The sequence below is a fragment of the Arenibacter flavimaris genome (assembly GCF_030291335.1).
Taxonomy (GTDB): Bacteria; Bacteroidota; Bacteroidia; order Flavobacteriales; family Flavobacteriaceae; genus Arenibacter.
The window spans coordinates 80,785-138,455 of the sequence record NZ_JASWIM010000010.1 but is presented as its reverse complement, the minus strand read 5'-3'; the positions used below and the strand labels follow the sequence as shown (position 1 = coordinate 138,455).

Annotated in this window: 51 protein-coding genes (2 of these 51 only partly in view); 13 read left to right on the top strand and 38 right to left on the bottom strand. The window is 39.8% G+C overall.

What is annotated here, in order from left to right; translation table 11 throughout:
* Positions 1 to 280 carry the start of a Crp/Fnr family transcriptional regulator gene (locus QSE00_RS10410; RefSeq protein WP_286105898.1) on the bottom strand. It extends 299 nt beyond the left edge of the window, so the window shows 280 of its 579 coding nt (coding positions 1-280); its start codon is at positions 278 to 280; its stop codon lies beyond the left edge, outside the window.
* A 439-nt stretch (positions 281 to 719) separates the two neighbouring features.
* On the opposite strand from QSE00_RS10410, the gene QSE00_RS10405 reads away from it, so the two are divergent.
* The 3 genes from QSE00_RS10405 to QSE00_RS10395 all read left to right on the top strand — a co-directional run bounded on the left by QSE00_RS10405 (position 720) and on the right by QSE00_RS10395 (position 3,112).
* Complete coding sequence (locus QSE00_RS10405; protein WP_110356866.1) at positions 720 to 1,259, top strand: DUF7010 family protein; 540 nt, start codon at positions 720 to 722, stop codon at positions 1,257 to 1,259.
* A gap of 166 nt (positions 1,260 to 1,425) precedes the next feature.
* On the top strand, positions 1,426 to 2,043 hold the full coding sequence (locus tag QSE00_RS10400) for a class I SAM-dependent methyltransferase (protein ID WP_459076838.1): 618 nt from the start codon (positions 1,426 to 1,428) through the stop codon (positions 2,041 to 2,043).
* 244 nt (positions 2,044 to 2,287) lie between these two features.
* Positions 2,288 to 3,112 (top strand): universal stress protein, encoded by an 825-nt coding sequence (locus QSE00_RS10395; protein WP_286105896.1) that lies wholly within the window; start codon positions 2,288 to 2,290, stop codon positions 3,110 to 3,112.
* A 118-nt stretch (positions 3,113 to 3,230) separates the two neighbouring features.
* On the opposite strand, the gene QSE00_RS10390 is transcribed toward QSE00_RS10395, so the two are convergent.
* From QSE00_RS10390 to QSE00_RS10340, 11 genes are all read right to left on the bottom strand, one after another.
* Positions 3,231 to 3,953: a carbon-nitrogen hydrolase family protein gene (locus tag QSE00_RS10390; protein ID WP_286105895.1), complete on the bottom strand. Its 723-nt coding sequence runs from the start codon at positions 3,951 to 3,953 to the stop codon at positions 3,231 to 3,233.
* An 87-nt stretch (positions 3,954 to 4,040) separates the two neighbouring features.
* Entirely contained in the window at positions 4,041 to 4,811 is a 771-nt protein-coding gene (locus QSE00_RS10385; protein ID WP_286105894.1) for an SDR family NAD(P)-dependent oxidoreductase, read from the bottom strand.
* Positions 4,812 to 5,360: 549 nt separating this feature from the next.
* The gene (locus tag QSE00_RS10380) at positions 5,361 to 5,936 is read right to left on the bottom strand and encodes a GrpB family protein (protein ID WP_286105893.1); all 576 of its coding nucleotides are present in this window, start codon (positions 5,934 to 5,936) and stop codon (positions 5,361 to 5,363) included.
* Between the two features lie 1,466 nt (positions 5,937 to 7,402).
* Entirely contained in the window at positions 7,403 to 7,891 is a 489-nt protein-coding gene (locus QSE00_RS10375) for a GNAT family N-acetyltransferase (protein ID WP_258364870.1), read from the bottom strand.
* Between the two features lie 869 nt (positions 7,892 to 8,760).
* A complete protein-coding gene (rlmF, locus tag QSE00_RS10370; RefSeq protein ID WP_110356872.1) occupies positions 8,761 to 9,603 on the bottom strand; it encodes a 23S rRNA (adenine(1618)-N(6))-methyltransferase RlmF in 843 nt (280 codons plus the stop codon).
* A 160-nt stretch (positions 9,604 to 9,763) separates the two neighbouring features.
* Positions 9,764 to 11,167, bottom strand: coding sequence for a sialate O-acetylesterase (locus QSE00_RS10365; protein ID WP_286105892.1), 1,404 nt, complete (start codon positions 11,165 to 11,167; stop codon positions 9,764 to 9,766).
* Positions 11,168 to 11,742: 575 nt separating this feature from the next.
* A complete protein-coding gene (locus tag QSE00_RS10360) occupies positions 11,743 to 13,392 on the bottom strand; it encodes a SulP family inorganic anion transporter (protein ID WP_286105891.1) in 1,650 nt (549 codons plus the stop codon).
* Positions 13,393 to 13,711: 319 nt separating this feature from the next.
* On the bottom strand, positions 13,712 to 14,182 hold the full coding sequence (locus tag QSE00_RS10355) for a DUF4174 domain-containing protein (protein WP_286105890.1): 471 nt from the start codon (positions 14,180 to 14,182) through the stop codon (positions 13,712 to 13,714).
* Between the two features lie 168 nt (positions 14,183 to 14,350).
* The gene (locus QSE00_RS10350) at positions 14,351 to 15,208 is read right to left on the bottom strand and encodes a mechanosensitive ion channel family protein (RefSeq protein ID WP_286105889.1); all 858 of its coding nucleotides are present in this window, start codon (positions 15,206 to 15,208) and stop codon (positions 14,351 to 14,353) included.
* Positions 15,209 to 15,624: 416 nt separating this feature from the next.
* Positions 15,625 to 16,413 carry a polysaccharide deacetylase family protein gene (locus QSE00_RS10345; RefSeq protein ID WP_286105888.1) on the bottom strand — a complete coding sequence of 263 codons (789 nt, stop codon included), beginning with the start codon at positions 16,411 to 16,413 and terminating at the stop codon, positions 15,625 to 15,627.
* Between the two features lie 54 nt (positions 16,414 to 16,467).
* Positions 16,468 to 16,818 (bottom strand): ribose-5-phosphate isomerase, encoded by a 351-nt coding sequence (locus QSE00_RS10340; RefSeq protein WP_110356878.1) that lies wholly within the window; start codon positions 16,816 to 16,818, stop codon positions 16,468 to 16,470.
* A 158-nt stretch (positions 16,819 to 16,976) separates the two neighbouring features.
* Here QSE00_RS10340 and QSE00_RS10335 point away from each other — a divergent pair, with 158 nt between their 5' ends.
* A complete protein-coding gene (locus QSE00_RS10335; RefSeq protein ID WP_286105887.1) occupies positions 16,977 to 18,491 on the top strand; it encodes a Gfo/Idh/MocA family protein in 1,515 nt (504 codons plus the stop codon).
* A gap of 345 nt (positions 18,492 to 18,836) precedes the next feature.
* Positions 18,837 to 19,796: a lipid A-modifier LpxR family protein gene (locus QSE00_RS10330; RefSeq protein WP_110356880.1), complete on the top strand. Its 960-nt coding sequence runs from the start codon at positions 18,837 to 18,839 to the stop codon at positions 19,794 to 19,796.
* A 166-nt stretch (positions 19,797 to 19,962) separates the two neighbouring features.
* On the opposite strand, the gene QSE00_RS10325 is transcribed toward QSE00_RS10330, so the two are convergent.
* The 12 genes from QSE00_RS10325 to QSE00_RS10270 form a co-directional block, all read right to left on the bottom strand.
* A complete protein-coding gene (locus QSE00_RS10325) occupies positions 19,963 to 20,559 on the bottom strand; it encodes a hypothetical protein (RefSeq protein ID WP_286105886.1) in 597 nt (198 codons plus the stop codon).
* A gap of 160 nt (positions 20,560 to 20,719) precedes the next feature.
* A complete protein-coding gene (locus QSE00_RS10320; RefSeq protein ID WP_286105885.1) occupies positions 20,720 to 21,085 on the bottom strand; it encodes a hypothetical protein in 366 nt (121 codons plus the stop codon).
* Between the two features lie 1,011 nt (positions 21,086 to 22,096).
* Entirely contained in the window at positions 22,097 to 22,549 is a 453-nt protein-coding gene (locus QSE00_RS10315) for a hypothetical protein (protein WP_110356884.1), read from the bottom strand.
* Between the two features lie 93 nt (positions 22,550 to 22,642).
* Positions 22,643 to 25,066, bottom strand: a complete 2,424-nt coding sequence (locus QSE00_RS10310) for an ATP-binding protein (protein ID WP_286105884.1) — start codon at positions 25,064 to 25,066, stop codon at positions 22,643 to 22,645.
* 383 nt (positions 25,067 to 25,449) lie between these two features.
* Positions 25,450 to 26,553, bottom strand: coding sequence for a hypothetical protein (locus QSE00_RS10305; RefSeq protein ID WP_286105883.1), 1,104 nt, complete (start codon positions 26,551 to 26,553; stop codon positions 25,450 to 25,452).
* Positions 26,554 to 26,681: 128 nt separating this feature from the next.
* Positions 26,682 to 27,383 carry a class I SAM-dependent methyltransferase gene (locus tag QSE00_RS10300; protein ID WP_286105882.1) on the bottom strand — a complete coding sequence of 234 codons (702 nt, stop codon included), beginning with the start codon at positions 27,381 to 27,383 and terminating at the stop codon, positions 26,682 to 26,684.
* Between the two features lie 31 nt (positions 27,384 to 27,414).
* Complete coding sequence (gene yiaK, locus QSE00_RS10295; RefSeq protein ID WP_286105881.1) at positions 27,415 to 28,434, bottom strand: 3-dehydro-L-gulonate 2-dehydrogenase; 1,020 nt, start codon at positions 28,432 to 28,434, stop codon at positions 27,415 to 27,417.
* 205 nt (positions 28,435 to 28,639) lie between these two features.
* Complete coding sequence (locus QSE00_RS10290; protein ID WP_286105880.1) at positions 28,640 to 29,068, bottom strand: hypothetical protein; 429 nt, start codon at positions 29,066 to 29,068, stop codon at positions 28,640 to 28,642.
* 389 nt (positions 29,069 to 29,457) lie between these two features.
* Entirely contained in the window at positions 29,458 to 30,057 is a 600-nt protein-coding gene (locus tag QSE00_RS10285) for a hypothetical protein (protein ID WP_146216329.1), read from the bottom strand.
* A gap of 193 nt (positions 30,058 to 30,250) precedes the next feature.
* On the bottom strand, positions 30,251 to 31,222 hold the full coding sequence (locus tag QSE00_RS10280; RefSeq protein WP_286105879.1) for an acyl-CoA thioester hydrolase/BAAT C-terminal domain-containing protein: 972 nt from the start codon (positions 31,220 to 31,222) through the stop codon (positions 30,251 to 30,253).
* A 137-nt stretch (positions 31,223 to 31,359) separates the two neighbouring features.
* On the bottom strand, positions 31,360 to 33,411 hold the full coding sequence (locus QSE00_RS10275; protein ID WP_286105878.1) for an alginate lyase family protein: 2,052 nt from the start codon (positions 33,409 to 33,411) through the stop codon (positions 31,360 to 31,362).
* 4 nt (positions 33,412 to 33,415) lie between these two features.
* Positions 33,416 to 34,342: a hypothetical protein gene (locus tag QSE00_RS10270; protein ID WP_286105877.1), complete on the bottom strand. Its 927-nt coding sequence runs from the start codon at positions 34,340 to 34,342 to the stop codon at positions 33,416 to 33,418.
* A gap of 214 nt (positions 34,343 to 34,556) precedes the next feature.
* Between QSE00_RS10270 and QSE00_RS10265 the strand changes: the two genes are divergently transcribed.
* From QSE00_RS10265 to QSE00_RS10255, 3 genes are read left to right on the top strand one after another with little or no spacing between them, the layout of a single operon-like run.
* Positions 34,557 to 36,737 (top strand): alpha/beta hydrolase family protein, encoded by a 2,181-nt coding sequence (locus tag QSE00_RS10265; RefSeq protein WP_286105876.1) that lies wholly within the window; start codon positions 34,557 to 34,559, stop codon positions 36,735 to 36,737.
* A 30-nt stretch (positions 36,738 to 36,767) separates the two neighbouring features.
* Positions 36,768 to 38,378: a hypothetical protein gene (locus tag QSE00_RS10260; RefSeq protein ID WP_286105875.1), complete on the top strand. Its 1,611-nt coding sequence runs from the start codon at positions 36,768 to 36,770 to the stop codon at positions 38,376 to 38,378.
* A gap of 40 nt (positions 38,379 to 38,418) precedes the next feature.
* Positions 38,419 to 38,712, top strand: coding sequence for a Dabb family protein (locus QSE00_RS10255; RefSeq protein WP_286105874.1), 294 nt, complete (start codon positions 38,419 to 38,421; stop codon positions 38,710 to 38,712).
* Positions 38,713 to 38,783: 71 nt separating this feature from the next.
* On the opposite strand, the gene QSE00_RS10250 is transcribed toward QSE00_RS10255, so the two are convergent.
* The gene (locus QSE00_RS10250) at positions 38,784 to 39,788 is read right to left on the bottom strand and encodes a 2-hydroxyacid dehydrogenase (protein WP_286105873.1); all 1,005 of its coding nucleotides are present in this window, start codon (positions 39,786 to 39,788) and stop codon (positions 38,784 to 38,786) included.
* A 91-nt stretch (positions 39,789 to 39,879) separates the two neighbouring features.
* Positions 39,880 to 40,341: an Lrp/AsnC family transcriptional regulator gene (locus QSE00_RS10245; RefSeq protein ID WP_110356897.1), complete on the bottom strand. Its 462-nt coding sequence runs from the start codon at positions 40,339 to 40,341 to the stop codon at positions 39,880 to 39,882.
* Between the two features lie 182 nt (positions 40,342 to 40,523).
* Between QSE00_RS10245 and QSE00_RS10240 the strand changes: the two genes are divergently transcribed.
* Together QSE00_RS10240 and kbl are read left to right on the top strand one after the other, a co-directional pair.
* The gene (locus tag QSE00_RS10240) at positions 40,524 to 41,474 is read left to right on the top strand and encodes an NAD-dependent epimerase/dehydratase family protein (RefSeq protein ID WP_286105872.1); all 951 of its coding nucleotides are present in this window, start codon (positions 40,524 to 40,526) and stop codon (positions 41,472 to 41,474) included.
* 68 nt (positions 41,475 to 41,542) lie between these two features.
* On the top strand, positions 41,543 to 42,730 hold the full coding sequence (gene kbl, locus QSE00_RS10235; protein ID WP_286105871.1) for a glycine C-acetyltransferase: 1,188 nt from the start codon (positions 41,543 to 41,545) through the stop codon (positions 42,728 to 42,730).
* Positions 42,731 to 42,827: 97 nt separating this feature from the next.
* Here the strand turns inward: kbl and QSE00_RS10230 are convergent, their stop codons facing one another.
* The 3 genes from QSE00_RS10230 to QSE00_RS10220 all read right to left on the bottom strand — a co-directional run bounded on the left by QSE00_RS10230 (position 42,828) and on the right by QSE00_RS10220 (position 44,233).
* Entirely contained in the window at positions 42,828 to 43,373 is a 546-nt protein-coding gene (locus tag QSE00_RS10230) for a pyridoxamine 5'-phosphate oxidase family protein (RefSeq protein ID WP_110356900.1), read from the bottom strand.
* 139 nt (positions 43,374 to 43,512) lie between these two features.
* Positions 43,513 to 43,758 carry a YgjV family protein gene (locus QSE00_RS10225; RefSeq protein ID WP_110356901.1) on the bottom strand — a complete coding sequence of 82 codons (246 nt, stop codon included), beginning with the start codon at positions 43,756 to 43,758 and terminating at the stop codon, positions 43,513 to 43,515.
* Positions 43,739 to 44,233 (bottom strand): MarR family winged helix-turn-helix transcriptional regulator, encoded by a 495-nt coding sequence (locus QSE00_RS10220; protein ID WP_286105870.1) that lies wholly within the window; start codon positions 44,231 to 44,233, stop codon positions 43,739 to 43,741. The genes QSE00_RS10225 and QSE00_RS10220 overlap by 20 nt, the downstream gene beginning before the upstream one ends.
* Before the next feature lie 186 nt (positions 44,234 to 44,419).
* Here QSE00_RS10220 and QSE00_RS10215 point away from each other — a divergent pair, with 186 nt between their 5' ends.
* On the top strand, positions 44,420 to 45,562 hold the full coding sequence (locus QSE00_RS10215) for an NHL repeat-containing protein (protein ID WP_286105869.1): 1,143 nt from the start codon (positions 44,420 to 44,422) through the stop codon (positions 45,560 to 45,562).
* Between the two features lie 38 nt (positions 45,563 to 45,600).
* On the opposite strand, the gene QSE00_RS10210 is transcribed toward QSE00_RS10215, so the two are convergent.
* The gene (locus QSE00_RS10210; RefSeq protein WP_110356904.1) at positions 45,601 to 46,605 is read right to left on the bottom strand and encodes a 3-keto-disaccharide hydrolase; all 1,005 of its coding nucleotides are present in this window, start codon (positions 46,603 to 46,605) and stop codon (positions 45,601 to 45,603) included.
* 207 nt (positions 46,606 to 46,812) lie between these two features.
* Positions 46,813 to 47,532 carry a class I SAM-dependent methyltransferase gene (locus QSE00_RS10205; RefSeq protein WP_286105868.1) on the bottom strand — a complete coding sequence of 240 codons (720 nt, stop codon included), beginning with the start codon at positions 47,530 to 47,532 and terminating at the stop codon, positions 46,813 to 46,815.
* 316 nt (positions 47,533 to 47,848) lie between these two features.
* Between QSE00_RS10205 and QSE00_RS10200 the strand changes: the two genes are divergently transcribed.
* Together QSE00_RS10200 and QSE00_RS10195 are read left to right on the top strand one after the other, a co-directional pair.
* Entirely contained in the window at positions 47,849 to 49,033 is a 1,185-nt protein-coding gene (locus QSE00_RS10200) for a hypothetical protein (RefSeq protein WP_286105867.1), read from the top strand.
* Positions 49,034 to 49,303: 270 nt separating this feature from the next.
* On the top strand, positions 49,304 to 49,888 hold the full coding sequence (locus QSE00_RS10195) for a DUF4494 domain-containing protein (RefSeq protein ID WP_286105866.1): 585 nt from the start codon (positions 49,304 to 49,306) through the stop codon (positions 49,886 to 49,888).
* A gap of 811 nt (positions 49,889 to 50,699) precedes the next feature.
* On the opposite strand, the gene QSE00_RS10190 is transcribed toward QSE00_RS10195, so the two are convergent.
* From QSE00_RS10190 to QSE00_RS10160, 7 genes are all read right to left on the bottom strand, one after another.
* A complete protein-coding gene (locus QSE00_RS10190; protein WP_110357238.1) occupies positions 50,700 to 51,443 on the bottom strand; it encodes a peroxiredoxin in 744 nt (247 codons plus the stop codon).
* 163 nt (positions 51,444 to 51,606) lie between these two features.
* Positions 51,607 to 52,368 (bottom strand): SDR family oxidoreductase, encoded by a 762-nt coding sequence (locus tag QSE00_RS10185; protein ID WP_286105865.1) that lies wholly within the window; start codon positions 52,366 to 52,368, stop codon positions 51,607 to 51,609.
* A 177-nt stretch (positions 52,369 to 52,545) separates the two neighbouring features.
* Complete coding sequence (locus QSE00_RS10180; RefSeq protein ID WP_286105864.1) at positions 52,546 to 52,932, bottom strand: hypothetical protein; 387 nt, start codon at positions 52,930 to 52,932, stop codon at positions 52,546 to 52,548.
* A gap of 84 nt (positions 52,933 to 53,016) precedes the next feature.
* Positions 53,017 to 54,306: a Gfo/Idh/MocA family protein gene (locus QSE00_RS10175; protein WP_286105863.1), complete on the bottom strand. Its 1,290-nt coding sequence runs from the start codon at positions 54,304 to 54,306 to the stop codon at positions 53,017 to 53,019.
* Between the two features lie 69 nt (positions 54,307 to 54,375).
* Positions 54,376 to 55,659 carry an acetylxylan esterase gene (locus tag QSE00_RS10170; protein ID WP_286105862.1) on the bottom strand — a complete coding sequence of 428 codons (1,284 nt, stop codon included), beginning with the start codon at positions 55,657 to 55,659 and terminating at the stop codon, positions 54,376 to 54,378.
* 271 nt (positions 55,660 to 55,930) lie between these two features.
* Entirely contained in the window at positions 55,931 to 56,407 is a 477-nt protein-coding gene (locus tag QSE00_RS10165) for a DUF3291 domain-containing protein (RefSeq protein WP_286105861.1), read from the bottom strand.
* A 335-nt stretch (positions 56,408 to 56,742) separates the two neighbouring features.
* On the bottom strand, positions 56,743 to 57,671 hold the end of the coding sequence (locus tag QSE00_RS10160) for an MGH1-like glycoside hydrolase domain-containing protein (RefSeq protein WP_286105860.1). 1,708 nt of this gene lie beyond the right edge of the window; only the last 929 of its 2,637 coding nucleotides appear in the window; its start codon lies off the right edge, out of view; its stop codon occupies positions 56,743 to 56,745.

Genomic DNA, 57,671 nt, shown 5'->3' with positions numbered 1-57,671 from the left:
AGAAAGTGGCAGGTTTTTGGGTGAGATAGGCATACAAGTCATTGATCCACCATCCACTTATCCCAAATTGTAGAATATGTTCAGCACCCAATTCATCTAGGTTATAAAGTTTTACACATCCGTGGGAAATAAACCGCATATGATTGCAGGGTTCCCCACTTTGTAGCAAATATTGTTTTCTGTTGAGAGTTATAGGTTCAAACGATTTCTGGATCAACTTGGATTCATCTTCGGTAATGGGGACCAATTCCCTAATATTTCCAATAAGCAGGTCATACATTATTCGTAGGTTGGATTATTCCGAAATAGTTTTCCGTTTAAAATTCGAAAAAAAATCCGTTCCAGACAAGATATGGCCTGTTTTCTTGACCCCTATCAATATATTTAATTGCCACTTGAGTAAAAATAATACAGCTTGTATGGAATTTAGGGATATTGACTTTTGCTCTTTATTAAATCGTATTTGGATTTATGGGTATGCAATTCGCACAAATTCCAAAAATTATTGGAACTTTGTTCTAATCGGTTGGCATGGAATATCTTTATGGTGGTTTGTTAAAATAATTATGAGGCCTATTTTGTGGAAGGAAGAATAAGGGGGGACTGCCCATGGGGATCTCCCATTCGTCCTTTGGTTTTAGGCAAGTGGACATAAAAAAGAGAAAAGTGATACCAGTGGAAAGTAGATTTTCGGGGAATATATTAAGTAATTTAGGGTAATGGAGACATTGGAACAGCAACGTCGGGAATTTTCAAAAGGGCCCTTTTTGGCAACCCCAATTTCTGGTTTGATAGCTTGGTTGCTGGTGGCCATATCCGGTATTTTTTTTTCTGATAGGGTAACGGTTTGGGTGCTTTTTATAGCAACAGGTAGCATTGTGTATTTGGCATTGTTTATTTCAAAATTTACGGGTGAGAATTTTATGGACAGGAATAAGCCTAAGAATGTTTTTGACGGTTTATTCTTTTTTTCCGTTGCACAGGCCGTTTTGGTCTACGCTATAGCCATTCCTTTTTTCTTGACCGACTATACTTCCTTGCCCTTGTCCGTTGGCATATTGACAGGAACCATGTGGTTACCTTTTTCCTGGATCATTCAGCATTGGATAGGCATTGTACACGCCATAGTAAGAACAGTGAGTATTGTGATTCTGTGGTATGTTTTTCCCGACCTGCGATTTGTGGTCATCCCGTTGGTAATAGTGGTTATATACGTTGCAACCCTTGTTGTTTTAAATAATAGAAAGAAAATGATCTAAATTGTTATAGCTCATGGCAGTTCAATTTATTGGGCTTGAGTTTTATGGTTTGGGTTATTGCAGTAGGTTTGCTTATGGCCCGTTAATAGTACAATAATGAATGTTTGTGAAGAAGGAGGAAATTGAAAGTAAATTAAGGAAGAAGCCTTGGCCCACTAAAGCGGCTATGGAACAGGTTTATGAAAAGAACCTATGGGGTGGTAAGGAATCCGATTTCTATTCTGGAGAAGGATCCCATGATCCGGAAATTGTAAAACCTTATATAACTGTTTTAAAATCATTCTTGAGCTCGTTTAAAGAACCCTTGACCGTTTGTGATCTAGGTTGTGGGGATTTTAATATAGGCAAGGACTTGGTAGGGCATACCAAAAGGTACATAGCTATCGATATCGTATCTGGACTTATAGCTAGGAATAACGAAAAATTTAAGGTAGAAAACCTGGAATTCCGTTGTTTGGATATCGCCCGTGATGATTTGCCATCTGGGGATTGTGCCATACTGAGACAAGTGCTTCAACATTTATCCAATGCTGAAGTACAAAGTGTAGTGGGTAAATTGTATAATTTTAAATATGTTGTTTTAACGGAACATTTACCTGAAGGTGATTTTGTACCCAATAAGGATATTATTTCCGGACAGGGAATTAGATTAAAAAAACATAGCGGTCTAAACCTAGCGGCCCCACCATTTAATTTAAGGGTGAAGGAAGAAAAACAATTGGTATCCCACAGGATTCCTAGAGGTAAAGGGGTCATTGTTACTACACTTTATAGAACTTTTTAGGATTTATGCATAGGCGTGTTTGAGGTTGTATTTTATCGCCGCAAAGGAAAAAATCTATAGATTTTAAAAGGCTTGGGAAGATGATGGTAAATGTTCATTTATTGGATTGTAACATTTCATATTACGTTGCTATGGGTTGAAGAATATCAAGGTCTGGGGTAGATTATTGGTAGGGATGACCAATATCATATTATTTGAGCCCATAGTTGGATAATTTTAAGGTTCAAATTTTAAATAACGTTCTATGAGAATTTTAATTCCAACCGATTTTTCCGAATTATCCAATGTCGCAATTAAGTATGCCATTGATTTAGGTAAAGATATAGAGGTAAAGTTACACTTACTTCACGTTATAGACACATCTGCACCATCAAGGGCCAGAGTGGGTTCCCATAAACTTCAGGAGGCTATAAAATCCAGTTCAGAAAGGGACATGAAAGAACTTTTGGCATCTATCAAAAAAGATAATGACCGTAATATTGAAATAAGCTATGAGATTACCTCTGGCTCGCCTATAGGGAAATATGTTGAAATAACGGCACAGAAAAATGATGCTGATATTGTATGTATTGGGACCAAGGGTGCCAGTGGACTTAAAAAGATTCTTTTTGGAAGTAATGCTGCCGATATCATAGAAAATAGTAGCATCCCTGTCTTAACCATTCCTGAGTTTGCCCGCTATAAGGGTATTCAAAACATTGTATATTCCAGTGATTTTTATAATCTAGACAAAGAACTGGATATAATTATCCCATTTGCAAAATTATTGGATTCCTGGATTCAAATTCTTCATATTGACAAGGATAATGAAGGCTATGAGGGAGATCTAAAACAAAAGGAAATGAATTTAAGACAAGATTTTTCTTATCAAAAAATAAAATTGACCGAATTAAAAATCAACTCCGTGATATTGGGCATCAATAAATTTGTTGCCGACGTTGACGCGGACATGGTGATTATGTTCACCCACCATACCAACTTTTTAGAAAAGGTATTTCAAAAGAGTGTTACCCAAAATACAGCATTTCAAACTAGCATACCACTTTTTACTTTTCAAAAGGATTCATAATCTTGTAGATACTTAAAAGTGTGTAGGTGAAAGAGATGGCTAAGTCAAAATTTATGGCATTTTGAGTCGTATCCTTTTTGATACTTATTTGCCCCATAGGTTTTTTTCATTTGGTACGTCATATCCGAAGGATCGATTTTGAAATTGTATCATAGATCAGTAATCCTTCACTTTGGCTGTTGAGTTGTCCAATACGATATCCGTTAGCGTCCCAAATTGACGTTTGTCCTGCACTTTGGAAATTATCACAATATCCAATAGAGTTGGCCATTAAAATAGGTGTTGAATATTTACGGGCCACCTTTGGAAAATAGGCATTCGCCTTTTCGATTCCCAGCTGTGATTTGGCCACACTTGCCAAATAAACGGTCGCTCCCATTGCATACGCATTTGCAGTATGTTGTGGCTGCAATGATTCGAAACAAACGGCAAGGGCAATTTTTGCGTCTTTCAGGGTCAAAATAGTTTGTTTATTACCTTCAATGAAATACTTCTTTTCGTCTAAATGCAATATTTGCTTGGAATAGGTTTGCCGTGGTAGGTGAGGTTGAAAAATAACCATGCTAATTAATATTCCAGCTTCTGAATGTGTGGGCAAACCAATTCCAATCGCAATTTTGTTTGTATTGCTCATTTCTTGAAATACATCCAATCTCAAGTCGTTTTGATCGGTTGCCAAAGCCTTTGCCAGTTTGGGTTCATAACCCAACAACGATAATTCAGGAAAAACAATTAAGTCGGTTTTTTCTGTCACAGCACGTGTAATCCATCTCAAATGGTTTTCGATATTGACTTTGATATTCCCTATTTCAGATTTTGTCTGTGCAACACAAATTTTCATTGTATTCGTTTTTTCAAAATGAATTGGCCAATAGGTAAGCGTTTGTAACGATTGATTGCATTTGGTTGCATACAATTTAAATTCGGACTACATATTATAAACGCCGCCATTGATGTCCAAGGTAGCACCGCTAATAAAGCCATCATATTCGGAGGCCAGGAATAGAACCGCCCGTGCAACGTCATCTGCGTTACCTGCTCGTTGAATTGGAATCCCAGCGGTTGTTGCGGCCGCTGATTCTTTGGTAGTATGTGTGTTATGAAAGGAAGTGCCAAGGATAAGACCTGGGGCAACGGCATTGACCCTAGTGCCTTGGGGACCCAATTCGGCAGAGAGAGCCCTCGTAAAGGTAAGGATAGCGCCTTTGCTGGTAGAATAAGCCAGAGATCCAGGGTGTCCCCCTTTGCGCCCTGCGAGTGAAGCCAGGTTAACGATACTGCTATTTTTATTTTTTGCTAGAAAGGGAGATGCGGCTTTAGTAACGAACATCATGGAAGTAAGGTTTATGTCCATTACCTTGTGCCAGAACCCAGCCTCCATTTCGCTCAGCATTTTACGAGAAACAAGTGAACCTGCGTTGTTGATTAATATGTCCAGCCCGCCAAACGTTTCCACTGCTTTTTGGACCAATGTATTGGCATCGGCCTCTTGGGTTAGGTCACCACCTATGGCAACAGCTTTTAGTCCTTTGCCCATGGCGTATTCCGTTAATTGCTTCGCAGTTTCTGCACTGGAAAAATAGTGGATGGCAACATTGGCTCCACTATCGATAAAGTGCTTGGTAATTGACTCGCCAATTCCTTGTGCACCAGCCGTGATAAGAATATTTTTCCCTGTTAATTTATGGTTGTTTTTCATGATATAACTTATTAAAAAGCATTGATAGTGGTCGTATAATTAATGTTTGCCCTTATGGACAGCATACTCTTACAAATATAAGGAAACAAGGTAGGTATTTTTATACTGTAGACATTGTCGATACAAGAATAGTGTTATGGGAAAGCCATAGGAACCAAGTCATTGGAAGTGGGAGGGGGCTTTTACAATTAATCCTGCAGTCTGTACGTGCCGGGATGGACAGGAAGCAATGAGGTGGTCGGTTCCTTATACAGGTGTTATCTATTATTTAAGTTGTAATAAACCATGATTTTGCAATTTATAAAAACACCATTTAAACCTTGCGTATCAATCAAAGTCCATTAAGGTAATTGTCACTATTTAAATTATGAACATTCAAATTAATAGCCTTAAACCATTTGTGGTAATTCTGTTAATATCGTCGTTGCTTTCTATTTTTAGTTGTAACAATAATTCGGATGATGGCATAGCCGTAGAAATTTTTAACACGCCAACCTGTTTTCTTGATCCACGAGCCAATATGGCACCAATGTACCCAGTGTGATGGGTTTACTTTTCTCTTAACAATTTTAGCGTTTCTTTGATGAATTCCCCTTTTCCCAAGACATAGGCCCCTCTGTCATTTCGATACTTTGAAGCTAAATCCAGTTTTAATTTTTCGTATTCCTTTGCTCTTTTTTTGTCCGCAATCAGATAATCCCGAAATTCAATTTGTTGCCACATAACATTGTCCTTTGGGCACATATGTATATGAAAAATTTGCTCTTTTTCTCCATTAAGATTGTAACCTTTGCCAAAAGATGAATATTCTTCTATATTTTTCCTTGAAGGAACTTTAAAATGTGAGTATCCCAAATGGGCAAATTTTTCAATTAGATTTTCGTCGAATAATAGTTTTTTAGGTATTTCAATTAGCATGTCTATATAAGGTTTGGACTTTATTCCGGGAATTGAAGAACTCCCAAAGTGTTCCGCCCTTAAAACTATGTCCTTACCAACTTTTTCAATAATTAGTTCTTTTTCCTTTTCGTAAATAGCGATCCATTCCGGATTGTGATCTACCAGCTCAATTGGAAAAAGTCTATTCCAATCATCCTTGGTCAAATCGTAAAGTGACTTTTGCATTATTGTTTGTGTTTTACAAGTTGCGTATAAAGGTGGTTATAAAGTTAATGCGGGACAACCAATGGCTAAAGAATTAAAAATGTGTTACAATAGGAAATAATGTATATACTATATTTTTATTAGTGAAACTCAATTTTAAGAAGTCGGTAGGACGCGCTTAAAATTGCAAGTTGAACTAATCCCGCCCTTTTCGGCGGGATCCAGGTCCACTACCTCGCCCCTGGGGCCGATTCCTATTAGTGAAACTCAATTTTAAGAAGTCGGAAGGACGCGCTTAAAATTGCAAGTTGAACTAATCCCGCCCTTTTTGGCGGGATCCAGGTCCACTACCTCGCCCCTGGGGCCGATTCCTATTAGTGAAACTCAATTTTGAGAAGTCGGTAGGACGCGCTTAAAATTGCAAGTTGAACTAATCCCGCCCTTTTCGGCGGGATCCAGGTCCACAACTTCGACCCTGGGGACGATTCCTATTAGTGAAACTCAATTTTGAGAAGTCGGTAGGACGCGCTTAAAATTGCAAGTTGAACTAATCCCGCCCTTTTCGGCGGGATCCAGGTCCACAGCTTCGACCCTGGGGTCGATTCCTATTAGTGAAACTCAATTTTGAGAAGTCGGTAGGACGCGCTTAAAATTGCAAGTTGAACTAATCCCGCCTTTTCGGCGGGATCCAGGTCCACAACTTCGACCCTGGGGTCGATTCCTATTAGTGAAACTCAATTTTGAGAAGTCGGTAGGACGCACTTAAAATTGCAAGTTGAACTAATCCCGCCTTTTTCGGCGGGATCCAGGTTCACTACCTTTTATTGGCACCGCAAAAGGGTATAATACCCCGAGGCTTGCCTCGAAAACTAAAGTTCACTTCCTACAAATGCCTCGTGGGCTTGCCCCGAGGTAGTTTACTTTATGGACGCTTTTTTGAATAGCCGAGCTATGGAAAAAAATTCAACGGAACATGGGTTAATGTCTTGTCCAAGGATAAGCCATAGATAAGCCGTATATAGGCCGTATATAGGCCGTATATGAAAATAGGAAAAAACAGGCTAAATCCACTCCTTTTTGGCGCGCTAAAATAGCTCCGTTTCAAGACATTTTTCACCTTTCATGGTCGGCAAAATACGCTCCGGGATCCCTTGCGGAAAACAAAGCCAAAATACAGTGTCTTTATTAGTGAAACTCAATTTTGGGAAGTCGGCAGGACGCACTTAAAATTGCAAGTTTGACTAATCCTGCCTTTGTCGGCCTTTTTCGGCGGCATCTAGGTTTAATACCTTTTATTTCTCATGGAATTTGGTTTCAGTTTTGCACATTGGTCCAATACAACGGACAGCTAGGTTTTTTTACCAATTTTCAAATAAACTAGGACTCAGGCAATTGCGAGAGCCTCCTATGATCCATTATCTCATGGACAGTTGAGTGTTGGGGAAATCAGCTTTTCCGAATGTTTTTGAGATAATAGCAATTTGTGCTTATACATCTTTGGTCTTGTTTTTTTCTTTATTTTGGTAAACATTCGGATTGTATTTTTCCATATAGATCTCTGGTCTGGGCAGTTTTGTAAAACCGTATTTTTCATAGAGCCATTCCGCTGTGCTTGTCAATAAAATCCAGCGTCTTAAATCTTGTAAATGTTTGTGTTCCATGATCGTTTCCATAAGCCATTTGCCCAATCCAAGTCCGCGATATTCTTTTAATATAAAAATATCACCTAGATATGCAATGGTAGAAAAGTCGGAAATAACCCTGGCATATCCAATGAATTTCGAGTCACAATATATTCCGAAATTTAAGGAATTGTCTATTGATTTTTTAACCTTATCCAATGAGATTCCATTACTCCAACCAGATTCGTTGGTCAAAAAATCATGAATCAATAAAATATCCAATTTCTTAGTGTCCGTGGAAATTAGATATTCATTTCTATATTTCTCTACAATCTCCAATTTAGTTTTGTTCATTAAATTAATGTACTAGGTCCCGTATTCCAATAATAGCCGATCATGAGTGTCATTTATATGCGGCCACCATCAACTTGGTGTTGTGAGCAACACTTTTATTTATCATTACTTCAGTTATATCTGTTTTATTGGCACCGCCCAAGGGTATAATACCCCGAGGCTTGCCCCGAGGTAGTTTACTTTGTGGCCAAGTGTTTCTTTCTGTTTTTTAATTCCAGTTTTGGTCAAGTTTCGACTTTTTCTATAATAAAGCCTATACATATCGGCCAATCTCATTCATATCAATTTGATACAAATGTGAACAATTCAATTATTTCCTTCTTCCCTCTAAGTTCTTTTTTTCCAAGAGATCTGTGCCTATATCAGCTCCGGGAAGCATCATACCCATAAGTTTGCCAGATATGAGGCAATTAACATTATAGGTGTTGCAAAGCCCCTGAATACGTGCTGTTGTATTTAGTACATCGCCAGTAAAAATAAATATCCTTTTTTATAACGCCAATTTCTGTCTATATGAAACCCCGCTTTGAAAACGGGACCAATACCATATTTTAAAGAATACTTATCGGTTTCATCCAGTAAGGCTTGCAAAAGTAAGAATTTTCAGGGTTGGTTGGGGCCGTATTTGATTATGGCCATAGTATCTGTTGTACAAGTTAGCCATTTGAGAAGAGTGGATTGCATTTTTACGGCACTAGAGGAGAACTTAATGCCAGGAAAAAAGGCCAATTAGGAAAAATTCTTCAGCCGTTTCCAAATCGGTGAATGGGTGGGGTAGACCAGTGTTTCTCGATTTTATATTGCAAAAAATACCTGGTCCAAAATAAATACTTGAGATAGTAGATCGAAATTATTTTGCAGCAACAAGTTTATCCCTTAAAGGTCCAGGCCACAAACCTGCTCTGTTTATTTCCCTGTTCCATATCCACAACCTTTACCGCTATTGGTAAGGTTTTATTAATGGCCCTTTTTATATTTTTCAAGTTTTCCTTTTGTGAGACTAGGGAGGTAAACCAATGTACCTGATCCTTGAATTGCACACTCTCCACAACCATTTTTTTAACAAAAGCTTCCTCACCCCCCTTATACCATAATTCGTTGGCCTGTCCACCAAAATTTTCCCCTTCCTCCAATTGTAGGTTGCGAACTTTTCGCTGGTTTTGTTGTTGGGCATCTGTTCGGTTCTTAAAAAATGGAGGATTGCAGACCACTACGTCAAAATTATCCCCAGGCAGAATTATGTGTTCCAAAATACTGTATTTGAACCGTTGCCGTCTTAGTACTATTTCTTGCAATACCGTATTTTTATCAATAATTTTCTGGGCATTTTTTAAGGCATCCAGATCCACCTCACTGGCAGTACACTGCCAATTAAAATGAAGCCTGGCCAAAATGGGATAGATTAGGTTGGCTCCAGTGCCTATGTCCAACAATCTAAGTGTGGTTTTAGGAATCAGATCAGCTATATGTAAGAGGTAATCTAAACGGCCAGGAATGGGGGGACAGAGGTTGTACTCAGGTATATCCCAGTGCTCAAGGCCATAATGGGCTTTTAGCAAGGCCTTGTTCAGCGCCTTTATGGCTAGTTTATCCCCAAATTTAATAGTTTGGTTTCCATAAGCATTTACAAAGACAAACTTCCTGAGTGCTGGAGAATGAAGAATAAGGTCTTCAAAATCGTAATCTTTGGCAAAGGGGTTTTTTGGGTGCACCAGATGTGTTTTTAAAAAGTAAAGATAGCAAAAGCTAAAGCAAAATTAGGTTTGCCGTAAACAGCGCCTAATTTCAATTCCAGGAATACCACAACAATCCAGTAACGGAGGATTGCCCCATGGCAAGTGCTTCCATTAATACAATAATTTATCTGGGTCGTTATTCCTCCCAGGTATCCGTTCTAAAGGAAGACGCGGGTAGTCCTTCGGTATTGAACAAACTTCCTGCCTCACAATTCTTAAAAGCATATCTCACGGCAACTGGTTCGGCCACTTCTTCAGCCCAGACGGTAAGGGTTTTGTCCCCATTAATTTTGGCCTTGGCGGGTTGAAAAATTTTGTCAGCACCGGCCACTTCAAAGCCCGATAATGGTTTTCCATAACCGGTGAGTCCGTTCTCATTATAATCAAAGGACAACTTTACTTTACCATCCTTTATTTCTTCAATTTCTTTGTAAACCGGACCACTAAAGGCAATTCCCTCTATACCGTAATCCTTGTTGAGGGCCCAAAGGGCCAATCGATCGCCAACCAATTTTTTCTCCCTAGGGTGTATATAATCACAGTCTCCAATATCCATAGTAACTGCCATTCCAGTATTTTCAGCTGATGTCATAGTGCGCAATTGAGCTTCCCTAACAAAGCCGGCGTTGCCGTCGGAATAGCCATATGGTGCAATTTGTACATAGTAAAAGGGAAACTTGCCTTGTTGCCACTTTTCCCTCCAGGCGTTGATCATGGTGGGGAACAGCTGGGCATATTCCTTGGCCCTGTTTCTGTTGGATTCCCCTTGGTACCAAATAGCTCCTTTAATATTGTATCCAATCAAGGGATTGATTATGGCATTGAACAAAAGGGTAGGGGTATACTGTGGTGCTCCGTCCGGAAGCTTTTTGGGCAACTCTATGGTCTTGAATTCGGAAAGCGCCTCCTTGTCTATCCAGGTTTCTACATTGGACCCGCCCCAAGAGGTATGGATAAGTCCAATGGGTACATTTAGAAGGCCGTACAGTTTTTTTCCAAAAAAGTAAGCGGTAGCACTAAAGTCCCTTACGGTTGTTGGTCTGGCCTCGGCCCATTGTCCTTCAACATTGTCAAGTGGATCTATGCTGGCGGCCCTTTTTACGGTAAACAGGCGTATCTGACTGTTGGTGGAGTTTAAGATGGCCTCGCCACTACCATTTATGGGTTGGTTGTTAAATCCTTTTACGGGCATTGCCATGTTGGATTGTCCTGAACACAACCAAACTTCCCCAATCATAACATTGTTAAGGGTTACATCATTACTGCCTTTTATGTTAAGGGTATAGGGTCCGCCATATGATGGTGTTGGAATATTAAGTTTCCAGTGTCCAGCCGTATTGGTAACGGTGGTGGATTCTTTTCCCCAACTTCCCATTACTTTAATTTTAGTGTTTGGTTTGTCGGTTCCCCAAATGGAGACCTTGTTGTTTTGCTGTAAGACCATATGGTCTCCAAATATGGCAGGTAACTGTAATTGTGCAAAGGAGAGTGTTGAACTACATAAAATAAAAGCTAGTAGAAAAATTTTAATTGGTTTCATGGCTGTGTATGAGGTTGTTATTTAAAAAAAATATATAAGCATGGAGATCCCGAGCATAGCTGTAATTTTTCTCCCATTTCTATATGATTGTTAAAAGTAATAAAAATAAAATCATGGGACCCGTTGGATCGCTTTACAACACAGTTTGCTTTCTTAAAGGGGGTAGGTCTTGCACGGGAGTTTATTGGCACCGCCAAAGGATATAATACCCCGAGGCTTGCCTCAAAAATTAAAGTTCGTTTCCTGCGAATGCCTCGCGGGCTTACCCCGAGGTAGTTTACTTTTTTGACAATGCCAATTAACGAATTTTAATACAATGACAGCTCCACTTTGTTTTAATGGGAAGTATCGTTCGTAAGTATACAAATATGACGTTGGCTCCGGTATCGGTACGTTGTGGGAAGGGCATTATAGCGTAGGTTAAAGTCTTCTTGCCTTTCATCTTACCATATTAAGTGCTTGGTTAAAGTCTTCCTTGGTCCAGGTTCCGATATCTGCTTCCGTGCCATAAAATCCAATCTGGATGCTAATTTTGGGATTGGTGGGTTATGTCAGGCTGACAAGTTTGTCCGGCCTTACTTAAATGATTTGGCTTTCTCCAAAGCCTCATTGATGTGTTTTAGGATATACTCTTCGTTCAACACCGAGAACATTTCATTCTTCTCAAAATCCATTTTGGTTTCTTCATTAATTCCCGAAAGGATTACTTTAATTCCCTTGGCCTTAAACGATTTTATAATCTCTTTTAAACTTTGGTATCCAGTAGCATCGATCAATGGTACATAGCGCATTCTTATAATAATGACCTTAGGTTGTAAATGGGTATTGGATATGGTTTCCTGAAATTGTCTGGCTGCACCAAAGAACAAGGGGCCATTAATTTCATATAGCAGCACATTCTTGGGGAGTTCCAGTATTTCATCGTCAAACAGATGTTCACCGTTAATATTTTCCGAAGTGATTTTTTCTACAAGGACCGCTTCGCTCATTCTTTTCATAAACATAAAACTGGAGAGTACTATTCCAATTTCAATTGCAATAACAAGATCGAAAATGACCGTTAGGAAAAAAGTGCACAGCAGAATGATGATATCCATTCTGTTACCCTTTAAAATGGATTTAAATTGTCGCCATTCGCTCATGTGGTAGGCCACAACCATTAAAATTCCAGCAAGACAGGAAAGGGGTATCAACTTGGCATAAGGAGCAAACAGAAGCATTATGGATAACAGAACGAAAGCGTGCACTATACCCGCAATAGGTGTTCTACCGCCATTCTTTACATTGGTGGCTGTCCTTGCTATGGCACCTGTGGCAGGAATACCACCAAATAGGGCAGAGAATATATTGGCAGCACCCTGTGCAAGCAATTCCATATTGGAACGATGTTTACCGCCTATCATGGAGTCGGAAACCACGGCGGAAAGCAAGGATTCTATACTGCCCAACAGGGCAATGGCAAAAGCTGGTTGTATCAACGATTTCACCGTGGCATAATCCACGTTGGGAAGGCTGGGCAAGCTCAAATTATTAGGGATTTCCCCAAAATTGCTTTCAATGGTATCTACGGGAATCCCAAAAACCTGTACTACAATAGTAGACAGGAGGATAGCAACTATGGAACCAGGTATTTTCTTTATCAACTTCTGAAAATATAGGGTAATGATGACCGACCCGGCAGCGATTGCAATGGCATATCCATTTATCTTGTCGATATTTTCATAGTATACCACCCACTTATCCATAAAGTCGGCCGGAACCTTTGCTATGTGAAGTCCAAAAAAATCGTTGACCTGGGAGGAAAATATAATCAGGGCTATACCACTGGTAAACCCAACAATCAGGGAATAGGGAATAAATTTTAATAAGTTCCCAAGTCTGGCCAGACCGAGGCCAATGATGATAAATCCGGCCATGAAAGTGGCTATGGTTAGACCATTAATACCAAACTCCTGAACAATCCCGTAGACGATTACAATAAAAGCTCCGGTTGGCCCTCCAATTTGAACCCGACTACCGCCAAAGGCCGAAATTATAACCCCGGCAATAATGGCCGTAATGATCCCCTTTTCCGGAGAAACTCCGGAGGCTATGGCAAAAGCAATTGCCAAGGGAAGGGCCACTATGCCCACGATGAGTCCAGAAAGTAGATCCTTTGTAATAGTTTCCTTGGAAATTCCCTCCTTTATAAGGGAGAACAACTTGGGAATAAACTCTTTATTCATGTTAATGTGTTATGGTCTACAACGATCAATTTGAAAGAAGAAATATCTATTGACCGTAAAAATTAGTATTAAACCATGTTAAAGATAGAATGATTTTTTATTTTAAGAAATTGGAAAGGAGTTTTTAAATTTTATTCCTTGCCAATATATTGGATTGGCAAAAAAATCACTCTTATAAAATGGATTTGACAAAAACTAGACCTTGGTATTTGCATATATGTATTTTGTGTTTTTTGGACATGACCGAATGTTATGCCTCTTATGGTATTAACGGGTCTTTGCCAGTTACCCTTAAAAAATAACCGCATCATTTCTAAGGTTATCTATTCTTTTTTCGGTTCAGTTCTGCCCGTCTCATGGGCATGGCGTCTATGGTTCCAAATAGTTCGGTTGCCGTAAGGACGTTTGCCTGCTCGAGTTTTGGGCTCCCGTCCAACCCTATCAAAATTATCTTGAAGTCCCTTCCTTTATTTGCAAACTTATCAAAAAGTATAGTGGAGGCAATCCAATTGTTGGACTTGGTATTTTTTAGGTTATTCATAATTCTATACCGCTTCGGCAAAACCTGATAAATTATGATTTTTCTATCTAGTAGATCTTTGGGCAAACCGTTGAACTGGGCAATTTGCTGTTGATAGGTTTTGATGTCCTCTTGATCTGATAGGATTAGAACTACTCGATTATTCCATTGGTGCCTTTTTAAATCTTGACCATAGGTATAATGCATTGTTAAAATGGCCGCTAAAACGTAGCAAATCCGAATTGGGTTACTAAATACTTCTACAGCCATTTTTTTCTAAATTAGATCAACATTCCTTTGATTGCCCTACCTAATAAAATTACTGTATTTATGATGTTGTTCAGCTAGTTGCTTCTAGGGGTAAAATAAATATTCAATTGGTAGGATAGTATTGCCCTAAAGCTCCCGAAGAATCCCTGGCGTGATTTTTGAACCTAGCTATTCATTTTTTGGAAATATTTCTGTGTGGCCCGATTTAAAATGCAGATCCATTTGGGGAAAGGGAATAACAATTTTATTCTCACTGAATTTCCGGTTGATGATCTTTCTGATATCACTTTTTACCTTCTCGATTCGAAATACATTTTCACTAAAGAAAAGCACCTCAAAATCCAAGGAGGAGTTTCCAAAATTCACAAACCGCCCTTCTATGGTTTTTCCATCTTTAAAGTCGGGATGTTCCAAGACACTTTCCTCCAAAATTTTTATCACCAAATCAACATCACTGCCGTACGCCACGCCCACCCCTATTTTAAAGCGGGTCTTTTTTTTCTGATGGCTCCAGTTAATTACCTTATTGGTAGTTATCAGGGAATTTGGGATGATGATGGAAATGTCGTTTCTGTTCAACCCCCTGGAAGTTCTCAAACCAATTTCCAGTATCTCTACTACATCCCCATCTATTTCCAAAATGTCATTGATTCTGATCGACTTCTCGGAAAGGAGTATGATGCCAGAAATTATGTCGTTGAAGGTTTGTTGCAAGCCCAATCCCACTCCCACCAATAGGGCTGCCGATCCAGCAATTAAAATGGTGACCTTAATGCCTACGGATTCCAGTATTAAGCCCAATGCAATTACCCACATTACATATTTAATTATCTGATAGAGGGCATAGGTATTTCCTTTATCTAGATGCAATCCCTTATAACGCCGAAATAGCGCCGTTTTTATTAACTTCAATATTACTCTGGTGACTAGGGAAATCAATAAAATTATTACCAGGGTGTAGACTTTTATTTTATAGTCCCCAATGCTGACTAGATTAAAATCCAATAACTTGCTAAGTGCGTCCATTTCTTTCTTTTTAGGGCCACCGAATGCCTAGCCATGAAGTTACAGCTTGGGCAGGGGGAGGGTAGGTGTGTTGGTGTTTTTCCGTTGAAATATAGTGAAATCCCTTGAACTATAAGTAGAAATCTAAGCTTATGAAGGAGGTGGGGGGACAATTCCACAATCTTGCCCAGGAATTATTGAAGCGCGGTATTATTTATTAGTGAAACTCAATTTTGAGAAGTCGGTAAGACGCACTTAAAATTGCAAGTTGAACTAATCCCGCCTTTTTCGGCGGGATCTAGGTTCACTACCTCGACCCTAGGGTCGATTCCTACTAGGGCTCGCCTTGAGGTTTAATACCTTTTATTCTTCCTACCATTATAGAAAGGATTAATACTTATAAAACGGCTCCATTGCTAATATCTAAATATGAGTGGTTAGTTTTTTAGTGGCTTTTCCAGATCAGGAACAATACTTTTTTTGGCTTCATCCATATCAATATACTTCTGTAAATCCCTTAGGGAAACCACCTTAAATTTGTGATCCGATAAATATTGGAGATATTCCCTAAATAAATTAGGCGGTGTATCTACCCAAGGATGTTCCACATCGGGCACACCGTGCAGTGTAAGCACCACGATCTTTCCGTTTTTGGCTTCGCCCAGAGCCGTTATTATCTCATTTTTGTTATCCGCATTGGTTGCCCAACTGGGTATTAGAAAAGGATGATCTGCTAAAGGGTCATATGCCCTTCTACCACCTGCCCGTGCAAAATGGTAACCTTTTATTTCCAAAAATGTAAGTACTTTGGCATTTAGTCCGTAACCGGGATAAGCAAAGTTTTGTGGTTTGGCAATTCCCAGGGAATCGCATTTGTTTTCTATGTATTCCAACTCGGTATTAAATTCCTTTTGGGTGAGTTTGCTTACATTGGCATGGGTGTGGGTGTGATTGGCCACTTCAAAATCCATCCTGTCCAAGGCTTTAATCTGTCGCCAATTCATGTAGAGGGTACTATCCTTATAGTTGGGAGGAAATTCACATACAAAAAAGGTAGCGCCAAAACCGAACTCTTTTAACATTGGGGCTACCACCCAATATTGACTGGCCGGGGCATCATCAAAGGAGAGTACTACCAGTTTATCCGGAATTTCCTTTTTTAGTACTTGGGAATGTCCATGCAAAAAAAGATTAAGGACAATTGCGATTAGGATTTTTTTTATCATAAACAATTACGACTCGGTTAAATTTAGGAAATTTTGTTCAGTATCCATACCTTCTCAATTATACCAAACAGCATATCGCTCGCGTCTCAATTCCAAGGCCAGACCTTCCTCTATTTCCAAAGCTTCCGCCCTGGTCAATACGGGATCTATATGATTATAAAGGCTTGGTCTTAGATACAGACCATATTTTTGCACAATGTTGGAAGATAGTTTATGTCCCTTTTTGTTTCTATATCCGGTCTTGTGCTGTTCAAATCGCTCTTTAGGGGTCTTGGAGGTCATACCCACATAAAGACATTCCAATACACCATTGAACTGGGGATTGGCAGCCCTAAATTTTGCATTTTCGGTAAAAACACGTTTGGATAATTCCACAACATAGACTCTGTACAGGGTTTTGGACATGGTTGATTATGACTATTTGGCCGTAAACTAAGTAAAATTCACCTTAATTTAAAGTCAAATTTTCCATGTTGTCCCTTTATTACCAATTTTTTTACGAATTTTATGGAGAATAAGCTACAAATTGAGTCTATTGTAAATCGAAATAAACAATCTTTACCATGAAAAAAGAACCAAACCAACCCTCACCGATTACTAGAAGAACCTTTATTAGTAAAACGGGAGTGGCGGCTGCCGGAATTAGCATTCTCCCGAGCAACGTAATATCGGGAATGGGATATAAGGCGCCCAGCGATAAATTGAATATTGTTGGGGTTGGGGTTGGAAGCATGGGGTTTGGCAACCTAAGAAATTTGCAGAGCGAAAATATTGTTGGGTTGTGTGATGTGGATTGGAAATATGCAAAGAATTGTTTTGACCACTTTCCAAAGGCTAAGAAATACAAGGATTTTAGGGTGATGTATGACGAGATGGGCAACGATTTTGATGCTGTCCTGGTAGCTACCGCCGATCATACCCACGCTATTGTGGCGGCAGACGCCATGGTACGGGGAAAACATGTTTATGTACAAAAGCCACTTACACACTCCGTATATGAATCCAGACTATTGACCAAATTGGCCAAAAAACATAATGTGGTCACCCAAATGGGGAATCAAGGGGCTTCAGGAGAGGGAGTGGCACAAACCTGCGAATTAATTTGGAGCGGGGCCATCGGGGATATAACCAAAGTGGAATCTTTTACGGATAGGCCCATATGGCCGCAAGGGGTAAATCCCCCAACCCAAGGACAATGGGTCCCTGACACATTGGATTGGGATCTGTTTACGGGACCAGCAGAGTTGATACCCTATAATCAGGTGTACCACCCATGGAACTGGAGGGGATGGTGGAATTACGGTACCGGGGCTCTTGGAGATATGGCCTGCCATATACTACATCCTGTATTTGAGGCTCTAAAATTAGGCTATCCTACCAAGGTTCAGGGAAGTTCGTCCCTACTCTTAAAAGACAGTGCCCCAACCGCACAGTCTGTTCAAATGACCTTTCCCGAAAGGGGCAGAAAGGGCAGGATTAAACTGCCAGAAGTAGAGGTAAACTGGTACGACGGGGGTATTAAACCCGATCTACCGGCTAATTGGCCAAGCGGTAAAAACCCCAACAAGTCGGGTGGAGGTACTTTCTTTTATGGTACTAAAGGTATTATACATGCAGGCTGTTATGGAGTGGAACCTGAAATATTGGGTAGGGAAATGCCCAAAGTGGCCGAGACAGAGCGCAGGGTTGAGAAGGAAATTGGACTTGCTTGGAACAGGGGTGCCCATGAAATGGACTGGGTCAGGGCCTGTAAGGAAAGTCCTGGGAATCGCCAACCCTGTACTTCCGATTTTTCGGAAGCCGGTCCCTTTAACGAAATGGTCGTGATGGGAGTGCTTGCGGTTAGGTTACAATCTTTGAATAAAATATTGAACTGGGATGGAGAGAATATGAGATTTACGAATATAGGACAGGACGAGACCATTAAGACCGTAATCCGCGACAATTTTGTAATGAAGGATGGTCGTCCAAAATTTGAAAAGGAATGGACAGAGCCCTATTCTGCCAGTGAGTTTGCTGCTGAATTGATAAAACATACCTATAGGGAAGGTTGGAAGTTACCGGACATGCCGGTCTAAAAAATTTATGACCCAACAATTATAACAATGGGAAGGAGTAGGGGCTTCTTCCCTTTTTTGTGGGAAGTCTTAGGCCGTTGGCGGTAAAGCGTGAACAATGATCAGTAAATTGAAATATTTTGTGAGTAGCCGGGAGTTCATGGTATAGGGCCAAGGGTATAGAGTAAAATGACATGACAATTTATAGTACGGTTTTAGGTTCTGGTAGCAAAGCAGTCCAGATTACTGTCTAATGAAGCTACCTCCTGAAAATGGAAATGTACTTACTTTTCCGATTATTAATTTGTACTTTCTCCCCACCAATACATCTCCAGTAAATTGAAGCTAGCTATTAAACCACTCAAAATGGGGCCTAATTTTTCCAAAGGCTTATTTAACTCCCTTTCATTAATAATGTGTTTGGTTGGCGGGACCTTTTATTCCGTGGCACAACAGGAGATGAATGGTCCGGAAAAGGGAACCATTCGTAACCAAATTGGATTGCGGCACGACAATGATTTTATATTGCTCACTGACCGGTATTATACTGCCGGATTATTTTTAACCTATAGGCACCGTTTGGAAAAGGGATTTTTTAATGCCCAAAACGAACAGTTCACTTTTTCCATTGGTCAGGAAATAATAACTCCGTCCTATCTAATTACCAAGGACGTCAAAGAATTGGACCGAGCCTATGTTGGATTTACGGCACTTAGGTCTGGATGGTCCTATGTGGGACGAAATAATTTAATAGAGGCAAATTTTCTCCTTGGCTTAGCAGGCAAGGCTTCAGGTGCGGGGAGTTTGCAAAGGTGGTACCATCATTCGGTCATGAAGACCGAAACCCCTACCTGGGTGGGGGAAATGGAGAATAGCGTTCATTACAACCTGTATGTCAGACACCTCTATGAATGGCGGTTGGCTCCCAACCCATTTAGTATTCACCTTGCAGCACAGGCCCAACTTGCCTTTGGAACCAGGGATATCTATGTATATCCCGAGTTGGTGGCCTATTTTGGAAGGAGAAACCCTTTGTCTTCCAGTGTGGCACACAACCAAATTGGATCTACTGATAATGAAATTTTCTTTGCCTTGCGTGGTGGATACCGATTGGTAGGTCACAATGGGCTATTGGAAGGCAATGCTCTGGGCGACGATTCCGTTTTATTGATCGCCTCAAATAATACCGTAGTCTATGCGGGCTTCGATTTTCAATTTCGTTTCGGACGAAATGAGTATTGGGTAGGTATGCGATATAATTCACCGGAATTTGCGCAGGCCAGACCCCATAAGTATGTTATTCTTTCATATACTAGAGGGTTTTGATGCGTTGCCCAGTGTTCAGTGGCCCATACTCCTGAGCCACGGGCCAGAGATTAAAGTCACGACAAAAAAGTCTAATACCCAAGTTTTCATAATGCAGCTTTTCATTTTTTGATCCTTTTACCGCAATGGTACCAGCAGGGCAAATATCTGGCTAGATTGGTGTTTTTCAGTAGTTATGGTTTTGTTGCACATTATTTTTGTTTTTATACAGTTCAATTGCTTTTAAGTACTTCAACCCTCCTGTCTCTGTTTGGTCGTGAAGGAATCCGTTCAATTCAGGATGATTTTCGTCAATCCAGCTTACAATATTATCTCTGTTTTTAACAAATGTTGAATCATTAAATACAATGTATTCTGTTGTTTCAATACTGATAATTTTATCATTGTCAAATCGGATAACTTGATTGGTGACAATTGGTACTTGGTGAAGAAATGAAATCCTTTTGTCGATTTTTGAAATCTTTGCTTTCACAATTGTATCTTTCTGCTCCATTTGGAGGATTTCGTATGTTGGGCTAAACACAGCATCCCATTTCAACCATTCCATGAATTCTTCAACAGAAAATGTCTGTACATAGTTATATTCGGTTTCTTTAGTAACAAGGCTATCGGTTAACAAAAGTGCCATTTTCAAATTATCAGAACTATTCAGTGCTTTATAATAGTTTTTAGCAATTTCAAGTCTGTTGATCTCCCTTTCAGAAGTTTTACAGGAAATGAATCCGATTATTAATAGTAATGATAGAATTACGGTTCTGTTCATTCGTAGTTGGTTTTACCTAATGTGCTACAGTGTTCTCCGCTATGATTTGTAGCGACCTAGGATATTGTTGGATTTCCAGCTATGGTAAATCCAGCTGTTGACAATTTATAAGTTCGAAGTTAGTTAAAAGGCAAATATAAAATATAGCCCTTATCCTTAGTTACTTTTTTCCGAATCTTTTAAATCCGTAATAAATGAGTCCACAGCATATAAATAACCCAGATATGGCCGGTATCATTATAGATTTCCCTGGCTCACCTGCATTTTGAACACTCCAAACCATTTTCCCTGTAGCCATTAGTACCACCACTCCAATTCCCATAATTAAGCTCCGTTTCCAAAAGGCCAAGCCCAATGCTATAAATGAAAACGGAATTGATAGGGCCAACAAGGTCTTATTTAAGTTCCATTCACCGTAGAGATAGTCCTTTTCATATGCTAAAAATTGTACCACATTTTCATTTACCACTTCAGGTTTGGGAAACCAAAACATACTGGTAAATAAGGCGAATATAGAAATTAACATTCCCGAGAAACTTTTTTTGAAAGCGAAATAGCAAAATGGCAGCAAAAACAATGGCCTTAAATACCAACTCCACTGGTTATGATGTCGTTCAAAAACCCAATTAAAGAATGGTTTATTGGTCATCGAGAATACAATGAAAGCAATTGTTAGACCTAAAAATATGGCCGCAATTGTTTTATCCGTTATTGAATTTTTCATCTATTTTTATTGAATGCAGAAATAAGTACATATACGTTCAATGCTATATTCCCATTTATAAACCACCTAAAAAAGATGGGTCCAACGGCATAATTGTACATTATTGGATCCTTTAAATCTGATTTACTAATATAGTATTTTTAGAAGTAAAATGGAGGAATACCTGGGTTGCAATTGCATTGTACAGGGGATGGATGGAGGTTGAAAGTTGCCAAGGCAGTCTGTTCGAACGTTAGAGAAAAACCATGGGTTTTGGAATACCCCAAAAATTGGAATACCATGAGGTAAATCGCCCAGGTTGCAACGGCCAAGTATGTGTGATTTCCAATCGTCCCGAAAAAGGGCTCTGTCTAAGTGACCAACTTTGTTGGTTTGGGCACACCTTCCGGCAGACAGGTGGAGACGAAATGGAAGGTTCATAGCCGTGCGATTTTGTGGAGCTGTTCTATCGTTTGTTCAATTTAAATAGGGATAGCTTTTTTTATTGAGAACTGGTAAGCTTTTATTATTGTTCCTTCCAAAACAATTTTATTTCAGTTCACTCATAATACCACTGAGCCGTATCCTAGGGTTGTAATAAATTTTTACCTTCCCTGGCGAGAGCATCACTCCTTTGACGCCCTATTCCGGAACCTTATTATCTTGGAAAATCACCTAATGTTTATGCTAGGGAACGTATTAAAATGTAGATGTTTTTTCAATATGATAAAACAATAGTTCTTAAAATAAAGGGAAAATCCATTGGTCCTGGCGGGAGATTACTGCGGCATTAGCGATATCCACGCGTAAGTAGTAGGGATTGGTCCAATTCATTTAGGATAGACCATCAATCAATTCCATTTGAGCATCAAAGACCTCGACCATAACAAGGTCCCCATATTTTAATCCCTCAATCTTAGGAAGCAGAAGCTCCAGTATAGTCGGGTTTTGAAAATGTTCTGCTTTGGTGGTAGGATCTGGCATATAAATCAACCCCTTATAGGTAGTTTCATTAAATTGAAGGGATGCATCAAAAAAGTAAAAATTCTCAGGAGGGATATAGTCGGACCAGTTTACATTCTCAAGAAAATATTTTGGTTTTTTTATTTTAAAGGTATACGGAGCAATGTCTAAATTGATAGTCCCTGGAAAGTATTGATTTAGGTTCAGGCTTTTTTGTAAGAAATATTTGTATTGGGCTTTTAAGGTTCCCTCAGGATAGCGGGGGTCTTTGGCCTTCCCAGAGGCAACTCCATGACCTTGGCAAACTATGGCATTCACTTTCATTCTTCTTTATTTTTGGCCATTTTTTGGAAAGATTACAATGTTTCTTTACTTCTAGTTTTCAATTTTACAGTAAAAACCCACTATATTTCAATATCATTTTTTAAAATATTTTTGGAGCAATGTAAGCAGTTCGATCCTGTTGATCGGTTTTGTTAAATAATCATTACAACCAGCAACCAAAGCTTTATCCTTATCCCCGGAAAGTGCAAATGCACTCTGGGCGATAATGATAACATCCTTATTGATTTTCCTAATTTCCTGGGTAGCAATATATCCATTCAATACGGGCATTTGGATGTCCATCAAAATTAAGTCGGTATCCGGGTTTTCTTGAAACATTTCCACAGCTTCCAGTCCGTTCTGTGCTTTAATAACTTTTTTACTGTACTTATCCATTTCCTTGGAAATCAGCATTGCGGATATTTTGTCATCCTCGGCTATCAAAGTTTTAATTTTATTTATTTCAAATTCTTCATCAACTGGTGCAATGGTTTTTTCCTTTACCTCCAACTCTTCAGTACCAGGTTGATAGGGAATGGCAAAATAAAATGTGCTACCAATTCCCTCTTTGCTTTCCAGCCATATTTTTCCTCCAAGCATGTCTAAAAAAGCCTTTGAAATGGACAGACCCAATCCAGCTCCCTGCTTGGCCATAACGTTCTGAACATCTGCTTGTATAAAGCGTTCAAAAATCACATCCTGCCGATCTTCCGCAATTCCAATTCCCGTGTCCTTTACAAAGAACTCCAAAAATTCCTCCTTTTGAGAATACCCTATTATAATTTCTCCCTGCTGCGTATATTTTATAGCATTTTTGACCAGATTCGTAAGAATGGCAAATAGTTTTTCTCCATCGGTTCTAATGACTATATTTTTTTTGGAGAATTGTTTATCTATATAAAGACCTATGTTTTTGTTTTCTGCTTCAGGTTTTAGTAGGTTACAAACAAAATCCACCTGATTGTAAATGTCGGTATCGGTATAAGAAATATTCCTTTCACCGGATTCTATTTTGGAAATACTAATAATGTCATTAATTATATTGAGCATACGATCACCTGCCCTTTCTATAATTTTAATGTAATTGTTTTGTTCATCCCCCGAAAGGCCTGGATCTTTTAACAATCTGGAAAAACCAAGAATACCATTCATAGGTGTTCTTATTTCGTGGCTCATATTGGCGAGGAATGCAGACTTTAAACGGTCACTTTCCTCCGCCCTTTCCTTTGTTTTAAGTAGTTCCTGATTGGCTTGATAAAGCTTTTGATTCTTAGCTTCAATTTCTCTAGACTTCAGCTTTAACGATATTTGAACCTTTTTTCTTTCTGTTCTATCGGAAACCGAACCTGCAATACGGATTGGTTTTCCGTGTTTATTTAAAACGGATGCCCCTCTGGTAAAAATCCACGCATAGTCACCAGTCTTTTTTCTTATTCGAAATTCCAACTGATAAGAAACGTTGTTTTCTAAATGATTTTTTAGAACCTTCATAACACGTTTGGAATCATTGGGGTGTATCCAATCTTTCCAATTGGAGAATCGGGCTTCCACTTCCCCGGGCTGATAGCCCAATATCTCGTACAACCTATCGGAAACCCATAACTTATCGCTTTCGAGCACCTTCCAATCCCATATACCGGCATTCGATGCCTTCACGGCCAAAGCAAACCGCTCTTCACTATCTTTTAGCAAGCGGATAGATTCCGTTTCTTTGGTAGTGTCATGTGAATTATAGAAAACATATTTTTTTCCATTCTCAGAATTGATTATGGGGGTCAAGGTTACTTCTGCATGGTAGGGGAAATTTTCGATGGAGACTGACTCAACAAATTTTATTTGTTGATTGGAATCTATTACCTTTTTATAATTATTTATGGTGTTTTTAACCACGTCGGGTTCAAGATAAATGTAATCCTTGCAAACCGCTTCCAGCGTTTTCCCGATCAGGTCTTCTTTAGTGACATGTATCCCGAATTGTTTGCCTTTGTCCAGATAGGAGTTATTTACAGCAACTACTTTAAAACTATGATTACCTTGATACTCTACCAACAATTGAAGATCTCGGGTATTGTTAAAGATAACGGACAAGAGGCTTTGACTGTCCAAAAATTCAATTTCGGTCTTCTTTTGCTCGGTTATATCACTAATTAAAATGGAGAATTTACCTTTTACCTGCGAGAATCCATATATATCATAAAATTTATTGGTGTTGTGGTTGTATTCTGTAAAATGTATGGGTACTTGATTTGACGCCAAGAGCGCAAACCTTTCTATCCATATCAATTCAATATCAGGAAAAATTTCTTTAATGGTCCGCCCTATAGTAGTTGTTATTTCTAGTCCGGTTTGTTCTTGGAAACCTTTGTTGATCCTTAAAAATCGGTAATCAATAGGTGTAAGGTCTTGGTCATAAACCATTTCACATAACGCATAGCCAATGGTAATACCATCGAACATTTTAAGGATTTGTTCCTCCTTATAATCGTCTTCGTTGATTAGTTTTTTGTTGGTATTCATAAATAGGCTATTTCTTTGCAAGAACATATGGAACCCACACGAACTATTTCAATATTACAACGACTTTAATGGATAAGTTTGATTCTTTGGCTTATATGCTTACGAACAGACGCGTAAAAAGGTTGGATTTGACTCAATAATTTCCTCAAATGTAGGAAATTTTAACAACCTTATGAAAAAATGTTAATTATTTGTTAATAATAAATATATCCTCCATTCCTGATTGTTCGTCATAAAAGTTTGAAAGTTATTCCTGTGGGAGCCTTGAATGCCATGGATTGGAGGCTATATTTTAAAAGTTTACCAATTAAATATAAGTATTTTACTGCTGTTTAAGTAGCTTTCTCTATGAGTTGCTTTCGGTATCGGTGGGGCTGGACAATTTATTTTAAAGGAATTTCCCGATATTCGTTGTACACTTTTTTCATCACTTCTGTTTTACCTTCATCCTCTGCTATGGCATGGGTGGTAAACATCATAACGCCGGTCGATTTCCCAGATAGTCCACCACGTAGTGCCGTTTCAAAGGCTTTATTGGTAACTATGCCAGGTTCATTGTAGGCTTGGACTATGGGCCATATTTTGGGGAAACCATCCTCCCTCGAATCTATTTTTTTGCTAAACCATTCAATATTTTCGCGTACCCAATTGGGTTTTCTTCCCATTCTTTGGTGGTAGACCATTGGTGAAAAAACATCAATGGTGTTCTTCAATAGATCGTAATCCAAACCAAGGATACGTTGCCTAGCGCCATTGAACTCTTCGTCCTTCCAAGGACAATGATAAAGTCCCAGAAGGGCATTGGGTTTAATTTCGGCCATAATGTCCTTAATGTTTGCAGTCCAGTCATATATAATTTGGCAACGCCATTTTCGCCATTCCGAATCATGGTTGTCAAGAATATATTTCGCTATTTCGGGAGTGGAAATATCCGGCAAATGCACATTGCTATCCTTTGAAAAACTGCTAAGACAATGTCTGCAAAAACATGTTTCAGGCAAAACGGGTTCCGGGTCTTCAAATTGGGCGTGCCAGTGGACATAGTCCATCCACACCCCATCCAGATCATACTCTAAAAGTAAGTCGCGCAGCTGATCGAAACGGTATTTTCTAAATCCGGGTTCGGTAGGGCAGGCACCCATGAACCAAGTAGCGGCCTCTACTCTTTCTCCCTTTTCATTTAGGGCCCAGGCCTCTGGATGGGTATCCACATAACCTTTGCCGTTTAAAGTGGCAAATTCGGCATATACCTTGGCCCCTTCGGCCCTAGCGCGGATGATCATGTCCTCGTTAACGGACCCGCTGTGGACAAATATGGCATTAACCCCAAGGTCGTCCAATTTATACCCTTTGTCCCATAGGGGTTTTGGATTCCCATAAACACCCCTGATCTCTATGGTTTTAGTGAAAGATGGCCCACAGGATACCAATCCGAGCGTGGAAATAAGGAATAGTGTTATACATCGGAGTTTGAGGTTAGTGGCCATATCCTTGAATTTAGAGAATTAATTTACAACTTCCTTCATAATATTATAGCTTCATTGTCATTAATAAGCATACGGATCTACCCGGAATTGCTGTGTCTTGTTCAATAATAATTGGTAGAATTCTTATTTTATACCCCAAAGGCTCCAAAGCACATATTCTTGTGCAGTATTTCCAACTTGCTAAAGCCTAGCTTTTTCATAAGCTCCATCTGGTACGTCATAGATCTGGGGGAATCCTCTTTGTCCACATAATCCAACACCTTTTTTCTATAGTCCTTTCCGCCCAATTCCTCCAAATAGTCCCCATATCTTTCCCAGATATATTCATTTAGTATTTCGCTGTCTTGCGTAACCAGGTCCGAAATCATTAAGCAACCTCCCGGTTTTAGCAGGTCATATATCTTCCTAAAGGTTGTTTCCCAATCTTGGTCGTCCCTTAAATGGTGAAGCACGGCCCCTGCCAAAATGATATCGAAATGGTTTTGCTTTAAGGAAACCTCCCTGACATCTCCCTTTACTAAATGCACCTTTTTATTGGTCTGTTCAGATACCCTTTCCAAGGCCTTGTCCAACATTGCCCCACTAAGATCTACCAAGGTACATTCCAGATTGGGAAGCTTGGAGAGCATTTTTAGCGAATAGTTTCCTGCCCCACACCCAATGTCCAATAATTGCTCGGCATTGGGGGCAATTCTCTTGGCTGCTTCGGTTATCAGCTCCAAGGAAATTTTTGCGTCGATGGTGGTAAGTTGCCCGGTGTCCAAATTGGAGAAACGCTCCACATCCTTGTCGAAACGTTCCCTGATCTCCGTTATGGTTGATTTTTTCATTACTTGTTAAGTATATATAAGTGCTACTTTTTTATGATTCGGCCAGGGCCATAATCTTTTCCCAAACACTATCGCTAACAGGCATCCCGTTCTTTAGATTTTCTTCTCTGGTAAGGGCACTCCTTTCCCCTGGATAATAAATTTTATCTCCGGCCTGCATGGGTTCTACATCATGGGTATAGTCAATAATTTCATTTAATAGTTTTTCCTGAAGTGCCTTGTCTTTAAAAACCTCTTGGTATATGCAGAGGTATACCTGGGATATTCCTGTTTCAAAGTTCTTTTGCCCTACTTTATAGGTAGAATTCCCGGCGGACAATAAGGTGGCCAACATATCCAAAATTATGGATAGGGCCGAACCTTTCCAATAGCCAATGGGCAGGCCGCGTTCCTTTATCGTAATTTTCTCTGGATCGTTGGAAAGCTCGTCATTGGCATCCCATCCCCCTGGGAAGGGAAGTTTTTTACCCCTTAGTTTATAGTCGTTGATCTTTCCGAAAGCGAACTGGGAAATGGCCATATCCAGTATTACATTTCCCCCCTTGCGTGGAATGGATACAATGAACGGGTTATTGCCAATTCGGCTGTCCTTACCGCCCCAAGGCGGCATATTGGGCTGTGTATTGGTAAATAGGATGGAAATGCAACCGGCGTCCGCAGCCAGTTTTCCATAGGTGCCGCCGCGCATCCAGTGATTGGTGTTGCGTAAGGCTACAAGACCCATGCCGTGTGTTTTTGCCAGTTCCACAGCCCGGTGGGTACACTTGGTAGCATTAATGATACCCGGGCCATAATTCCCGTCCCACCGTTCGATACTTCCAAAAGATTCCACTTTTTCAGCCTCGGCATCAATCTTAACGGAACTGTTTTCCACATATTCCAGAAAAAGGGGAACGCGATTAATTCCGTGTGAATTTACCCCTGCCAGCGTACTCTCGGTATAGGTTTGGGCCAGTAAATGAGCCTTTTCCTGGGGGAATCTATATTTTAGGAACAGTTTGTAAAGTACATCCTGCATTTGTTGGGACGAAATCTGCATGGTTTTGTTCATTTAAAATTGATTATTGAATTGTTTAGGGTGGTTGATTTCTGAGCTGAATTATATTCATCATGTGACCCTTCCCGATTAAATGTACGAAAACTATTTTTTTGCAATTAATTTGTGGGATAATGATATGAAGAGTATCCTTTGAAAATCCAATATCCTTTATATTCCAAGATCTTGGTTTATATTTAATGGTATTTTGAACCGTATATTATTGTTTGTACATTTTTCCTTCCCTTACTACATTTTTACCATTAACGGTCATGGTAGATTTATAGGTAAAACAATTCCCCTCTATGTTTATTACTTCCATCAAAATACCATTAATTTGATTAATATATTTTTGGGCCACTGTAAGTACTGATTTGGATTCGTCATAGGTTAGGCGAAAAGTACAGTCATTTATCCATTCAATTTTGGAATGTTCAATTTTAGGAGCAGTCGAACCCTGTTCGTTTCCCGGAATTTCTACCTTATTTTCCGTTTGGTAATTCCCTTCCCTGACCAATCTCCATGTTACTGGGGCTGCCCCGCTTGTGTGGACCAAAAAGGTACCATTTGTAAAGTCTGTACAATCCAGTTCCTGTGCGCTGGCGAATATTCCGGATAATGCTAAAATAAATAGGGTGGTTTTCTTCATAAGAGGCGCAAAGATGTGACTTAATACAATATTTTCAAATCCAATTCAGATTTAATACAATCTATTTTGGCAATTAAGTACAACAGTCTCCTAGAACCATGCGTTACAGGTTTTAAGTAGCTAATTTTAGTTTAAGAAGCGGTTATCAGAAATGATAAGGTATCCAATACTTTGTAAATCCTGTTATTTTTAGGGTCATACTGGATCCTGGAATAGATTACAAGTTCTTTGTTTTTGTTTTGTCTATTAGTAATTCCCTTCAAAAAAGGTTCAACAACAATCTCGTATAACCGTGGGTTAAGGGTTTCTATACATGAACTTTCAGTCTGGTATTTGACGTTGGTAATTCGGATATAATTTACGCCTTGTTGTGCCTAGTGTATTTTTAATCATTTTGCTGTTATTTGATATGGTGTTTCAGGAAAACCAAAAAGAATTGCTTTTTCCTCGTCAATTTCCTTAATTCCGATAAGTGTACTTCTTTCTCCATTTTCATACATCGAAGCAAAATATGTTCCCTGAAGTTTTTCCAACACTAATTTCCGTCCCTCTATATTAAGTCTTTTGTTAATTTTATTTATTGTCGGATTATCCAAAATCTTATTAAACACGAAGGGGATTTTTTCATCATTCCATTCAGCTTCGAATTCGAGTGCCTGAATTTTCTTTGCGGTCAATTCTGTTTTTGTAGGTCTTATTCTTTCGTAATCCGTAGCAAATTCGGTATCTTCTATAAGCGATTCTGTTTCGCTAATAACTGTATGGGTTTTTCCCATTCTGAATATTCTTATCCGATTTTCATTAATAAACACATATTTGGTTTCTGAAAAATTTTCAATCCTTTCATGTACTTTTTTCGATAATCCGCCTACGCTTTTTTTCTCTAACCTAAAGTGAATAATTTGATTGTTCTCAAATTCAATAAATTCAGGCGGACAATAATCTGACCCTTTTTTAATCTTTAACCAAGTTCCATCAAATATCTCCATTTTATAAATCATTATAACGTTTTCCCTACATAGAGCACAATTGTTGTGTTATTAGAAGTAGGAGAGCAAACTATCCTTTGCTTTCCGCAAATCAGAAAACAAAACCTTTCCGATTTTGAGATCTCGGAAATTTGGACAAAATTAGGAATAGAAACCCAGGCCTGCATTGCTTCATAGGTTTTATTGGCAACATTTAAATCTTTTCCAAAAATTCCATCAATTTTATTTTGGCGTCTCGTTTAGCTTTAAAATCCCCATCATCATTTCCGCCAAATTCATATTCATAATTTTTTCCACCAATATTAATTGTTCCAGTGCTATAACTGGTATTGTCATCGGGATTACTAGAAATTAAGTGTCCGGCGTTTTCATATTTTATATTCTGAAAAGAGTATTTAAAACTATGGGCCTGCAATCTTTTTTCTATCATATCTGCCATTATGGATGATGGCCAAACCTGATCATCACGTCCAGAAAAAAGTAGAACAGGTCCATTGGTCTTTTCTACTTTGATTGCCGCTTGTTCTATGAAATCTGTTTTTTGCAACCCCTTTTTCCAATATTCCAGCATGTTAATACGATTCAATTGGTTGCCTGTGATTTTATCCATAGGGACGTATGGAATATCAACCCCCTTATATTTCCAACTCGATTTCAATTCGTTGGAATTGTATGGTAAAACTGTATTTGACCAGGTGACAGCGCTTGGTGCGTAGGCAACAACTCCGCTAATGGATTCGGGAAATATGGAAGCAAGTACTAATGCCAATTCCGCATTTCTAGATGCTCCCATCACAATTATTTTAGTTGGATCAACTTCTGGTTGTACTTTTAACCATGCCAAAGCTTTTTCAAAGTATTCCAAATTGATTTCTTCAGGTAACTGGGGTAAACCCTCTCTTTGAATATAGGGTAATGATAGGCCACTATATCCCTTATTGGCAAATAGTTGACCCCAATAATCTCCCCATGGTCCTCCACCTATCAAAACTATTGATACTTTTTTATTGGTATCGGTTTTTGCAAAATAATTTGCCTGAAAACCATTTTCATTTATAGCTCTCGCCTTTACACCACTGAATAGTATACTGTCCGCTATAAAATATCCTACGACTAAGAATATGGTAATTCCGATCCCTATAATATACTTTCTGCGTTTGCCCATTTGTTGAGTATGTTGCTTACAATAATGTTGGATTATATCTGCCCAATATAGGAAATCTTTAAAACCCATCTGTACTTTGTCCGAAATGTCCGGTATTTCAATTGGCGATTATGTGAATTTACGAAGACTGGATTATTCTAGTGGGATTTTACCATTGCTGCATCTTTACTTTCATAAAAAGGAATGTATAGCAGCCATTTGATATCCTTTGCAGATACACTAAGGGTAATCCCCTCTGTATTTTCCGCTTTAATTTTCGCCTTAATTTTTGGCATAGCTTTTTCTGAAGGCAAAATCAACCATACGAAAGTGGCATCGGAACTAATATTGGTAGAATACGAACTGGTGGTATTGGGACTATAGATATTGTATTCGGGACTATACCAACCTTGTATTTCTGGGGTTTCCTGCCCTTTGATAAAACTTGGATTAATTTTTTGCCTGCCTACAGGGATAATTGCGAGATTGCCCCTATCGTTGGCAGTTTTCACTATCAATTTTTCTTTTTCCACCTTATTATCAGGATGCCAATGCCAAAGGGCTTCAATGGTACGGGGCCTGTCTGTTTCAACCCGATCCACCACTACCCAGAATTCGTTACGAACATAGAACAATGCCCTGGTATGTTTTGCCTTTCCTGCCATATCTTGAAATTGATCAAAGGAATTTGAAGCGTAATCAAAATCCTCCGTTATTTTAAAGTGACTGTCCGCCAAGGGTTCTTGGGCAATTTTAGGCCCGTTGGTTTGTCCTTTACCATCTATTAAAATCAAGTTATGCCCGGCACTGCCCTTGGCATAGGAACGGAATTTCTCCGCTACCTCCCCGGTATAGGCAAATCTTCCCGAGTCTACCAGAAAATCTCTGCCATAGGCCGAAATGGAAAGATGGAGTTTGTCATTGTGTTGATGGCCACTGCCCCAAGGTCCCATATCAAAGAAAGACCAATGGGCATCTTGGTCGAAGCCACTTCTGGAAACAAAATGCCCTGCCCAGGGATAAAAATAGGAGGGACCGTCCTCTGGTTGTCTACCTGTTTCTCCATTGGTAACGATGTATTCCCAATCTTTATGGCCAAATTTTTGAGCTACCTTTAATATAAGGTTTTTATCACTTCCCCTATCACCGTCATTGTTCATTATTCTATAGCCACTGGGTCTTACCATATGGGCAATATATCCGTACATTGCCTCAATAGTACGTTCGTAGAAATCGGGCAACTTCCTATCTGCCTTTTCGCAGATTTCCTTGAAAAGTTCAAAACTGTTTAAGGATACGTTGTGGTAATGCGAACTTAGTTCAGTCTGTACCCCATCGGCATACACCTGATCTTTCATGCTTTTCACCATAGTTTCAATGGCATAGTCCAGCCATTCTTCTGATTTTCTGTATTCCGGAAAATAGGCGGCTACAGTTGCCAATGAGGAAATTTCCATGGTGAGCCAATTATTACTACTGTGGAAATTTCTGTTGTAATGGGCATGGTCTGGTAAGCTACTGAGCAACAGTAATTGTGTGGCAGGGGAAATATATTCACTGTTTATTAATCCAAAAAATATTTTGGTCCACACTTTGGCTCGGGCCGCAACCTCCAATCCCCGCCATATGGAAGTGTTACTTTTTATTCCCGGGTAGGGCATGCCCATGATGATAAAATCTTTTAAAAACAGGTCTATATATTGGGCGTATTTGGGGTTGCCGGTTTCCAAATAAGTGTGAAGCACCCTGTTCAATTGACTATGCCTATTGGAAAGCCAAGCCCATTCCTTGTCATTATTGGGGCCTTTGTAGTACCAATCGCGATGTCCATCTTCCAGATAGGGGACTTTTCCCCGTACATTCTGTATTACAAAAACATTGGTCAGAATGGTATCGGCTGCGGCTACCTGCTGTGTAGTTGTTGTTGGGATTTCCTTGCGCAGATCGGAGGCCATGGTACCCTTTTTATAATAGGCCAATAATTCTTTGCACGCTTCCAGGTTATTACCAGTGCTATAAGCAAGTTTTACCTTTTCGAGCCCCGTATACTCTAAATTGAATTGATTCAGCATATTTTCGATCGTCTCGGGATAGGCGGTGATAAGATCTTCTGCAGTGCTTATACTTTTCCAATTTTGTTGGGCGGTAAGCTGTTGTGCAATACAAATAAATAAGAGTATTAGTGAGAATGGATTGATGACTTTTAACATGCGATTAGGGTTGACTAAATTTGTTTATGGTAATTTTCTTGGCAGGATCTGCTTGGGTACTCCAGATAACCAATTTCCCCTTACTGTTTACCTGCAAACCTACCGCCGCATTAAAATCGGCCCCATTCTTACAATTAAAGGATTTGGTATCCACTTTTTCCATAATGGGTTCAAAAGGTCCAAGTTTGCTTACAAGGATCAGATCGGCCGTTGCTAGGGAACCTTTTTTATAAAAACCCAAGGCGTAGATGGATGTATGATCCTTGAGAAGGTTAATGGCCTGATAGCTTCCCCATTCTGTGGGCGCAGTAAAACTATACAGTAATTGCTGTTTCCCACTTTTAGGTTTTATATGGTAGAAGTCCCAGTTGCGGGAGTCCCAATTGGCCACTATCGATAAGAATCCATCCTCAATGGCCAATAATCCCGATGCACCGGCGGTTTGCCGTTTGGGTTCGCCTTCCCGGCCTATGGTAACACTGGGCAGGGCGTTGGTCAATTCATTGTTTTGGTAATTATAAAGGCATACTCGTGAAGTGGTCTTTATAATATTATCCTCTATGCCGACAATTAAATACGGTTCGCTTACCTGGATTCCCCCAGCATGCCGGAAAGGATCTTTCATTAAAGGAATTAGGGATTCTGATGTACGTGAGTTAAGATCTATTTGCAAAACATAGGCCTTGGATCGGGAACTCCCAGAAACAAGCAGTTTTTCAGCTCCGTTTTTAATTATGTGTTGCACCCCCTGAAAATGACCATTGCGGTGAGGCACTTTAATTCGGTTGTTGATAAGGATCACTTCCGGTTCCAAACTTATTGCATCAAAAGCTTGGGGTACATTGGCTACCTGCTGCCCCCAACCCAAGATTGAATTAAGTAAGAGGTAGGCTATTAAAAATGTTTTTAAGAATTGACTTGGTGTGTCCAAAACAAAATGAATTTAGTTATTATCAATTTTTTAGTTTTTTATGGTTTACCCTCACCTTAAATAAAAATAAAAACAAGGTATGTATTTTTAATTTCAATAGAAGAGGCCTAAACCCACTGTTTTGATTTGTAAATATGGCTAATTTTTATAGTTTAAACGATTAAATATCTATCTTGGAACTGATTTTTCTCAAATATTATCCAAAAATCCCATTATGTTCAAAATGTTTAAACCTAAAGCCCTTACCCTTGGAATAATTCTATTATTTTTATTAAACCCCAGTAATGCTTGGTCCCAAACCAATTATTCGGTCTTGGATTTTTGGAAGTATTATTCCGATGCAGAAAATCAACTTTACAAACAACAAGCTGAAATATCGTTTCAAAGTCTTGCCAAGCGAAAAGAATCCATATCCAAGCTCCATACCAAGACAGATTGGGAGGGGAGACAAGGCTGGGTGAAAGGGAAACTACAGGAGTCCATAGGGGATTTTCCGGAAAGGACACCCTTGAACCCTATAATTACCAAAAGGATTAAAAAGGATGGGTATAGCGTAGAAAAATTGTATTTCGAATCCATACCGGGGGTCAAGGTCACTGCCGCCTTTTTTATTCCCCATGGGAAAAGGAAGAATCTGCCAACTATTATTTATTGCAGTGGGCATAGCGATTTGGCATTTAGAAGTGATATCTATCAGCATGTAATCCTCAACCTTGTTAAAAAGGGCTTTGCCGTCTTTGCTTTTGATCCTTACGGACAAGGGGAAAGATTACAGTATTTTGATCAACACCTGGGCAAGTCACGCTTTAGTCCAACACGTGAGCATTCCTATCCCGGGGCACAGCTTTTTATAAATGGATCCTCCACGGCCAAGTACATGATATGGGACGGTATAAGGGCAGTAGATTACTTGCTTACCCGCAAGGAAGTGGATCCCGAACGTATTGGTATTACCGGTAGGTCTGGAGGTGGAACCCAGTCATCCCACATTGCGGCCTTTGATGGGCGCATTAAAGCTTCGGCACCGGAATGTTATATCACCACCATGGAATATCAATTGAAATCTGGAGGGCCACAGGATGCGGAACAGAATTTCCCCAAGGGTATCCAACTTGGTTTGGACCATGCTGATCTTTTGCAGGTGAGGGCTCCCAAACCAACACTTATGATCACTACAACCCGAGACATTTTTAGTATTCAAGGGGCTCGGGATACCTATGAGGAAACAAAAAGGGCCTACAAAACATTGGGCAAAGAAGGAAATTTGTTGATGGTAGAGGACAATGCTGGGCATCAATCTACCCTAAATAATAGGGAAGCCATGTATGCTTTTTTTCAAAAGCATTTGGATAATCCGGGAAATTCCAAGGATGAGGAAGTAGTTATTTTTCCTGTGGAAGAATTGTATGTTACGGAAACCGGTCAACTTTCAACTTCGGTAGGGAGCAAATTTTTGTTCCACTTGAATAGCGATCGGACCAAGAAAAATTTGGTTCTATTGAATGAGGGTCGGCAGAATTTGAACCAACATTTAATAAATTTAAAACAAAAAGTAAAAGCAATTTCGGGTTATACAGAGACAGCCAAGAAAGCAAAATTGATATTTTCCGGTCAAACAGAATTTGAGGCCTATTTTCTTAATAAATATCTTATTAAGGAAGAAGGGGATAAAATAATTCCGTTTATAACCTTCGTACCCAAACATCCTATGGGCGGCTTAGTACTTTATTTGGATAATATGAAGGACAAGGAGTCCAGCGATGCCTATGCCATCCCTATACAAATGGCTCAAAAAGGTGTTACCGTAATTGTGCCTGACTTACCCGGCTATGGTGAATTGGGACCTGGGTATTTAAAAGGGGATGCTTACTTTGAAAATACCTCTTACAATCAATGGTTTGCAGGTATTTTGAACGGTAAAAGTACGGTTGCCATTCATGTGGAAGCGATAGAAACACTGTTGCAAGTTTGTAAAACGGATTTGAAATTAGACGATAAAGAAATTATGGGGATATCCAAAGGGGGGTTTAATTCCAGCCTGTTGCACGCTGCAGTTTTAGGGGTAGATTTTAAAGGTATGTTGTTTTTGGACCCATTGCTTTCCTTCCAATCCGTTGTTTCTGACAAAAACTATAACCCTGCCCATATACCATTTACCGTTGCCGGTGCCTTGCCTAATTATGACCTGCAGGATCTGTCGGCAGCTTTTGCTCCAAAGAAACTAAAGATAATTACTGAGAGCGATACTTTGGCAGCTGAGCAGTTTAAGAAGTCTTGTGAATTTGTTGCCAAACGTTATGAATCCATGGACGAGGCCAATAATTTTTCTATCACAAAGATTAATGCAGCGAGGGAAGCGATGAATTTAATAAATGCGTTTATATCGGACTTTTAACGGGTTATCATTTAACTAACCATACGTATTATGAAACTAAATTTAATTCTTGCTTTAGGAATTTTAAGTATAGTGGCCTGCAAAGATGCTCAACCCGTGATGGCGTTGTCAACGGAGCATGGCCTTCTATTTGACAAAGCGGATGAAAATGCCATTTTGGCCAATGAGGGATTTATTAGGAGTGGGAAATTTGTTCAAGGCTGGTTGGAGATGGCTGATCCTGAATCTGGACTAATCCCGAGAAACCTTGAAACTGACAAGGACATATGGAATGCAAAGGATGCCGCCGCCGATAATTATCCATTTATGGTACTTACTTCTTTTTTTACGGATCAGGATTTATTTGATGGGACCATGCTGGAGATGCTAAATGCCGAAAAAAAACTCACTTCCAGGGTCAATACCCTTCCCGATACCTATTCTTTTTCCAAAAAGGGTTTTCAAAATGAAAAATTGGATATGGCCGAAATTATTTTTGGTTCTTCGGAATATATTAAGGATGGCTTACTGCCCCTTACGGAATGGCTGGGAAAAAGTCCATGGTCGGATAGAATGATGGAGATGCTGTACGATTTAAAAAGTGAAGTAAGTGTTGCCGATGGGATATCAAAGGTAGGTTCCAATGCATCGCGGGAAGAGGTGAACGGTGAATTGCTGCAAACCCTTTCCCGAATATACTGGATGACCGGTGATGAAAAGTTTCTGGACTGGGCCCTAACCATTGGCGACTATTATCTACTGGGAGACCATCATCCTACAAAGGATCTGGAATACCTTAGGCTCAGGGACCATGGGTGTGAGTTGATATCGGGTTTGTGCGAATTGTATGTGTCTACAAGCTTTGCCAAACCACAAAAAAGGGAAGCCTATAAAAAGCCTTTGCATGAGATGTTGGACAGGATTTTGGAAGTGGGAAGAAATGGGGATGGATTATTTTATGATGCCATAAATCCCCAAACAGGAGAGATTGTACAGAAAAGGCCTGCCGATAATTGGGGTTATACCCTTAATGGATTTTACGCTGTTTATCTGTTGGATCAGGATCCAAGTTATAAGGAAGCCATCTTGAAAATATATTCCAATTTAAACAAATATACCAACTTTGATTGGGAAAACGGCAGTGCCGATGGGTATGCGGATGCCATTGAAGGTGCCCTAAATTTATACAATCGGATTCCGGACCCCTCCATAGCCAAATGGATGGACAGTGAAATAAAAGTAATGTGGGCCATGCAGCAGGAAAATGGAATAATAGAGGGTTGGCATGGAGATGGCAACTTTGCCAGAACCACCATTATGTATAATTTGTGGAAAAGCAAAGGCTTGTACCTAAAGCCCTGGAGAGATGACCTGTTTCTAGGAGCGGAGCAAAAAGGGGATACCTTATTGATTACTATTAAATCTGAGTTGCCCTGGAAAGGAAAGCTGTACTTTGATAAACCTAGACATAAGGAAAATATGAAGTTACCTATGGATTGGGCCAGAATCAACCAATTTCCCGAGTGGTTTACGGCAGATAAGGATAGCGTATATACCTTAGTGGATTATGACAAGTCCGAACCTACTAAATATCAAGGCATACAGTTGATTGATGGTATTGATATTAAATTGGAGGATAACAAAAGAATGGTAGTGTATTAGCGGCTTAAATTTACCTAAATAGAAATCTAAATTCCCATTTATGATCCAACACACAGTAGTGCTAAAGTTAAAATATCCCAAAGGCTCGCCTGAAGAAAAAGAGTTTCTTGCTGAAGCGGCCAAATTGGCCTTGATACCTGGAGTCCATAATTTTCAATCCTTAAGACAAATAGGGAAGAAGAACGATTTTGATTATGGTTTGTCAATGGAATTTGACAATATGGCGGCATATTCAGCTTATAATATACATCCGGACCACAATAGGTTTGTGGCAACCTATTGGGCCAAATACGTAGAAAAGTTTTTGGAATTGGATTATGAGCCTATAATCTAATAACACACACTATAGAATACAGCTTTTCCATGGAAAAGCCAAGGGATTGAACAAGGTGTGGATGAGTGAATTTACAATTTTGTCCGTGGCTGATTTTGAAGTCGCGGGTCTTTTGACTTAATTGTGACCAGCCTATTTTCCATGACCTCTGTAATTCTCTCCATGGTCTCCACTTCAAGTCTATGCATGGCTTCATGGGTGTAAAAAGTGAGGTGGGGAAGTAGAATTACATTGTCCATTTCATAAAGCCTCTTTAACGGATGGTCAGTTTTGTTCAATGGCTCCTGACTGTATACATCCAAGCCGGCGCCAGCAATTTGTTTGTTCTCCAAGGCATTCAGGAGTGCCAATTCATCTATCAAGGCGCCTCGGGCGGAATTGATAATGATAGCGGTTTCTTTCATTACCGAAAATTCCTTTGAGCCTATGAGGTGTTTGGTTTCTTTGTTTAAAACAGCATGTAGGGAAATGAAATCGCACTCCTTGAGCATTTCGGTGAGGTCATCATATTTTTGAATCCCCCTTTCTGCCAATTTCTCTTTAGACTTGCTGGGGTCGTAACCAAGAACTTTTGCCCTGAATCCCAAGCCCGCCATCCTTGCCATGCTACTTCCTATTTTACCACAACCAATGATGCCGAGTGTTTTTCCGGCAATATCGTGTCCCAACCACTCGCTACTTGGCCATACCCAAGCTTTGCTGTTCATTTGTTTTTGTAGCACAGGGAGCTTTTTGGCCAGTGCAATGAGCATGGCAAATGCCCCCTCCGCAACGGTCTCCTCTGCGTATTCAGGAATATTGACCACTACTATTCCGCGTTCATTGGCAGCAGGAATATCAATGGCATCTATTCCTACTCCGTATTTTATTATTGCTTTGAGCTTTTTTGCAGCATCAATTGTTCTACGGCCAATAGGGGTGTAGCACATTAATAGGATGTCGCAATCCTCCAATTCTTGCATTAGAATTTCTTCCGATACCCCGTCTGGGAGCAATATCAGATCATGTCCATTTTCGCGAAGGCTTTGGTCTACATAGGGAGTCTCCAACTCCATGTCGGTTCTAACTATCTTCATAATACAAGCAATAGGTAACGGTTGGTTCTGTATGATGGCTGTCTAAATGTTGATATTCGGTATTACAACAAATTTAGAAAAGCTGTTGGAATTAAATGTAGTATTCCGAGGATTGTTTTATTTCCTTCAATACGAATGTACTGTTCAAGACACCAATGTTTTCTATTTTTGAAAGCTTGGTCTTTACAAAATCGTGGTAGTCCTCAAGGCTTTTGGTATGGATTTTTAAAATAAAATCTACTTGCCCTGCCAAATGGTAACATTCCTGTACCTCGTCCAGACTCTGTACCTGAGCCTCAAACTTCTCTATAAATGCTTCGTTGTGATACCGCATGGAAACCTGGCATATAACGGTTATGGAGCGGTCTATTTGTTTTTTGTCCAGAATGGCAACGTATTTTTTAATGACTCCTTGTTTTTCAAGTCTACGGATCCTTTCATAAACAGGGGAGGGGGTAAGATTAAGAATGGCTGCAATCTCCTTTGCCGTTTTTTTGGAATCTTTTTGCAAAATCCTTAGTATAGTAATGTCGGTATTATCTAGTTGCTCCATGGTAGTGGGAAAAATTACTTTAAAACATCCATTTTTTTATTTAAAAAAGCAAATATAACTTTAAAAATGGTGCATTTAAGTGATAATTACTTAATTATTCCTATTGTACTAATATAGTAATCGCTTTTTGTAATTTCGACAGTAATTAACACTTATGGTTAATAAGGCTAAAATAGTAAATTATGAAAGCAAAGGTTCTGGTAATTGGCGCCAATGGACAATTGGGATCCGTACTTGTTAAAGAGCTGCAACACCGCCATGGTTTGGACAATGTGGTAGCTTCGGATATAAATAAATCCCATAATTTCCATGGAGCATTTGAAGTGTTGGATGCTACCGATAAAACTCAATTATTAGAGGTGGTTGAGAGCTATGGCATTACCCAAATATATCATCTGGCGGCCATTTTATCCGCCAAGGGAGAAGCAAACCCGCTGACTACTTGGGATCTTAATATGAAAATGCTGTTTAATGTTTTGGAAGTTGCACGAGTGCAGGAGATGGATAAGGTCTTCTTTCCGAGTTCAATTGCCGTTTTTGGGGAAGATGCACCTTGGGTAAACACACCAAACAAAGCCTATCTTAACCCTGCTACCGTTTATGGCATGAGCAAGGCTGCCGGAGAACAATGGGCACAATATTATTTTTTAAGATATGGTCTGGATGTAAGGTCTCTTCGCTATCCCGGGGTTATAGGCTACCAATCTTTGCCAGGAGGCGGTACCACGGATTACGCCGTTGAAATTTTTCACAAGGCCGTCTTGGAAGAGGAATTTGTTTGTTTCCTGAATGAAGATACTACCTTGCCCATGATCTTTATGGACGATGCAATTAGGGCGACTATGGAATTAATGGAGGCACCTAAAAGAGATATTAAAATAAGAACGGCCTATAATCTTGCCGGGAGTAGTTTTTCCCCAGAGGATATAGTAAGGGAAATCCGTAAGTTCTATCCAGACTTTATGGTAAAATACGAGCCAGATTTTAGGCAGGACATTGCTGCCAAATGGCCCAAATCTATCAATGATGATGAGGCCGCATTGGATTGGGGGTGGAAACCGGAATACGATCTGGAAATGATCGTCAGCACTATGATCGAAAAACTAAAAGAGCAATACGTACCTCAGCAATAAATGCGCTAGGAATCTTTAAATAAATCAAATGCCTTATCTAGTTTGGGCAGAAAAAAGAAATAACAGATATGTATTCAACAGTAAAAAACGAATTAAGGGAAGAACTTGAGGCCATAAGAGCCGAGGGACTATATAAAGAGGAAAGGATAATAACCAGTCCCCAGGGGGCTGAAATTCAAACCACTAATTCCAGGGATGTCCTTAATTTTTGTGCCAACAATTATTTGGGACTTTCGGCCCACCCAGATGTTATAAAAGCAGGTAAGGAAGCCATTGACTCCCATGGTTTTGGATTATCGTCCGTTCGTTTTATTTGTGGTACCCAGGATATACATAAAGAATTGGAACGCAAGACGGCTGACTTTCTGGGAATGGAAGACTGTATTCTATATGCCGCTGCATTCGATGCCAATGGCGGTCTGTTTGAACCCATTCTAGGGCCGGAAGACGCTATTATTTCTGATGCATTGAACCATGCTTCCATCATAGACGGGATAAGGTTGTGCAAGGCGAAACGTTTTAGGTTTCAACATAATTCCATGGTGGACTTGGAAGAGCAATTGAAAGCAGCCCAGGGTTCCCGAAGAATTTTGATAGTTACCGATGGTTCCTTCTCAATGGATGGAACCATTGCTCAATTGGATAAAATATGTGATTTGGCCGATAAGTATAATGCCATGGTCATGATAGACGAATGTCATTCTACCGGTTTTTTGGGAGCTACCGGGCGTGGCTCACATGAATATAGAAATGTAATGGGAAGGATCGATATCATTACAGGTACCTACGGGAAGGCACTTGGGGGTGCATCCGGAGGTTTTACGGCGGCCAGAAAGGAAATAGTGGACATGTTAAGACAACGCTCCAGACCTTATCTTTTTTCCAATACTATGGCACCATCTATCGTAGGGGCTTCCATAAAAGTTTTGGATTTATTGGCTTCTTCAACCGCATTACGCGATAAGTTGGAAGCCAATACCCGCTATTTTAGAGAGGCAATGACCGCTGCTGGTTTTGATATTGTTCCAGGTGATCATCCTATTGTTCCGGTAATGCTTTACGATGCACCCCTGGCCCAAAAGTTTGCTTCCCAATTGTTGGAGGAGGGAATTTATGTTATTGGTTTCTTTTATCCAGTAGTACCACAAGGTAAAGCCAGGATTAGGGTGCAATTATCGGCAGCCCATGAGCAGAAACATTTGGAAAAGGCGGTAGCGGCATTTACCAAAGTAGGGAAGGCGCTCAAAGTAATTTAGTCCCTTTGCCTTTGGCCCAAACAATTGGAGATGAACAATAGCGGCCCAAGCAATTAAGCTATTGGGTTTGTGTGACCAATGGTATTATAAAGAGGTATTAATCCCCAAGTATTTCGGTCTCAAAGCCGTCAATACTCCTGGTGTTTTTATTTTCCCAATACCTTTCAATTCCTGCAGGCCCTTGTTTGGTGGACCATGAATTTAAAGCAGTTCTTTCTTCTTTGTAATCCATGAAGGGAACTGCAAAGCCACAGGAGGTCTGCACCAGGTCGATATCCATTTCGATAATCTGCCGAGATCCAATGTTCTCGGGGAATAGTTTTATATATCTATGAAATTCCACATCCCTTCTATGGTAGATTTTAGCCTGTCCATATAGTCTTAATATCATGGGTTTGCCTTCAAATGCACAGAACATGACGGTCATCCTATTGTTCTTTAACAAATGTGCTGCTGTTTCATTACCACTACCTGTTAGATTGAGCCAAACTATTTTATTTTGGTCAAGGATCCTAAATGAATCAGTTCCTTTGGGCGATATATTTACCCTGCCTTCAGAAGCCGCCGTGCCAACAAAAAAAATCTTTTGTTGCTGAATGAATTCTTTCAATTCAGTTGTAATCGAATCTAATTTTTTCCCCATGTTTAGAAATTATGGTAAACCTGAATCTTATGAGATAAGATATTAATCCTATGAAACCCAAGATTTGGGCCGGTATAAATTTACAAAACTTTTACAAGTGGGCGGAACCTTGGATTTTAATTTAAACATACCAACTCCCTTAGGTTTTAAGTTTTGACCCCTTATTGGAATCGTACAGTTTAATTAAATGATAAACATGAATGATACAGAAAACTATTCCTGCAATTACAAGAGGCATAGAATTCAACATGGCGCCATAAATGATGTAAAAGAAACTGGAAATTAAATGCCAAAGGCGGAATTTTCCCATATCTTTTTTAGTAATGGCAAAGAAACCTGTTAGGATGGCGATATAGCCAATACTCTCAATTACTATGTTCGTCATTTTTTAAATTTTTTAAGGTTCTGTCCTTGTAATCGCTTTGGTTCAACTTTTCTTCTATTTTTAAAAATTCTTCCAAAAAATGGGGACTGTCGGCAAGTAGGTCCATAACGGTCTTTCTACCTGCGGTCCAGTATTTTTCAAAAACCGCCAACTGTTTATATGCTTTTTCCGTTAGGGTTATGAGCTGTTTTCTTTTATCCTTTGTATCGGTCCTAGTCTCTACATGTCCGTTTTTTTTCATTTTATTAATGATTTTTACTACGGCAGGATGCGAAAATTGTAATGTTTCGGATATCTCGGTAATGGTCATGGTCTCGTTTTCCTGTAAAAGAATAAAGATCAGGTTCCAGTTGGGTTCTATATCCAGACCTTCTGATTTGTACAGTTCCTTGGTACTATAAAGTAGGGAATCACTTAATCTCTTCAGCCTACTGGTTAGACCAACATATTCCATTTCCGTTAAAAAGTCGTTCATATTATTTATATTAAGTAACTGGTTACGCAAATATATTCATTTTTAGGTAACTGGTTACATAGTTTGATTTTTTTTGAAAGAATAATTACCTATTTGATACATCAGGTAAAATTTAGTAGATAGTGGATCTTGTTGAATAATTACTTTGGATTGATTAACTTTCCAAAAAATTAATAAAGACCAACAATGTTAAAGAACACTTCACTAGCCGTATTGTCAATTGCATGCTCTCTAGGATTATCATCCAGTGTATTGGCACAAAATAACCAACACTTACAAGATCATACACATCATGTACATGAAAATAATGATGTTGCCCACCATCATGAGCATGGCCCAATGGTATCGGATGAAATGCCTATGCAAGCAAAACTGCTAACCGGTCAAGGGGAGTATGTTTTCTCATGGGACCAAGAATTAACCGCGGCTTTTCCAGAAGAAGCCCATGAGTTTGAACCCGGTATGCACGGTGGGTTTAATGAAGACCCCGATACGGGCATTGTTTATACAGGAATACCTGGTTATGGACTTTGTGCCATAAGCCCCGACTTAACAAAATGGTCTACCATAGGGAATGATGAACGCTTAAAGGATAACATACATGGAATTGTTTTCTTTGTTCATAAAGGTGAAAAATACCTTGCTGTAGCCCAAGAGGGGAAAAGAGTACTCGTACTTACTTTGGATGGAGAAATTGTTAGTGAAATTTTGAAACCTACGGGAAATGAATTCAAGTTTGCCGAAGCCAATGAGTTCTTCGGATCAAAGGATAGTAATTTTGGTGTTACTGATGTTACTTATCTTAATGGCACTCTATATGTGGCCCATGGTTATTCTGCTGGGGATTTTGTGATGACGATAAAGGAAAAGAACGGAGTTTGGAGCTGGGGCAAACTTGCTTGGGGAGGAAAGGGAGACAACCCTGGTCAGTTTCAGACCGCACATGGTATATATGCCCACAATAAGCACATCCTAGTAGCCAATAGGGCTGCAGGACAGGTAGTAAAATTTACCAAGAAGGGTAAATTTGTGGAAATTTTTAATGATATACCAGAAAGTAGTCTCATTTGTAATGTCTCCTATAAGGATGAACATTACTTCTTGAATGCTTTGCAGGCCATTGGTGAACAGAAATCGGCTCCGCTCTATGTTCATACAGGGGAAAAGTTGGTATCCACAGTAATTCCGGGAGATTTGGATATCCCTGTATTGACAAATATTCATCAGGTTTGGCCGCACATTGTTACCGAAAATGGATCCAAACAATTATACTTACTTGTTCATGGGTGGAACAAAGGCAAATTTGCCGTCCTGAAGATGGAAAAATAATTAAAAGGCCTCCCCAAAAAGGAGGCCTTTTTTATTGATTATTTAATGGGGGTCAGTACAATGTTTCGATAGGCTACATTGCCATGGTCTCCTTGCAAATAGATGGGCCCTGGACTCAAAACATCGGAGGAAATGGCTCCGCCTGTAGGACCCCAAACGGGTTGGTTGTCTATTATTTTTTTGCCGTTAAAGATTACGGTAAGGTGTCGGTCTACCAGTGTAATATCCAAAGTTTGCCATTCCCCCGCAGGTTTTTCGGCTGCCTCACTGGGGGTAATACGGCTATATAAGGCTCCCATATTATGGGAATCCAACTCCTTGCCATAGGAATCCACTACCTGAATTTCATAAAGTCCACGTAGATAAATACCGCTGTTGTTGCCTTCGGGTACATTGACTTCCAATTTTAGGTTGAAGTCATTAAATTCCTGTAGTGTGCGAATGTTGCCATACGAAATATGTTCGCCGTCCTTTGGTTGTATGGGATCGTTTACGATCATGCCATCTTTCACCTTAAAACCGTTGGCCTTTGATGGGTCCATTAATTTCCAGCCCGTCAAATCCTTTCCATTGAACAATTTTATAGGTTTTTCAAATTTAAGTTTGGACAGGTCCGGTGTATCCGGCAATGGCGGCATACGTTTCCCGGTAAAATTTTTAATGGAAATCCCGTTACCGTTTCTCTTGGGGCCACTCATAGTGCCCTCCAAGGCTTCCCCCACTTTTTTGACCTCCAAGGTATAGGTGACCGTATGGCTCCGGTGGGCACTTCTTTTAACTTCATAGGTACGGGTAGCCACCAATGTATTTTCGTCTACCAGGTAAATGTTGGACACAGGAACAACACTACCACCTATCCATAACAGTTCGGCATCCAAGAAGCCATGGTCCTCATGAACGTTTAGCCAGCCGGCACCACCACCTTTAATGTCGAGTCCCCACATGCCTATAAAAGGATTGGTCCAAAGAGGCTGTGGAGCAGTATTGGAATAGCTATTAAGGACCATAAATAGTAATAGCATGGAAAGAATTGTCCGTTTCATTTTAGTGCGTTTTAGTATGGGTTGATTTATGAACAACAGAGACTGCTGTTATCATTTGAAGGTAATCAATTATTTAAAATGGAGTTTCATTTCCGACCAGAAAATTAGACCATCCCTATAAGAAGTAAAATTTCACGCAATAGTTTTCCCTATTTAAACCAAGGAACAAAGGGTAAGGTAATATATGGTATATACCTTGGTATTAATTCAATTCTTCACAAACACCATACAGTGCTGCCAAGGAAGATTATCAATGTTGCGCTCTAACTTCATTCCTGCTGCTTCCAATTCCACAATGGCCTGTGCCTCGGTCATTTTATGAAGGGTTTTTATAGGAACTTTGTCATCCTCGGCGCGATATTCTATCAAAAACAGTTTACCATCGGCCCGTAAAGCTTTTTTAATGGAGCTCAACATTTCTGCCGGAAAATTAAACTCATGGTAAACATCCACCATAAGTACCTTGTCCAAAGAATTCTCAGCTATGTTTATATTTTTTTCACTGCCTTTTATGATCCTTACATTTTTAATTTGGTCCCGTTCTTTGCGACTCTTGATCTCTTCCAGCATTTCTTCCTGAATATCCACAGCGAAGACAAGTCCAGACCTGGACAATTTGGCCATCTTAAAAACATGGTAGCCGGAACCAGCACCTATGTCGGCAATATTATCTTCCGGTTCAATAGCCATATTACGTAATAGGGTAGTGGTGTTTTCTTCTACTTCACGCTCGGGACGATCTAACCATTGTATGCCCTGATATCCCATTACATATGCAATTTCCCTTCCCATATACCATTTTCCAATTCCATTGGGGTCTCCTTTTTTATAAGTGTAATGGGGGATGGGGGTTTTGTTTTGTGCAATTCCTGGGTGCCATGATATTGAAAACAAGAGAAGGAACAAAATTTGGGCAATTTTTTTCATAGGAATTTTAATATCTTGTTCCGTGTTAATATAATGTGGGACAGACTAATAGTCTCCAATAAAAGTAATGAAATTAATGCATTCCTATCCCTGAAATTGTGGAAAGGTACTTTCTCCTTGGAGGATTTCGAAAGGCTAAGGTTATTATAATTTTAATGGATCGATGAAATTTGGTTCCGGAAGAATATCATGGATCTCTTAACTTAGTGAACAATGGCTAATTGCATATATTATCAATACTTTAAAAATAGATAGCCTTTCTTTTATATTACCTATAAATATTTTAGATTAACTTGGTGACCTAGAGACCAACAGTATGAATTTTATAAACATTTCACCTTCCTTTTCCTCACTTTTTTGTCTATTGATCTGCGGATATGGTGTGTTTTCCCAGGAGGCCAATACCCGGGAACTTTATTTGGAACCCATTTTTCATGTAAATTATGGGGACGCTACGGCAGATAAACCCCAGTCCAAATCATGGACAAACCAATATGGGCATTGGTTGATAGTAGGGGACGGGGATGGCCCAAAATTATTGAAAAAGGAAACTACTGTTTGGGCGAGTCAATTTGAAGTTAATAAAGCTTGGCAAAATTTGCCGAGTAGGGCCGATGTGTATAGCTCAGGTGATGAGGCGCATATAGTTTTGGTCGGGGAATGTGCATTGAATGTAGTTCAGATAACCTATTCCCACCAAAACAAACAATACGAACATCAATGGAAGGAATCCCTGCCCATTCCCCAGGACTGCCAATCCCTTGAGACGGCTACCATAACCCGAGATTCGAAAAATCAATATTGGGTTTGTGCGGATGTGAACCAGAAAATTATGGTTTGGCATTCCTATAACGGTAAGGATTGGTCGGAACCCATTGAATTGGCAGACAACATCAACAGAGACGATATTTCCCTAATAGTCGGATTGAAAGACAAGGTATCCGTTATTTGGTCCGACCAAAATACCCAATCCATTATGGAGCGAATCCACCGGGATGGGGAAGGGCCTGCACATTGGTCGGCGCCCATAATTGTTCAGCAGGGCGATAATAATGCAGACGATCATTTAAATGCTACAATATTTGGGAACGGAGAAATGGCCTTGGTTTCCAAGAACAGTGTGGACCAAATTGGCCAGCCCCAATTTGTATTGCGAATGAGGGACAAGGAGGGAAGGTGGACCAATATTCCGTACGAGATTCTCACCGCACAAAGAAGTCCATCACGACCTATTATCAACCATGTTGAATCGGGAGAAATATTTGAGGTACATGCGGTTAAAGATCGGGAGAACAATCGATATTTTATTTCTGTCAATGAAATAAAAAGAAGGAAAGATGGCTGGGAGTTTCGGGAACTCATCCAATTAAAGACCAAAATAAAGGGGAAAAACGGTGATGTTACATCCAGTAAGGCCAGTTTCTTATCCAACAGACCAAAATTGATATTTTTTTCTGATGATTTGGGCAATATTTATTCGTTCGACCTGGATAGCCTATAGAAGGTTTTTTGCTAGAGTGCTACTCCGTATTGAAATGGACCGTTTAACACCTCAGAATTAATTTTAGACCATATATTTTATAATCCTATGCTATAAATTATTGGACTTCGGGGAATTAGGTAACATACCTATCAATCCGACCAAAAATCAACTGCCTACAATCAGGACTGCTATTTTTTCCACAATCGTAAATTGTGAATATCTATTTCCCAAATGGAGGGATATTTTTTTATTAAGACCTATTTTTGGCCTCCTTAAAAATATATAGATATGAGTCAGACTTGGTACGAGTGCAAGGTAAAATATAGAAAAACACATGAAACTGGGGAACAGAAAGTAACAACGGAAACTTATTTGTTGGATGCGATATCCTATACCGAAGCGGAGAGCAGAATAAATGAAGAGATGGCCGCCTATACCAGTGAAGAATTCTTGATCACCAATATAAAAGTCGCGAATTTTTCGGAGGTGCATCCTTTTGAGAATTCCGATCGATGGTTTAAATCAAAGGTGGCTTTAATTGCCTTTGACGAGAATAGTGGTAAGGAAAAAAAAACCAATACTTATTTATTGGTACAGGCCAATGATGTAAAGGAGGCCTATGACAATACCATACAGGCCATGAAAGGTACCATGGGCGATTACACTATTCCTGTAATATCGGAATCTCCGATCATGGATGTATTTCCCTATTTTTCAGGCGAAGAAGGGGATATGGACCAATTGGAAAAGTTCAATGCCCTAAAGGCTTCAACTTCGGAATCCAACGAACTTAATGAAGATTTGGAAGCCTTGGATGCTTTTGAAAACGAAGAAGCCTTGGCAGTTGGAGCTGTAGGTGGGGAGGAAGAGTAGTCCAATATTCTTGGGATAAATAATGTAAAGAGGGCTATCTAGCCCTCTTATTTTTGTTTGTGGACCCGTCTTTAAAAACCACAGGCTCCTTGAATTTGAATAGTAAAATAAACCCCGCCTTTTTGGCGGGGTTTCAAAGGATCAATCCCAAAAGTTGTGTGTGAATTAGAAAAAAAATAATTTACTATCTCATTTTTGTGTTCTGTTCATTTTTTGCATCGCCCAAATGCGTAGCATTCATGAATACCATTAAAAATCAATAGACCAGCCGATGAATAAAAAACGACCAGGGCCGAATAACCAAGGTACACCGTACCTTGGTTAGGAGGAGCCAGCTGTAACCATGGCCAAGCTAATTTTAAATTTCTTTAAATCTACGCACTTTCCACGGCCCCGGCGTCCAGGCCGCTTTCACTTGGGTGAAATGCTCTATGGACGCCTTCCACCTTCCAATGTGAAAACCACTTGATTTAAGACGAAATTGAAAATAGGCCGGCCCTTACGTTCCGTCAACCTTCATGTGGGGATAAGTCATTTTCCGTTATTAAAAACCTTTGGTATTGCCATCAAGGTCTCTGGTTTGGTCATTCTTCTTCCGTCGTGGAGATGGCATGGCCGTTAAGAATTATTGAAGCCTTGGATATAATTTAATCATTGGTTTTACAAAATTGCTCCTATTAATAAAAACTATTTATCAAAAAAAACACGACTGATCAAATTAATCCTAATTTTTTGATAAACACAACAATTGATCATGATCCGTTTCAAATTTATTATCCAGATCCTTAGAGGGGACCACTAATATGGTTCATTATTCAGTTGTTAGGGTTTTGCGTTGACTCTTTTTGTTCAACACTCTATCCAGTACCGTATCCTTATCCAACTTTTTGGTACAGAAGAACCAATCCTTACAATCTATTTCACTGTCTTCCATTCTGTCTTTTGCAGTTCCACAGGAACCAGCTGGTCCTACTATTACATCATCACCCGGACGCCAATCGGCAGGAGTGGCAACCCCAAATTCGTCAGCGGCCTGTAATGCTATGACTACACGGTATAGTTCATCGAAGTTTCTTCCCAAACTTAAAGGATAATAAATTATGGTCCTTATAATCCCCTTTGGATCAATAAAGAAAACAGCCCTGACCGCTTTTGTTGAATCTTCATTGGGTTGAATCATTCCATATTTTTTGGCAACCTCCATGGTAATGTCTTCAATTAAAGGAAAATTTACTTCAACATTTTTCATCCCTTTGTACTCTATTTTTTCCTTTATGGTACGTAACCATGCAATATGGCTGTACAAACCATCTATTGAAAGACCAACAAGCTTGCAATTTGCTTCTGCAAATTTATCTTCCATGGTTGCAAAGGTCATAAACTCCGAGGTACATACAGGAGTAAAGTCGGCCGGATGACTAAATAGGATTACCCAATCGCCTTTATAATCACTGGGGAAATCTATATTACCTTGGGTTGTAACAGCTTTAAATTCCGGTGCAGCATCCCCAATACGTGGCATGCTGATGTGTTCGTTTACTTGATCTTGTTCCATTGTTCTATATTTAGAATATTAATGGAACTAAGGTATTTTAATTTGAATTTTTGCACAGTGACCAATGTTACACACCTTCAATTTAGTATAGGTGGTAGGATAAATTGATTTACCATGTCATTTGGAATATCATGGGCCTCCTACATAGTAATCCGAAATAGTCCTACAATAGAATCCCTCCTGAAGCTTCTATACGCTGACCATTGATCCAGCGGGCATCCTCGGTACACAAAAATGCCACCACACCACCAATATCTTCTGGTTCTCCCACTCTTCCCAAGGCAGTGGCAGCAGTTACAGCCTGTCTTTTTTGTTCGTTTGTTTTGTTTTCCCCACCACCAAAATCAGTTGCTACGGCTCCTGGGGCCACCACATTGGCGGTAATTTTTCTAGGTGCCAATTCTTTGGCCAAGTATCTGGTAAATACTTCCACGGCAGCTTTAGTTGGGGCATAGGCGGATGAATTTGGAAAAGTAAACCGGGTGAGACCGGAAGAAATGTTAATAATTCTACTCCCGTCATTTAAATAGGGCAGGGCCTTTTGGGTTAGGAAATAGACCCCCTTGAAATGAACATTTACCATTTCATCAAACTGTTCCTCTGTGGTTTCAATAAAAGGTTGATAAATTCCAGTACCTGCATTGTTTATTAAAAAATCAAACTTTTCCTGGCCTGTCTCGGCTTTCAGATAAGCGGAAAGCTGACCAAAGAATTCATCAAAGGAATTGATCTTAGCGGTATCCAATGGCAGCGCATAAGCCATCCGACCCAAATCCCTAATTTCGGTAACAACCTTATCTGCCGCCGATTTGTTGGAGTGGTACGTAATTATGACATCGATTCCTTTTTTCGCGATATTAAGGGCCATATCCTTACCTAGGCCTCGACTTCCTCCTGTTACTACGGCAATTTTGTTTACGGGCATGATAATAGATTTTTGTTTTTGTAAAATTCGGGATTATTTAGGAAAAGGACCAAGTAGACATGAATAATATTGCTGGAAATATTGTCTCTCTTTAAGTTTGGAATATTTCTATAGCTTCTTGTTTAGTGCCTACATATCCCAGAAAGGAAGGGAATGATTTTTACTTATAGAGTTGTTTTATTTTTCCTTTTTAACAATAATAAAACAAAGAATGCATGAAACCAGGGTCAAGAAACTTCCTGCAATTAATTCTATTACACTTTTGGCAAATAGATTGCCTAAGGTGTTCAAAGCAAAAAAGACAACAAATATCCAAATGAGTACATCAATGGCCTTGTTAGTTTTTACGCTCTCCAAAAGTTGGTATTTTATGAACAGGACCAGGGCCATAAAGATATTGATCAGGATGGAAAAAGCTTCAAAAGATTTCATTTCCCCAACAGAATTTAATTTTCCCGCCCAGACCTTATCATAGGGTATTTGCTCCGTGAAAATTAATATATGAAATATCAAAAGTGTTCCAAGTAAAAGGAACATAATTTTCAAGGCAATTCTTTTATTCATTGTATCATTATTGTTAATGCTGGAAATGCCCAATATTGAGCAGTTGTATTCTACCGCTTACCCCCCTTGTTTTGGAATGGGTTCCTAGGTTACCAACCGCCAGGCTTTTCTGGCTTTTCTTGACAATAGTTTATTGGCCTCGGAGTCTCCTATAAATTTCTCCTTCTCAGAATTCCAATTGAGTTTCCTTCCCAATCTGTACGAAATCAACCCTAAATGCATGGGCAGGGTCATGGTACGGGCATAGGCCAGGTTCGATTCGGGTTGGGTCCTCGATTTAACGGAATCAACAAAGTTTTGTTGGTGTCCCGGAGAACGGATTATACTTTTTGGTACTTCAGGGATATCGGTCATAGTTTCCCCATCGATGGTGATTTCACGGGAATTGTAATCACAAATTAAACTTCCCTTATCTCCTTCAAAATAAGCTCCAATTCCACGCTCTGCCGCACCGGGAACATTTGGAGGTTCACTGGTCCAATAGAGCTTTAGACCGTCGAACTCATAATCGATTTCGATCCATTTTGGAGTATCGGCAATACCTTCTGATTTTTCTCCTCGGGCAACAATACTCTTTAGGCCTTTGGGTTCCAAGGCCCAAAAAGCCACATCGGCAATATGGCACCAGAAATCGGCAAAAAAACCTCCGGAATAATCCAAGAAATAGCGGTACGTAAAGTGGCATTTTTCGGGGATATAATCTACATAGGGTGCCGGTCCCAGCCACATATCCCAATTAAGCCCTTTAGGGACGGCCGCAGTTTTTGGATTGCCCAAATTTGGTGGTGCCCCGGTTTTCCATAATCGAACCGTGTGGACTTTGCCAATGGCGCCCGACTTTATAATTTCTACCACACGATGGTAATTGTCCGTGGCATGTATCTGCGTCCCCATTTGAAAAATACGGTTGTGCTTTTCCATGTTTTTGAGCATCATTTGTCCCTCTTTAACATCATAGGAAAGGGGTTTCTCACCGTACACATCCTTTCCTGCCTGGAAAGCCAGGCTTGCGATCTGTGCATGCCAATGGTCCGGGGTAGCACAGGTGATGGCATCAATATCTTTTCGGTCCAGAATTTTTCGGAAATCACCGTAACCTTTTACTTTTTTTCCAGGCTGAAGGGTTTCCATTGTTTTTAGACTACTTGCCAGATGGGATTCATCTACATCACAGAGGGCAACCACATCCACTTCAGGTAGAGCGCTGAACCATTTCATATGGCTGTTGCCCATACCGCCCACACCAATGTGGGCTACACGGAGGCGATCGCTAGGCGCAATTTTGCCATAGGCCGAAGGTAACAATGTTAGGCCCAGAAGTCCCAGACCACTTTGTTTTATAAATTCTCTCCGATGCTGTTCTTTAATTTTCATTACTGCTTGGTTTGGTTCCATTAAATATGGGAAGGACCTCGTTAAATCCTTGGCGTCCCATCTATCCGATTACTTGAGCTTAGTGTAAAGCCATTCTTTTTTCAACTCCTGTTGTTCTGGGTAGGTCCAATGCTGGGTCTTTTGAAAAAGATGAAGCTCCTTTGGGGCCGTTAATACATTAAAGGCGGAATATGTAGAGGCAGGCGGACATACATTGTCATTATAGCCCCAACTGTACCAGCCCGGTACTTTTACAAAACGGGCAAAATTTACGACATCATAATATTTGGAAACTTCTATTTTTTCCGGTTTGTTGGTGAAATCGTCTACGAAAATTTGGGGCCAACCTCCAGCACGCCCGTGTAAAAATCCCGTCATATCGGATAGGGCAGGGAAAAAGGCTGCCAAATAATCAATTCTATCATCCAAGCCTGCGGTCACAATGGAAAGTGCACCGCCTTGACTACCACCGGTAACCGCAATATCTTCACCATTAAAACCGTCTACACTTTCTATAAAATCGACAGCCCTAACACAACCGAGATAAACACGGCGGTAGTAGGCATTATCCCGATCATCCAAATTAAAGGTCTGGTAACCGTTGAGCGCCCCACTTCTAAGGTTGTCATAAACGCTTTTATCCAAGTTTACAGGAATGCCGTGGATACCAATGGTAAAAGAGATAAAACCTTCCGCAGCTTCGTCAATTTCCCCATAGTAAGGGCGGATTCCTGCACCGGGCACGTGAAGGATGGCTGGGTATTTCCCTGCTTTTTTTGGTTTGGTTAGAATACCATAGATTTTCCCTGTTATATTGTCCAATTGCACATGGTATACATCTACCTTGTCTGTGCAGCGTTCTGGCATCAAAGTCAGTACTGGGTTCATAGGTACTTGGTTCAATTCTTCCTTGCCTTTATTCCAAAACGCTTCAAAATCTTTGGGTAAGGTGGTGGTGGGCCGAATTTTGTCAGGTTCAAAACCTACCGTGGTATAGGACGAATACTCCTTCCCATCTACTTCAACAGTTGCTGTACAACGGAGAAATCCAGGTTCGGTAAATTTTTTGGCCTTGATTTTAGTGGATGTGTTTCGAAGGGTGCGTGTTCCCTCATCCCAAACCTTTAGGGTGCGGTACCCAGGGTCTGGTTGAACCTTGTACTTAATCTCTATATCGTCCAGGGCTACATTGTTTTTAAAAACGGAAATGGTAAACTCCGCTTGTTCACCTAGGGAGTAGGTCCAATTGGCATGGTTTGGACTTACAATGACCTCTACTAGTTGTTGACGGGGTTGTGCAATTAAAAAAGTGCTAAAAAGGAGGAAGCACGCAAACGAAGTAAAGTTTTTCATTTTCAATCTTTTGGTTTGGTTTTTATTCAACATTACAGCGATACCTTGGAAGTATGCCTAAATTTATGTGGAAGAAATGGGTACTGATTCCCAACCACCGTAGAAAGATAATAAATTAAGTGGAATTTTAGTCACGCTATACAGGGTCCCGAAAAATCAAATATTTGTTTATGGTAAAATTGCAATAGGTTCTGTTAATTCAAGGAAAGAAAAGGAGGTTGGTTGGCTACACTGGAAGACTACTTCTATGCTGTATCCTAATATAAAATTTTCACCTATCCAGTTTGGTTCCGTCAAAATTATATATATCAGTCATACTGAAAGCAATTTCGGAGGAACCAAACTGATTTAGGAAATCCAATTTTGATTTTGCCTCATGTACTGATGGAAGCTTACCTGCTTCCAAATACCACATTACCGCTGTATGGCCTTCTATTTCAGAGGACCATTTTTTTCTGCTCTTTAAAAAATAACTATGCACCGTTTGATAGGTATAGGTTTTTAAATATTCGTAATTGAGCCATACGGACATATTAATAAAAATCAATTCATCCTGGTAAGGAGTTTCCAGGTCGGTGGCTCCGTAAGAACTCTCGTCCTTAAGTCTCCAAACAAAACCAGGACTTTCCTCAGCCAACTGATTCACTGGCCCCAAAAAATCCTTGAACTCCTTCACTATGGGAGAATCGAGATGATCTTTGAGTTTAATGATATTGAATTGGGCTAGGTGATAATCATTATGGCTCATGTTTAATTTAATTGGTTAATATTTAAAGGACCTTAACTTTTGAAGTATTAAAATTACCAAAAAATATAAGTCTAAACATCTATTAGTGAAACTCAATTTTGAGAAGTAAGTAAGACGCACTTAAAATTGCAAGTTGAACTAATCCCGCCATTTTCGGCGGGATCTAGGTTCAATACCTCGACCCTAGGGTCTATTCCTATTATTGGGTTCAGGGTCTGCCGACAAAGTCAGACTTGCCCTGAGGTTTAATACCTTTTGTTAAACTAATGCCATAGTCCAAATGCCGATTGGCATTATGGAATTTTGGATTTTTACGACCAAAAAAAATAACAGGTTTAGGATTTGGATTCTTCCATTTCCATGATGAGATTGGCAATCAATGCCGTCCATCCCGTTTGATGGGAGGCTCCTAGTCCCTTGCCATTATCGCCGTCAAAAAACTCATAAAAAAGATGTTGGTTCCTAAAGTGCTCATCTGTTGAGAAAAGTTTATTGGGATCATCGGCATGATATTGGAATTTACCTTCGGAATTATGTTCAAAAAGTTTTACCAATCTCTTGGTAAGCTCGTTGGCAATCTCCTTTAAGTTGAGCTTTATACCAGATCCTGTTGGGAATTCATACTGATAGGTTGGCCCATAAAAGGTATAGTACTTTCGCAAGGATTGAATGATCATATAATTCAACGGCATCCAGATGGGGCCCCTCCAGTTGGAATTGCCCCCGAACATATTGGAGCGACTCTCACCAGGTTCGTAATGTATGGTATAATGACCATTATGTTGAAATACAAATGGATGCTCTTTATGGTATTTTGAAAGTGAACGAATACCAAAGTCTGACAGAAATTCATCTTCGTCCAAGAGCCGGGTGAGGAGCTTTTCCAATCTATAGGCCCTCATGATCGAAAACAAGTAATTCCCATCCTTATTGGCCTCTTCAATGTTGGAGATCAGGGAAGCCAGATCTGGTCGTGTCCTTACTATTTCGGCCGCCCGAATTTTAAATTCCTTCAATTGTTCAAAGAGGTCCTTATGTATTATCTCTACCGCAAATAAGGGAATTATACCTACCAGCGATCGGACTTTCAACCTACTGGTTTCACCATTGGAGAGCTCAACCACGTCATAATAAAAATCGTCCCCATCATCCCAAAGAGAAATGTCTTTTTTCCCAATATGGTGCATGGCCCAGGCAATATTCAAAAAATGCCTAAAAAATTTGGCGGCAGACTCCTCATAGACCTTATTGGTTTTGGCAAGTT

Excerpts from the sequence above, each read along its gene's own strand:
- kbl (WP_286105871.1), top strand. The coding sequence starts at position 41,543 with ATGTATTCAACAGTAAAAAACGAATTAAGGGAAGAACTTGAGGCCATA.
- QSE00_RS10230 (WP_110356900.1), bottom strand. The coding sequence starts at position 43,373 with ATGGGGAAAAAATTAGATTCGATTACAACTGAATTGAAAGAATTCATT.
- QSE00_RS10390 (WP_286105895.1), bottom strand. The coding sequence starts at position 3,953 with ATGAAAATTTGTGTTGCACAGACAAAATCTGAAATAGGGAATATCAAA.
- QSE00_RS10250 (WP_286105873.1), bottom strand. The coding sequence starts at position 39,788 with ATGAAGATAGTTAGAACCGACATGGAGTTGGAGACTCCCTATGTAGAC.
- QSE00_RS10290 (WP_286105880.1), bottom strand. The coding sequence starts at position 29,068 with ATGAAGAAAACCACCCTATTTATTTTAGCATTATCCGGAATATTCGCC.
- QSE00_RS10300 (WP_286105882.1), bottom strand. The coding sequence starts at position 27,383 with ATGAAAAAATCAACCATAACGGAGATCAGGGAACGTTTCGACAAGGAT.
- QSE00_RS10320 (WP_286105885.1), bottom strand. The coding sequence starts at position 21,085 with ATGTTAATTTCTATATTCGCCTTATTTACCAGTATGTTTTGGTTTCCC.
- QSE00_RS10355 (WP_286105890.1), bottom strand. The coding sequence starts at position 14,182 with ATGGCTGTAGAAGTATTTAGTAACCCAATTCGGATTTGCTACGTTTTA.
- QSE00_RS10275 (WP_286105878.1), bottom strand. The coding sequence starts at position 33,411 with ATGTTAAAAGTCATCAATCCATTCTCACTAATACTCTTATTTATTTGT.
- QSE00_RS10345 (WP_286105888.1), bottom strand. The coding sequence starts at position 16,413 with ATGATAAAAAAAATCCTAATCGCAATTGTCCTTAATCTTTTTTTGCAT.
- QSE00_RS10395 (WP_286105896.1), top strand. The coding sequence starts at position 2,288 with ATGAGAATTTTAATTCCAACCGATTTTTCCGAATTATCCAATGTCGCA.
- QSE00_RS10380 (WP_286105893.1), bottom strand. The coding sequence starts at position 5,936 with ATGCAAAAGTCACTTTACGATTTGACCAAGGATGATTGGAATAGACTT.
- QSE00_RS10280 (WP_286105879.1), bottom strand. The coding sequence starts at position 31,222 with ATGGGCAAACGCAGAAAGTATATTATAGGGATCGGAATTACCATATTC.
- QSE00_RS10200 (WP_286105867.1), top strand. The coding sequence starts at position 47,849 with ATGAATTTTATAAACATTTCACCTTCCTTTTCCTCACTTTTTTGTCTA.
- QSE00_RS10245 (WP_110356897.1), bottom strand. The coding sequence starts at position 40,341 with ATGGAGCAACTAGATAATACCGACATTACTATACTAAGGATTTTGCAA.
- QSE00_RS10165 (WP_286105861.1), bottom strand. The coding sequence starts at position 56,407 with ATGAGCCATAATGATTATCACCTAGCCCAATTCAATATCATTAAACTC.
- QSE00_RS10195 (WP_286105866.1), top strand. The coding sequence starts at position 49,304 with ATGAGTCAGACTTGGTACGAGTGCAAGGTAAAATATAGAAAAACACAT.
- QSE00_RS10360 (WP_286105891.1), bottom strand. The coding sequence starts at position 13,392 with ATGAATAAAGAGTTTATTCCCAAGTTGTTCTCCCTTATAAAGGAGGGA.
- QSE00_RS10330 (WP_110356880.1), top strand. The coding sequence starts at position 18,837 with ATGGGGCCTAATTTTTCCAAAGGCTTATTTAACTCCCTTTCATTAATA.
- QSE00_RS10405 (WP_110356866.1), top strand. The coding sequence starts at position 720 with ATGGAGACATTGGAACAGCAACGTCGGGAATTTTCAAAAGGGCCCTTT.
- QSE00_RS10385 (WP_286105894.1), bottom strand. The coding sequence starts at position 4,811 with ATGAAAAACAACCATAAATTAACAGGGAAAAATATTCTTATCACGGCT.
- QSE00_RS10335 (WP_286105887.1), top strand. The coding sequence starts at position 16,977 with ATGAAAAAAGAACCAAACCAACCCTCACCGATTACTAGAAGAACCTTT.
- QSE00_RS10170 (WP_286105862.1), bottom strand. The coding sequence starts at position 55,659 with ATGAAAAACTTTACTTCGTTTGCGTGCTTCCTCCTTTTTAGCACTTTT.
- QSE00_RS10180 (WP_286105864.1), bottom strand. The coding sequence starts at position 52,932 with ATGAATAAAAGAATTGCCTTGAAAATTATGTTCCTTTTACTTGGAACA.
- QSE00_RS10215 (WP_286105869.1), top strand. The coding sequence starts at position 44,420 with ATGTTAAAGAACACTTCACTAGCCGTATTGTCAATTGCATGCTCTCTA.
- QSE00_RS10255 (WP_286105874.1), top strand. The coding sequence starts at position 38,419 with ATGATCCAACACACAGTAGTGCTAAAGTTAAAATATCCCAAAGGCTCG.
- QSE00_RS10400 (WP_459076838.1), top strand. The coding sequence starts at position 1,426 with ATGGAACAGGTTTATGAAAAGAACCTATGGGGTGGTAAGGAATCCGAT.
- QSE00_RS10350 (WP_286105889.1), bottom strand. The coding sequence starts at position 15,208 with ATGGACGCACTTAGCAAGTTATTGGATTTTAATCTAGTCAGCATTGGG.
- yiaK (WP_286105881.1), bottom strand. The coding sequence starts at position 28,434 with ATGAACAAAACCATGCAGATTTCGTCCCAACAAATGCAGGATGTACTT.
- QSE00_RS10310 (WP_286105884.1), bottom strand. The coding sequence starts at position 25,066 with ATGAATACCAACAAAAAACTAATCAACGAAGACGATTATAAGGAGGAA.
- QSE00_RS10285 (WP_146216329.1), bottom strand. The coding sequence starts at position 30,057 with ATGGAGATATTTGATGGAACTTGGTTAAAGATTAAAAAAGGGTCAGAT.
- QSE00_RS10175 (WP_286105863.1), bottom strand. The coding sequence starts at position 54,306 with ATGAAAATTAAAGAACAGCATCGGAGAGAATTTATAAAACAAAGTGGT.
- QSE00_RS10210 (WP_110356904.1), bottom strand. The coding sequence starts at position 46,605 with ATGAAACGGACAATTCTTTCCATGCTATTACTATTTATGGTCCTTAAT.
- QSE00_RS10225 (WP_110356901.1), bottom strand. The coding sequence starts at position 43,758 with ATGACGAACATAGTAATTGAGAGTATTGGCTATATCGCCATCCTAACA.
- QSE00_RS10260 (WP_286105875.1), top strand. The coding sequence starts at position 36,768 with ATGAAACTAAATTTAATTCTTGCTTTAGGAATTTTAAGTATAGTGGCC.
- QSE00_RS10365 (WP_286105892.1), bottom strand. The coding sequence starts at position 11,167 with ATGAAACCAATTAAAATTTTTCTACTAGCTTTTATTTTATGTAGTTCA.
- QSE00_RS10325 (WP_286105886.1), bottom strand. The coding sequence starts at position 20,559 with ATGAACAGAACCGTAATTCTATCATTACTATTAATAATCGGATTCATT.
- QSE00_RS10185 (WP_286105865.1), bottom strand. The coding sequence starts at position 52,368 with ATGCCCGTAAACAAAATTGCCGTAGTAACAGGAGGAAGTCGAGGCCTA.
- QSE00_RS10190 (WP_110357238.1), bottom strand. The coding sequence starts at position 51,443 with ATGGAACAAGATCAAGTAAACGAACACATCAGCATGCCACGTATTGGG.
- QSE00_RS10240 (WP_286105872.1), top strand. The coding sequence starts at position 40,524 with ATGAAAGCAAAGGTTCTGGTAATTGGCGCCAATGGACAATTGGGATCC.
- QSE00_RS10265 (WP_286105876.1), top strand. The coding sequence starts at position 34,557 with ATGTTCAAAATGTTTAAACCTAAAGCCCTTACCCTTGGAATAATTCTA.
- QSE00_RS10305 (WP_286105883.1), bottom strand. The coding sequence starts at position 26,553 with ATGGCCACTAACCTCAAACTCCGATGTATAACACTATTCCTTATTTCC.
- QSE00_RS10315 (WP_110356884.1), bottom strand. The coding sequence starts at position 22,549 with ATGAAAGTGAATGCCATAGTTTGCCAAGGTCATGGAGTTGCCTCTGGG.
- QSE00_RS10220 (WP_286105870.1), bottom strand. The coding sequence starts at position 44,233 with ATGAACGACTTTTTAACGGAAATGGAATATGTTGGTCTAACCAGTAGG.
- QSE00_RS10205 (WP_286105868.1), bottom strand. The coding sequence starts at position 47,532 with ATGAAAAAAATTGCCCAAATTTTGTTCCTTCTCTTGTTTTCAATATCA.
- QSE00_RS10375 (WP_258364870.1), bottom strand. The coding sequence starts at position 7,891 with ATGAACAAAACTAAATTGGAGATTGTAGAGAAATATAGAAATGAATAT.
- QSE00_RS10340 (WP_110356878.1), bottom strand. The coding sequence starts at position 16,818 with ATGTCCAAAACCCTGTACAGAGTCTATGTTGTGGAATTATCCAAACGT.